This is a genomic window from Rathayibacter sp. AY1H3 (genome assembly GCF_002932015.1).
The window spans coordinates 1-40,611 of the sequence record NZ_PSUU01000036.1 but is presented as its reverse complement, the minus strand read 5'-3'; the positions used below and the strand labels follow the sequence as shown (position 1 = coordinate 40,611).

Below are 40,611 nucleotides of genomic sequence, written 5' to 3'. Positions count from 1 at the left end.
TCGCGTAGACCTGGTAGGGCAGGTACGACCAGCCGGAGCGTCCTGCCCCGTCCACAGCACCCGCAGCACGAAGAAGTGAAGGGAAACACCACCATGAAGATCGCCCGTTCCGCCCTCAGGCGGACCCTGACCGTCGCGGCCGTCGCGGCCCTGGCCGCCGGCTCCCTCGCGGCCTGCTCGTCCACCTCCGGTGGCGGCACGACCACGAGCGCCGGCTCCGCCGCCGACCTCGACTCCGCCCTCGAGGCCGGTGGCAAGATCACGTACTGGAGCTGGACCCCCAGCGCCGAGGCGCAGGTCGCCGCGTTCGAGAAGGCCTACCCCAAGGTCGACGTCGAGCTCGTCAACGCCGGCACCAACAAGGACGAGTACACCAAGCTCGAGAACGCGATCAAGGCCGGCTCGGGCGCCCCCGACGTCGTCCAGATCGAGTACTACGCCATGCCGCAGTTCGCGCTGTCGGACTCGCTCCTCGACCTGTCGCAGTACGGCATGGGCGACCTCGAGGACAAGTACTCCGCCTCCACCTGGGGCAGCGTCAACATCGACGGCAAGCTCGTCGGACTCCCGCAGGACTCGGGCCCCATGGCGCTGTTCTACAACAAGACCGTCTTCGACCAGTACGGCATCGCCGTCCCCGCCACCTGGGACGAGTACGTCGCCGCGGCCGAGAAGCTGCACACCGCCGACCCGTCGAAGTACATCACCGCCGACACCGGCGACGCCGGCTTCGCGACCAGCATGATCTGGCAGGCGGGCGGCGAGCCGTTCACCACCGACGGCACGGACGTGAAGATCGACCTCGCCGACGAGGGCACCGCCAAGTGGACCGGCGTCTGGAACCAGCTCGTCGAGAAGAAGCTGCTCTCGGAGACCCCCGCCTGGGGCGACGAGTGGTACAAGGGCCTCGCCGACGGCTCCATCGCCTCGCTGGTGACCGGCGCCTGGATGCCCGGCGTGCTGGAGTCCAGCGTCCCCGACGCCTCCGGCGACTGGGCCGTCGCGCCGATCCCGACCTACGACGGCACCGCCGTCAGCGCCGAGAACGGCGGTGGCGGCCAGTCCGTCACCAAGCAGAGCGAGAACCCGGCGCTGGCCGCCGCGTTCCTGCGCTGGCTGAACAGCGACCAGGCCTCGGTCGACGTCTTCCTGCAGAGCGGCGGATTCCCGTCGACCACGGCCGACCTCGACAGCTCGGACTTCACCGGTCAGGAGTCGGAGTACTTCGGCGGCCAGAAGATCAACGAGGTGCTGACCCAGGCCTCGAAGGACGTCCGCTCCGGCTGGTCGTACCTGCCCTACCAGGTCTACGCGAACAGCGTCTTCGGCGACACCGTCGGCCAGGCGTACGCCAACGGCACCAGCCTCGACCAGGGCCTCGCCGACTGGCAGAGCAAGCTCGTCCAGTACGGCAACGCGCAGGGCTTCACCGTCTCGGAGTAGCACCACTGCTCGACGCGGGGCCGGCCGGATCGCTCCGGTCGGCCCCGCGTCGTTCTCACGCTCGGACACACCGGGCACCGATCCTGAGGGGGATCCAGATGACCACCGCTCCCGAGAGCCGCTTCGCCATCGGCGCCGCCGACTTCGAGCTCGACGGCCGCCCGCACCGCATCCTGTCGGGGGCGCTGCACTACTTCCGCATCCACCCGGACCTCTGGGCCGACCGGATCCGCAAGGCCCGCCTGATGGGCCTGAACACCATCGAGACCTACGTCGCCTGGAACGCGCACGAGCCGCGCCGCGGCGAGTGGCGCGAGGACGCCGGGCTCGACCTGGGCCGCTTCCTCGACCTGATCGCCGCCGAGGGCATGCACGCGATCGTGCGCCCCGGCCCCTACATCTGCGCGGAGTGGGACAACGGCGCCCTCCCGGCCTGGCTCTTCCGCGACCCCGAGGTGGGCGTGCGCCGCTCGGAGCCGAACTACCTCGCCGCGGTCAGCGACTACCTGCGCCGCGTGTACTCGATCGTGGCCCCGCGCCAGATCGATGCCGGCGGGCCCGTGGTCCTCGTGCAGATCGAGAACGAGTACGGCGCGTACGGCTCCGACAAGGAGTACCTGGCCGAGCTCGTGCGGGTGACCCGCGACTCCGGCATCACAGTGCCGCTGACCACCATCGACCAGCCCACTCCGCAGATGCTCGCCGACGGCAGCCTGCCGGGCCTGCACCTCACCGGCTCGTTCGGCTCGCGGACCACGGAGCGCCTCGCGACGCTGCGCGAGTTCCAGCCCACCGGGCCGCTGATGTGCATGGAGTTCTGGTGCGGCTGGTTCGACGACTGGGGCACCCAGCACCACACGACGGACGCCGACGCCTCCGCGCAGGAGCTCGACACCCTGCTCGCGGCCGGCGGCTCGGTCAACATCTACATGTTCCACGGCGGCACCAACTTCGGCCTGACCAGCGGCGCGAACGACAAGGGCCGCTACGCCGCGATCACGACGAGCTACGACTACGACGCCCCGCTCGACGAGGGCGGCGACCCGACCGCGAAGTTCTGGGCGTTCCGCGACGTCATCGCGCGCTACGCGCCGGTGCCGGAGGAGGTGCCCGCGGTGCGCCCGCCGGCCCCCGCCCTGACCGCTCCGCTCGTCCCCGGCCCGGCGCTGCTCGGCCTCGGCCAGGCGTTCGGACCGGCCGCGCACCTCGACGCGATGGCCAGCTTCGACGACCTCGGCCACGACGACGGCTTCGTGCTCTTCACGACGACGCTCGACGGCTCCTCCGCTCCGGCCCGCCTCGTGGTGGGCGAGGAGGTGCGCGACCGCGCCTGGGTGCTGCTGGACGGCGTGCCGGTGGGCGTGCTGGCGCGCGACCACCACGAGCGGGCGCTGACTCTGCCGAGCGGACGCGGCGAGCTCGCGATCCTGGTCGAGAACCAGGGCCGGGTGAACTACGGCACGCGCATCGGCGAGCACAAGGGCCTGATCGGAGGCGTGACGCTCGACGGCGCCCCGCTGACCGGCTGGGCGGCGCGTGCCCTCGCGCTGGAGTGCCTCCCCGACCTGGCCGTCGCAGCGCCGGCGTTCTCGGCCGGGCCGCAGCTCGCCTCCGGCTCGTTCGACCTCGACGAGCAGGCCGACCTGTACGTGGACACGCTGCACTGGGGCAAGGGCCTGGTCTGGGTGAACGGCTTCCTCCTCGGGCGCTACTGGCGTCGCGGACCGCAGCGGACGCTGATCGTCCCCTCGCCGGTCACCCGCGCCGGCCGCAACCGCGTCGTTGTGCTGGAGCTGGAGGGCATCGCCGAGCCGGAGATCCGCCTGCTCGCGGGAGCCGAGCTCGGGCACACCGAGATCTGAGCTGCGGAGCGGAGGCGGCGGGAGCGGCCGTCGGAGGCGTGGGTTCGGGTTTCCGGGCTTCGTCGTGCGGGTGGGGCCGGGCCGACTCCGATCTGCACGCGCTGCCGGACCGCCTCCGGTCTGCGGGTGCCACCGGGCCGCCTCCGTCCTGCAGGCGGCGCCGGGCCGCCTCCGGGACGCGAGGCTCTGCTAGCCTCAGGCGCCCCGGTGCGGCGCCGGCGGGCGAAGGGGGAGACATGATGTCCAAGACACTGCTGCGCACGACTCTGATGGGAGGCGCGCTGCTGCTCGCCCTCTCGGGCTGCGCGGGGACCGCGACGAGCGGATCGACCCTCCGCCCGTTCACTCCGACGCTCCCCTCGTCGTCGGCCGCCCCGTCCGCCACCGCGACGGCCGCCGCCCCTGCCGCCGACACCGCTCAGAAGACCGGCGAGCAGGTGGCCGCCGTGCTGACCGGCGTGCAGTTCGTGCCCGGCGAGTACGCGAGCATCCAGGAGATGCTCGACTCGATCTACCCCGGCCTCACCGCGACCGACGCCAGCTGCCTCTCGCCGTTCGGCCTGGGCTGGGACACCGCGCAGCCCGCCGCCGGACTCTCGTACGGCACCAGCGCCGACCGCTCCATGACCGCCGTCGTGTCGAGCACCGGCACCGCCGACGCGGCCGCCTCGCTCCTCGCGAGCGCCACCGACGCGACCACGCGCTGCGCCTCCGGCTCGACGCTCTTCGCCATGCAGGGCGTGCCGGTCGAGACGACCGTCGAGCGCACCGAGCAGACGCTGACCGGCGCCGACGAGACGCTCGGCTGGAAGGTGTCCGGAGCCGTGGGCGGCAAGCCGTTCTCGCTCGTGGGCATCACCGCGCGCGTCGGCGGCGACGCGGTCGCGCTCGTGGGCTGGGACCCGACGACGAACACCTCGTACGTCCCGCGCGCGACGCAGCTCGTCGTCGACGGACTGTAGGGCGCTGGAGCGCTGGACGCTGGACGCTCTGAGCTCTGGCTCTGAGCTCTGAGTCCTGCGCTCGACCGTCCTCCCCTCCGCGAGAGTCCAGGAGTTGTCGCACTCGACGCCGAGTGCGACAACTCTTGAACAGTGGGCGCGGGTCGAGCGCCGGGACTCCGAGCTCTGAGCTCTGCACTTCGACGCCCTCTCCTTCGCGACTGTCCAGGAGTTGTCGCACTCGACGCTGAGTGCGACAACTCTTGAACAGTGGGCGGAGGATCAGACCGAGCGCCTGGGCTCAGAGCGCTGGTAGCTGCGCGTTGGGCTTCGGGCTTCGGGCTTCGGCCTTCGGGCTTCGGGCTTCGGCCTTCGGGCTTCGGGCTTCGGGCTTCGGGCTTCGACGCTCGCTCCTCCGCGAGAGTCCAGGAGTTGTCGCACTCGACGCTGAGTGCGACAACTCCTGAACAGTGGGCGGAGGATCGGGGCGGAGCGAGCACCGGGCGCCGGGCACCTCCCGAGCTTCGGGCAGCCCGCACACAGCGCTGGAGCGCGGCTCAGGCCAGCCAGGAGAGGGTGCCGCCATGGGCGGCCGCGCTAGCGAGCGGGACGCCGTCGGCGGCGAGCAGGAACGGGGTCGGCTCGGGAGCCGTGCGGTCCCCGCGCGCGGCGACGAGGTGCGGGAGCAGCGCCTCCGCCTCGAGCGTCACCAGGCTCGCGCCGCGATCGGCGACCGTCGCCAGGACGCTCTCGCGCGCGGCCCACGGAAGATAGACCAGGGTCCCGAGCGAGACGACCACCGTCCGCAGACCCGGCGGCACCGCGTCGAGCAGGGCGGGCAGCTCGGCGGCCGCATCGCCCGCGACGATCGTCGGCGGGTCGTCCTGCAGAGTCTCCACGGCCGAGCGGAGCCGCGCGGTCCGCTCCGGGCGGTCGGGCGGGAGCAGCGCCTCCAGCCAGGCGACGTCCTCGGGCGAGCGGACGTCGAGCGGCGCCAGGTCGAGACCCCGGCGCCACGGGACGACCGGCAGCCGCGCCGGCGCCGCGCCTCCGCTCACCGCGCACCGCAGCAGAGGCGCGCCCGACCCGAGCCTCGTCTCGCCGTCGCTCGCCGTGAAGGCGTAGGAGTACCGCTCCGGCGCCAGGCAGAGCCCCGCGGAGGCGCCGATCTCGACGAGCGCCACCGGCTCGCCGGGCTCCGTGATCCGCTCCAGCGCTGCGACCAGGGGCGCGCACCGCGGCGCCTCGTTGGTCTGCGTCCTCCGCTCGGCGGCGACCGGCGCCACCCGCGCCCACTCGCTCCGGAGCCACGCGGCGAATCCGGCGCCGTCGACGTCGGGCACGCCGAGCAGCCGCGCGACCGAGAAGAGCAGGGACGGCTGCCGGTGCTGCGCGGGCAGCTCGTCGATCAGGGCGAGGAGGCGCGCGTCGTCAGCGACGGCGAGCGCCCACTCGACCTGCCGCTCGGAGGTCTGCGCGAGCTCGACGGCGGCGCGGCGGAAGCGGTCGGCGGAGGAGGGCATGTCTCCATCCTGAGGGAGCGGCGCCACGGTTCCTGCAGGCGGGCGGAGGACCTGCGCGGCGGGCGACGGCCCCGCCTCCGCGGATGTCGGTGGTCGCCGGTAGAACGGACTCATGTCCGACACCGCTCCGAGCTCCGCGTCCGCGCAGGTCCGCGAGCGGCGCCTGCTCGACATCCGGCGGATCTACGCCGAGCCGGCCGCGCTCGAGCTGCCCCGTGGGCAGGAGGTCCTGGCGCGGTGGCCGGGCGCCGAGATCGTGCCCGTCGAGTCGCACTGGCTGATCCCGGAGGTGCACGGCGACGAGGCGAACGTCGCGCGCTGGGTGCGCATCAAGACGGAGGCGCTCGTGCTCGGGGTGAAGAAGTCGCTCGTCACGCGCCCGAACGGCCGCTCGGCCGACTTCATCGCCCCCTCCACCGCCAACGGCTGCGCCATGGCGTGCGTGTACTGCTACGTGCCACGGAGGAAGGGCTACAGCAACCCGATCACGCTCTTCACGAACATCGAGCAGATCCAGCGCCACCTGGCCCGGCACATCGCCAAGCAGGGCCCCAAGGCCGAGGCGAACCAGTGCGACCCGGAGGCCTGGGTCTACGACATCGGCGAGAACAGCGACTGCTCCGTCGACGCGCTGCTGAGCGGGAACGTCCGCGACCTCTGCGAGCTGTTCCGGATGTCGCCCACCGCCAAGGCGTCCTTCGCGACCAAGTACGTCAACCGCGAGCTCCTCGAGTGGGACCCGCTCGGGCGCACGCGCATCCGCTTCTCGCTGATGCCCGCCGAGACGGCGAAGGTCACCGATATCCGCACCTCGCCGATGGCCGAGCGGATCGCGGCGATCAACGACTTCGTCGACGCCGGCTACGAGGTGCACGTCAACTTCTCGCCCGTGATCCTCACCGAGACCTGGCGGCAGGACTGGACCGAGCTCTTCGACCAGCTCGACGCCGCCCTCCACCCGCGGGCGAAGGCGCAGCTCGCGGCCGAGGTGATCCTCCTCACCCACAACGAGGGCCTGCACGAGGTGAACCTCGGCTGGCATCCCAGGGCGGAGTCGCTGCTCTGGCAGCCGGGGCGCCAGGAGCAGAAGGTCTCCGAGAACGGCGCCGTCAACATCCGCTACCGACGCGACCTCAAGCGCGCGGCCCTCGACCGCTTCCGCGCCCTCCTCGCCGAGCGCCTCCCCTACTGCCGCGTCCGCTACGCCTTCTGAGCGCCTGCGCCCCCGCCGGAGCGGCTGCGTGACGACTCGCGGAGGAGCGCACCCTCCCGCGCACGCCTAGACACCGCCGGCCCGCCCGACGCACCACTGCGGCGTCTCGCGCACGAGCGCGGTGTCTCGACGCAGCCGCACCGCCCACCGGAGGCACCAGGCAACTGAGCCCCGGAGTCGCCCGGCTGGGAGTCCGCCCGGCGGCCGGGGCCACTGCTTCGCATTCCGGATAGCGGCACGTGCCCTCCGAACGAGGGGCGTACTTTCGGAGAACAGCCGGAGGGACGGCCCGACCGCCCGACTCCACGGGCCTGCAGAGCAGGCGTCAGCGGGGATCGACGGCTCGGCGCAACGGCATCCGGGCTCGACATCCCGGAGCCCGGCACCCCCGGATCGACACTCCGGACACTCGACTCGGCGGCACAGCACACCCCGGGTCCTGCTCCCCACGAACACCCCCACCATCTCGCACTCCCCCTCCCGGCGGCACTCGCCGGGGCACCCCACCGTCGCGGCCGGCACCCGCGACACAGCACAGAACGGCGGCACGCACCATGGGCGCTCTCCTCTACGGCACTCCCCCCACCTCGCACGAGATCGACGACCGCGCGCTCGCGCACCTCCAGATCGTCATGATCAACAAGTTCCGCCGCGACGAGGCGTTCGCCTTCCAGCTCGACGCCTCGAGCGCGCACGGCACCGGACGCCAGACACTGTGGCTGCACCCGACCATCCCCCTCCAGTTCTCGTTCCACGGAAGCCGCATGCCGGCGATCAACGCCACCTGGGTGCGCGCACTGATGGAGGAGGCCAACAGCGGCCGGGGCCTGCGGATCGTCACCGAGCCGGCGCAGCAGCCCGAGTCCTCCGGGCTCACGCACGCTGCCTGAGCGCGCCGTGTCCAGGCGCGACGACGACGAGCCGATGGAGGTCACCGACTTCGTCGAGCTCGCCGGTGCAGTGCACGACGACGCGGGCTTCGAGTGCTCCTCCACTGTCGACGGCGTGACGGGCGCGCTCTGCGTGCTGCCCGACTCCCTGGTGCTGCGGAGCGCCGGCACCGGAGACTCGACCCGCGTCGGCACCCGCGACATCCGCTCCTGGCGGGCCACTCCGGCCGGCGCCACCTTCTCGCTCGCCGTGGAAGCCGGAGCGCGGCACACCGTGGTGCTGCTCACGCAGTTCCAGGCGGCGACCGTCCAGGCCATGACCCGCGCCGCCGGACCCGCGACTGGTTTATCCGCTTAACGAATTCCCCGTTCGGGGCACGCGGTGAGGAGCGCTCCTCGTGCGACCCTGATCGGGATGAACGAGAAGGACGAGGTCATGCGCTCCGACATCGGCGGGCGTGACATCGAGCAGGCGCGGGCCCTCTTCGAGCAGTCGTACAACGGGCACCGCTTCGTCGTCGAGCCCGGCGAGGACTTCTCGTACCGCTACACCTCCGTCGGCGACGGCGATGTGACGCTCCGCGGCAGCCAGTTCGCCGGCTCCGTGCAGGGCTCGATCCAGACCGAGGGCGAGTACGTCGTCTCGTGGCTGACCGCCGGCGCGGGCGTCACCGATCTCGACGGCGACGCGGTGACCCTCGGATTCGGGCAGCCGGCGATCTTCGTCAACGACCGTCCCAGCCGGTTCGAGTTCCACGACTACCGCCAGAACCTCATCCACTTCGACGGCGCGTACCTCGAGGGCATCGCGGAGGAGGTCGAGGGCACCCGCGGCCCCCTCCTCTTCGACACCACCGCACGACCCGAGGGCGCGGCGCTGCGGCGCTGGTCGGCGACCGTCGCGACGGTCGCCCGGGTGATCTACGACGCCGACAGCTCGCCGCTGCTGCGCCGCGAGGCCGACCGCGCGGTCGCCGTCGCCCTGCTCGAGACCTTCCCGCACTCGACGCTGGACACTCCCGGCGACCTCGGGGTACCCCGCTCGGGGCGCCTCCGCCAGGCGATCGAGTACATGTACGAGCACGCCCACGAGCCGCTCCGGACCGAGCAGATCGCCGACGCGGCGGGCATCGGCCTGCGGACGCTGCAGACCGAGTTCCGGCGCGAGTTCGGCTTCACCGCGGTCGACTACCTGCGGCGGATCCGGCTGGACGGCGTGCAGAAGGAGCTGCGGGCGGGCGAGTCCGGAGTCGTCAGCGTCAGCGAGGTCGCACGGCGCTGGGGCTTCGCGCACCTCGGCCGGTTCTCGGCCTCGTACGCCCACCGCTTCGGCGAGCGCCCCAGCACCACGCTCGACACCTGAGGCGTCAGAGGTAGTCGGTCCCGCCGTCGTCCTCGCTGTCGTCGCCCTCGCCGCGCGGCTGCACGGTCGGCCGCGCGGGCTGGAGCCGTCGGGTCTTCTCGCGCATCGACTCCACCGCCTCCGGATCGTCGAGGTCGACGCCGCGGTCGAGCGCCGGGCTGGTGAAGAGCTGGCTGGCCGGTCCGACCAGGAGACGGGTCTCGCCTCGCAGCCCCTCGTCCGAGAGCGACGGCACCACGACCAGGTCCGACTTCCCCACGTTCGCCAGCGCCTGCGCGTACTCGACGACCGCCGAGCACACCTCGTCGCCCAGCAGCACGAATCCGCTCGCGTAGTACAGCTTCTGCATCTCGCCCTCCCCTGGATCCCGGACCGCCCCTCCGGTCGGCCCGTCCCCCGACGCTAGGACGGCGCCGACCGGGCGCCCCACCCCTTGACGGGGGTGGCGCGGAGGGGTCAGAGTCCGCGCGGAACGGGCAGTCGCAGCGCGGTCGCGAGCGCCTCGACGACGCGGGTCGCGCGCACGTCGCCGACCCCCTCCATCCGGTTCGTGAGGAACGCGAAGCCGACTCCCGCGTCCGGGTCGGCGAAGGCGACCTGTCCGCCCGCGCCGTCGTGCCCGAAGCCGCTCGGCGTGAGGCGGCCTACCAGGCGGTCGCGGAGGCGGGGCTCTCGATCCCCGGCGACGTCGCCGTGGTGTCGTTCGACGACGACGAGCTGGCCGCCTACCTCCGCCCCGGGCTGACGACCGTGGCGCTGCCGCACGAGGAGATGGGCCGCCGGGCGGTCGAGCTGCTGCTCAGCGGCGCTCCGGGAGAGCGGGTGCTGGTGCCGATGCCGCTGGTGGAGCGGGCGTCGACGCGGCGGGTCTGACGGGCGGGGCCTGGGGCGGGCTGCTCGGGGACGGCGGGCGGGCCCGGTGGAGTCGGGCGGAGCCGCCTCAGCCGGCCGAGCGGATCCCTCCGGTCGGACCCCAGGCGACTCCGGCGCCGCCCGCGTCGCCCTGGTAGTCGTCGGGCGAGAGGGTCATGCCGCTCGCGACGAAGTCGGCGGTCGCCGCGCAGTCCGTGACGACGACGTCGCCGTCGGAGCGCGCGAGCCCGTAGAGGCAGACGGACTCGTCGGCGAGCTCCGCGGCCGAGAAGGAGTCGAGGCTGAGGGTGGCGAAGTAGTCGACTCCGGCGATGCTGCCCAGGTAGCGCGTCGGCCCCCAGTGGAAGACGCGGAGGCTCGCGAGGGTCGACAGCGGGCGCGTGGCGACGTCGTCGGGGACGGCCCAGGGCTCGGTGAAGACCTCCAGCGACGGGCGAGGGGCCAGCGCGACGGAGGCGGCCGTGCCGAGGGCGGCGAGCCCGAGCACGGCGACGAGGGCGGCGATCACCCCGAGGCGGCGGCGCGGGCGGGGCGTGGTGGAGGTGCGGGAGTCGGCGTCGTCGCCTCCGGTGGTCTCGCCGGTCTCGTCCCCACCGGTCCGGCCGCTCGCCGTCCCGCGGCCGATCCGGCCCTGGGCCGCTGCGGGCCCGACGGACGCGGCCAGTCCCGCGACCGCGGCGTCGAGCGCCTCCTCCCGCTCGCGGAGCTGCGCGCGCAGCAGTGCCAGCTCCGCGAGCGCCGCGGGGTCCGCCTCCGCACTGAACGCCCGGCGCTCGAGCGCGGCCCGCTGCCTCCGCTCCTCCGGCGACGCCCCGTCGCGGCGCCGCTGCAGGGCGGCCCGGCCGCGACCGCGACCTCCGAGAGCCGCGTCGAGCGCCGCCTCCGTCGCGGGATCGAGCTCGTCGAGCAGCCGCGCCGCGCGTGCCGGCGTGACCGCGGTGCCGACGGACGCCGGCACGTCAGCCCCGGTCGCGCACGGCGCGCGCCAGCGACTCGAGGCGCTCCCGGTACTCCGGCCACCACTCCTCCGGCACCGGCGGGAGGTTGTCGCCGGGCGTCCGGAGTCCGACCCGCCCGTCGATCAGCTCGCGGACGATGTCGGCGTGGCCGGCGTGCCGGTGCGTCTCCGCGGTGATGTGGACGAGGATCCGGTGCAGCGTCACGTCGCGGTTCGTCCACCAGGGGACCTGCCCGGGAGCGTCGAGCGGGAGGGCCGCGACCGTCGCGTCGGAGTGGGCCCACACGCGGCGGTACAGCGCGACGACGTCGGCCAGGGACTCGTCGGCCGTCGCCCACATGTCCGAGTTCGGCTCCGACTCGTCCTCCATCCACGGCATCGACTCCGGGAACGGCCGCCCGAACACGGCGCCGAGGTAGCCCGCCTCGGTGCCCGCCACGTGCTTCACCAGGCCGAGCAGGTTCGTGCCCGTCGCGACCAGCGGCCGCCGCACGTCGTACTCGTCGAGCCCGTCGAGCTTCTGCAGCAGGGCGTCGCGCCCCTCCTGCAGGTAGCGGAGGAGGGTCTGCTTCGCGTCGTCGCTCATCCCCCCAGCCTGCCGCGCCCGCCCGAGCCGCGCCAGAGCGGTGCCGGAGCCGCGCCGTGCCCAGACCGCAGGAAGGATCGCCCCGCGGGCACCGGGATCCGCGGATCCACGGCCCGCCGGAGCGATCCTTCCAGCGTTGTCTACGGGGTCAGGCCGGGACGCCCGCTCCCGCCCGCTGGACCCGCGTGCCGACGAGGCGCTGCGAGGAGGCGTCGACAGCGGCGGCCGCGCCGACCAGCTCGAGCGCCGCCTCCGTCTCGCGGGTCGCGCAGTCCGGGCCCACCCACAGCTCGACGCGGCCGGGCTCGACGATCCGCACGCCCTCGCGTCCGGTGAAGGCCAGGCGCGCGGCCGGGACCTCGAACCGGACCTCCGCCTCCTCGCCGGGCTCGAGCGCGACCCGCGCGTAGCCGAGCAGCTGCGCCACCGGCCGGGTCACGCTCGCGAACACGTCGCGGGCGTACAGCTGCACCAGGTCGGTGCCCGCCCGCTCGCCCGTGTTGCGCACGCGCACGGTCGCCGTGAAGGAGCCGTCCGTCGGGGCGGACTCCTCGACCGCCAGCTCCGTCCGGGCGAAGGCCGTGTACGAGAGGCCGTGGCCGAACGGCCGCACCGGCGTGCTGTCGGCGGAGGTCACGTCCGACGGCCCGCCGAGGATCGGGTGCAGGTACGAGAACGGCTGCGCCCCGGCCGAGCGCGGCAGCGAGACCGGCAGGTGGCCGGAGGGGTCGACCCGTCCCGAGACGACGCCCGCGATCGCGCCGGCGCCCTCCTCCCCCGGGAAGAACGCCTGCAGCACGGCGGCGGGAGCCGACGGCCCGTCGAGCGCCCAGCCCACGGCGTAGGGGCGGCCGGTCAGCAGCACGAGCACGACCGGGGTCCCGGTCGCCACGACGGCCTCGACCAACTCGCGCTGGCGGCCCGGGAGCTCGAGGCTCTCGACGTCGTTGCCCTCGCCGACCGTGCCGCGGCCGAACAGGCCCGCCCGGTCGCCGACGACCACGATCACCACGTCGGAGTCGGCGGCCGCCCGGACCGCCTCGGCGATCCCGGAGGCGTCGTCGCCCTCGACCGAGCAGCCCTCGGCGAGCAGCAGCTCGGCCGAGCCGAACTCGTCCGCCAGCGCGTCCGCGACCGTCGGGATCTCGAAGCCCAGCGGCACGCCCGGGTGGTGCGCCAGCACGTGGTTGGCGAAGGAGTAGCAGCCCATGAGCGCGGGCGCGCTGTCGGCGTTGGGGCCGATCAGCGCGAGGCGGCGCGGCGCAGCGAGCGGCAGGACGCCGTCGTTCGCGAGCAGCACCACCGACTCCTCGGCCAGGCGGCGGGCGATGTCGCGGTGGGCCGGCGAGTCGAGGTCGATCGACTCGGGGGCGTCGTCGAAGCGCGCGTCGAGCAGTCCGAGCCGCTCCTTCTGCGCGAGCACCCGCAGCACGGCCCGGTCGACGAGCGCCTCGTCGGCCTCCCCGGCCCGGATGCGCGCGGCCAGCGGCGCGAGGAACGCGTCGCCCGTGGGAAGCTCCACGTCGATCCCCGCGGCGAGCGCCAGCTCGGCCGCCTCGCCCAGATCGGCGGCGACCGCGTGCATGAGGTGGAGGAACGCGACCGAGAAGTAGTCGGCGACGACCACGCCGTCGAAGCCCCAGCGCTCGCGCAGCACGCCCGTGAGGTAGGTGGGCGTCGCTCCGACCGGGTCCCCGTCGATCTCGGCGTAGGAGTTCATCACCGAGCGGGCGCCCCCGTCGCGGATCGCCATCTCGAACGGCGGCAGCAGCACGTCCGCGATCTCGCGCGGTCCGGCGTGCACCGGCGCGTGGTTGCGGCCGCCGCGGGAGGCGGAGTAGCCGATGAAGTGCTTCAGCGTCGCGTCGACGCCGGTGGACTGCAGTCCCTGCACGTACGCGGTGCCGATCGTGCCGACCACGTACGGGTCCTCGGCGATGCACTCGTCGACCCGGCCCCAGCGGGGGTCGCGGATCACGTCGAGCACGGGCGCCAGGCCCTGGTGGATCCCGAGCTCGCGCATCGAGCCGCCGATCACGGCGCCGAGCTCGGCCACGAGCTCCGGGTCGAACGAGGCTCCCCAGGCGAGCGGAGTCGGGAACGTCGCGGCCTGCCAGGCGGCGAGCCCGGTCAGGCACTCCTCGTGGACGATCGCCGGGATGCCCAGCCGCGTCTCCTCGACGAGTCGGCGCTGCTCCGCCCACAGCCAGCGGGCGCGCTCGAGCGGATCGACGGGGCGCGTGCCGTAGACGCGGGTCAGCTGGCCGATCCCCTCGCGGGTCGCCTCGGCGTACCCGGTCGAGGTGGCCATCTCTCCGGCGAGCGGGGCGACGACCTCGCCGCCCTGGTCGACCCAGTAGCCGACCAGCTGGGAGAGCTTCTCCTCCAGCGTCATCCGTCCCAGCAGCTCGGTGGTGCGGGCGGACGGGGCCTGGGGATCCTCTGGTGCGTGCGGTGCGGTCACGGTGCGACCCTCTCTGCGGGTGGGGCGACGGGTGCGGACGGGACGGGGGACGCGGCGGACGGGCGGAGCGATCCGCTCATCCCTTCACCGCCCCCGTCAGCCCGCCGACGATGCGGCGCTCGAAGACGCTGAAGAAGATCAGCGCCGGGATCATCGACAGCGACACGAAGGCGAGCACCTTCGCCGTGTCGACCGAGTACTGCGACGAGAACGCCTGCACTCCGAGCGGGAGCGTGAAGGTGGACTCGTTGTTGAGGATGAACAGGGGCAGCAGGTAGCTGTTCCAGCTCGCGATGAACGCGAGGATCCCCGTGGTGATCACGCCGGGCATCGCCAGGCGCACGACCATCCGGAAGAAGAAGCCGATCCGGCTGCAGCCGTCGATGAAGGCCGCCTCCTGGATCTCGTCCGGGATCGCGCGGAGGAACGGCACCAGGATGATGATCGTGGTCGGCAGGCCGAACGCGATCTGCGGCAGCACCACTCCGGCGAGCGAGTTCATCAGGCCGAGGCTCTTGATCACCAGGTAGAGAGGAGTGATCGCCACGGTCATCGGGAACATCAGGCCGGCGGCGAAGAGCGCGTAGAACACGCCGCGCCCGGTGAAGTCGTAGCGGGCCAGGACGTAGCTCGCCATCAGGCCGAGCACGACCACGCCGAGCGTCGTCGCGAGGCCGGCGATGGTGGAGTTGCCGACCTCCTGCCAGAAGACGCCGCCGGTGATCACGTCGAGGTAGTTCTGCACGTTCCACGGCGAGGGCAGGCCCGCCGGGTCGGTGGTGATCTGCGCGTTCGTGCGGAAGCCGCCGAGGATGATGTAGGCCACCGGGGCGAGCATCAGCGCGATCACGACGATCGCCACGACGTAGGCGATCGTGGTGCCGCGGCCCAGGGGCTGCCTGCGCCGCTTCACCGCGAGAGGCCGAGGGGTCTCCGGAGTGATCGGCGGGGCCGTCATCGTCGTGCCGGTCATCGCTTGTCTCCCGTCAGTGCGCCCGCGGTGTCGCGCCGGAGCACGAAGCGCTGATACAGCAGCGCCACCACGAGCGAGATCAGGAACAGGACCACCGCGACGGCGTTCCCGTACCCGTAGTTGCCGGCGTTGCGGCCGTTGGTGACCAGGTAGATCGCCATGGTCGAGGTGCCCGCGGTCGAGGACACGTACTGGCCCCAGATGATGTAGACGAGGTCGAACAGCTGCAGTGCGCCGATGATCGACAGGAACGCCCAGATCCGCAGGGTCGGCGCGAGCAGGGGCAGGGTGATCCGCCGCTGCACCTGCCAGTAGGAGGCGCCGTCGATGGCCGCGGCCTCGGACAGCTCCTCGGGGATGCCCTGCAGTCCCGCGAGGAAGAGGATCACGGCGAAGCCGATGTACTTCCACGTGATGATCAGCATCAGCGTCCAGATCGCGATCGCCGGATCCGAGAGCCAGTCCTGCTTCAGCGCGCCGAGGCCGACCTTCTCGAGCAGGCCGTTGACCGCGCCGCTGGTCTGGAGCATCAGGCTCCAGCCGGTGCCGACGACGACCTCCGAGATCACGTACGGCACGAAGATCAGGACGCGGATGATCGACTGCCCGCGCAGCTTGCGGTTCAGCAGCAGCGCCAGGAGGATCGCGACCGGCCCCTGGAGCACGAGCGAGAGCACCACGATGATGCCGTTGTGCGCGAGGGCGTCGTGGAAGGTGGGGTCCTGCAGGATCGTCAGGTAGTTGCGGAAGCCGACGAAGTCCGTCGGCACTCCGTAGCCCTGCCAGCTGAAGAAGCCGTAGTAGGCCGCCATCACGACCGGGAAGATCACGAAGGCGAGGAAGACGATCAGCGCCGGGCCGACCAGGAGCGCGATCTCGAAGCGCCCCGCCCAGCCCACGCTGCGGCGGCGCCGGCGCACCGGAGGCGTCGAGGTGACGCCTCCGGTGCGCGCGGTCCCGCGGGGCTCATCCACTCCGAGGAGCGGGCTCTCGCGGAGTGCCATGGTGGCTAGGCCTTCGCCGCGGCGGCGTTGACGGCCTCGACCAGCTGCTCGGGGTCGCTCTTGCCGGCCAGCAGGTCGACGACTCCGACGTTCAGCGCGTTGCCGACGTTGAGGCCGTAGACGGTGTCGAGCCACTGCGAGACGTACGGGGCCGAGTTGTAGGCCTCGAGGATCTGCTGCAGGTACGGCTCGGTGACCGCCTCCTGCGCCACGGTGTTCACCGGGGGCGCGTTGAAGGCCGCGTAGTACTCCTTCTGCACGTCGGAGGTGGCCAGGTAGTTGAGGAAGTCGACGCACTCGTCGGGAGCGCCCGCGGAGCAGGAGTAGCCGTCGACGCCGCCCATGATCGCGCCGGCCTCGCCGTCGCCGCCGTCGATCTCGGGGAACGGGAACCAGCCCAGGTCGGGCAGCGGCTTCTCGTCGGGGGTGAGGGAGGCGATCACGCCGGGGTTCCACGCGCCCATGAGCTCCATCGACGCCTGGTGGTTGGCGAGGAGTCCGGCCGAGCTGCCCGCGCCCTGCTGGGCGGCGGTGGTGAGGAAGCCCTCGTTGAACGGCTCGGTGGCCGAGAAGTCCTGCAGGTCCTCGCCCGCGCGGACCCAGCAGTCGTCCGAGAAGTCCTTGGTGTCGGCCGCCTCGGCCATGGTGTCGGCGCTGCACTCGCGGAGCGCGAAGAAGTAGTACCAGTGCGCGGCGGGCCAGGCGTCCTTCGCGCCGAGCGCGACGGCCTGGGCTCCGCTGCCCTTGATCTTCGTGATCGCCGAGTCGAGCTCGTCGATGGTCTTCGGCGTCTCGGTGACGCCCGCCGCCGTGAAGAGGTCCTGGCTGTAGAACAGGCCGCCCGGGAGGACGGCGACCGGCATCGCCCAGACCTTGTCGTCGAGCGTGTTCGCCGAGAACGAGCCCTCGGGGATCTCGCTGCGCGCCTGGTCCGAGATGCCGTCGGTGAGGTCCTTCAGCTGTCCGCCCGCGACCATGGCGGCGAGCTTGCCGCCTCCGCGCTGGAGGAAGACGTCGGGGGCGTCGCCCGAGTTGAGCGCCGTCTGGAGCTTGCCGTCGAGGTCCTCGTTCTGGATGGCCTGCGACTCGATGGTCACTCCGGGGTTCGCGGCCTCGAAGTCCGCGATCGTCTTGTCCCAGAACTCCTGGCCGGGGCCCGTGGTCGAGTTCTGCCAGAGGGTCATCGCGACGGTGCCGTCGCTCGATCCCGAGTCCTGAGCCGAGCAGCCGGTGAGGGCCGCGACCGTGCCGAGCAGGGCTGCTGTCGCCACTGCGATCTTCCTGAACTTCATCGTCCAACCGTTCTCTTCATCGAGGGCGCCGCCTGGTGCACCGGCGCCGTGGGGGTTCCCGCCTTCGCGGGTGGAGTCAGTGTCCGCAGTGCTTGCGAAAGTGGTCAAACGTTTTCGAAATGGTTTTCGAAGCACGGGTTACAGTCGGCCACATGACCACCCGACCGACCATCCACGACGTCGCCGCTGCCGCCGGCGTCTCGGTGGCAACGGTGTCCAAGGCCGTGAACGGCCGCTACGGCATCGCCCCCTCCACCGCCACCCGCGTGCTCGAGGTCGTGCGCGAGCTCGGCTACGAGTCGAGCCTCGTCGCGAGCAGCATGCGCTCCCGGCGCACGGGCGTGATCGGCGTGCTCGTCGCGGGTTTCGAGCCGTTCAGCGCCGAGATCCTGAAGGGCGTGGGGTCGGTGCTGGCGGAGTCGCGGTTCGACCTGCTCGCCTACTCCGGCTCCCACGAGGGCGAGCAGGAGGGCTGGGAGCGGCGCTCGCTCAGCCGGCTCAGCGGCACCCTCATCGACGGGGCGATCATGGTCACGCCGAGCGTGGTGAGCGCCCCCTCCGACATCCCGCTCGTCGCCGTGGACCCGCATACCGGCCGCGCCGACCTGCCGACCGTTGAGTCCGACAACTTCGGCGGCGCCCTGCTCGCCACCCGCCACCTCGTCGCCCTCGGGCACCGCCGCATCGGCTTCGTCGCGGGCCGCGGCGACCTGCGCTCGGCGAGGCTGCGCGAGGCCGGCTACCGGGCGGCGCTGGCGGAGGCCGGCATCGCCTTCGACGAGCGCCTGCTGCGGGTGGGCAACTACCACCGTGACACCGCCCGGCGGCCCGCCTCCTCGCTCCTGTCGCTGCCCGACCGGCCGACCGCGGTCTTCGCCGCCAACGACGTCTCGGCGCTCGCGATCATCGAGACCGCCGCGCACCTGGGCCTCGCCGTGCCCCACGACCTGTCGGTGATCGGCTTCGACGACGTGCCCGAGGCCGCTCGCTTCGATCCGCCGCTGACCACCGTCCGCCAGCCGATGCAGACGCTCGGAGCGACCGCCGCCGAGATGCTGATCGCCCTGATGGCCGGGCGCGAGCCGCGCTCGCTGCACGTGCAGCTGCCGACGCAGCTCGTCCGCCGCGCGACGACGGCACCGCCGGCATGAGCGGCGACGGGACCGCCGGCAGGGGCGACGAGCGGGAGGACGACGGCCCGACCGCGGTGCACGCCGCCCTCTTCGACGCACTGGAGCTGGTGGACCTGCCCGCGCTCGAGGCGCTGCTCGACGAGCGCTTCGTGATCGAGCACCCGACCGGCCTGGTGCAGTCGCGGGAGGAGTGGCTCGCCGACATCGACGAGGCGCGCAAGGAGTACCACGAGATCGACCACGTCGAGAGCGCCCTCTCGGGCGGCGCCGCGCACCCGGTGCTCACCTCCCGCACCATCACCGAGGCGACCATCGGCCGCCTGCACGCGACCTGGCGGCTCCAGCTGACGAGCCGCCTCGTCCGCCGCGACGAGGGGTGGGTGATCACGCGGACCGTGGTGACGAGCTGGTGAGGCGGACGGACCGGCGCGTCCGCGGCCGGCTGCAGGCGCGGCGGGCAGGATCGACACCGTGCTCCTCCAGGTCGTGACCCGCTCCGCCCGCCCGGCCGCCGAGATGTTCGACCGGGCGCGCGACATCGACCTGCACACGCGCTCGCAGGCCGGCGCTCGCGAGCGCGCGGTCTCCGGGACGACCACCGGGCTGATCGGGCTCGGCGAGCACGTGACCTGGAGCGCCCGGCACTTCGGCGTCCCGCTCCGGCTGACCAGCACCGTCACCGCGCTCGACGCCCCGCACTCCTTCGTCGACGAGCAGACCCGCGGGCCCTTCGCGACGTTCTGCCACGAGCACCGCTTCGAGCCCGACGGCTCCGGCTCCGGCTCCGGCTCCGGCTCCGGCTCCGGCTCCGGCTCCGGCTCCGGCTCCGTGATGATCGACCGGCTCGAGTACTCCGCCCCGCTCGGCGTCCTCGGGCGGATCGCGGAGCGGCTGGTGCTCGACCGGCACCTGCGGCGGCTGCTGGAGGAGCGCGGCGCGTTCCTCGCCGGGGGCGACCGGTGAGGCTCCTGATCCGGACCCTGCTGACGCTCGTCGCCGTCGCCGGGGTCCTCTCGCTCGCGACGACCTCGGTCCTGTTCGCCCTGTCCTCCCTCGACACCGGCCGGGACCCCGGCGAGCTGCTCCTCCCGCTGGCCCGAGCGCTTCTGGCGACCGCCGTGACGGCGGCCGTCGGCGGGCTCCCCTACTCCGCGGGACGGGGTCGCGCGCCCTGGCCGGTCCTCTGGTCGGCCTCCACGGTCTGCATCCTCGCGATCGCCTGGATCGTGGTCTCGATCGCGGCGTGGACCGACGCGGGCGATGGGACGGACGCCGTCGTCGCGCTGCTGACCGTGGTGCCCGCCGCCTGCTGCTCGATCGCCGCGGTGCCGGTGACCGAGCTCGTCCTCCGGGTGGGAACGCACAGGATCGGCGCCCGCTAGCGGATCCGTCCCCTCCGCTTGACGTTGACGCCGCGTCAACCCGTACCGTCGCTTCCATCGCCGCCGGAGTCACCGGCGACGCGGAGACGGAGGGCGCTGTGGAGCAGGAGTGGACCGTGCACGAGGTGGCGCGGCTGGCCGGCACGACCAGCCGGACGCTGCGGCACTACGGGGCCGAGGGGCTGCTGCCGCCGAGCCGGGTCGGCGCGAACGGCTACCGCTACTACGACGCCGCCGCGCTCGTGACGCTGCAGCGGATCCTGCTGCTGCGCGACCTCGGTCTCGGGCTGCCCGAGATCGGGCGGATCCTGCGGCGCGACCTCGGTCTCGGGCTGCCCGAGATCGGGCGGTCGCCGGGACGATCACCACGATGAGAGAAGGGAACGGGCCGATGGCCGAGGAGATGTTCGACGGGTTCGACCACGCGGAGCACCGCGAGGAGGTGGAGCGCCGCTGGGGTGCCCCGGCGTACGCCGACGGCGACCGCTGGTGGCGCTCGATGAGCGCGGAGGACCGCGAGCAGTGGCAGCGGCGGCAGGCGGACCTCGCCGACGCCTGGACCGCCGCGGCGGCGAGCGGGGCGGATCCGACCGGGCAGGAGGCGCTCGCTCTCGCCGATCGGCACCGCGCCTGGCTCGCCGAGGTGCCGGGCACGCCCCGCGACGCGTCCGGCGGCCCGAGCGACGAGTACCTGCTCGGGCTCGGCGAGATGTACGTCGACGACGAGCGGTTCTCGGCGCACTACGGCGGAGTCGCCGGCGCCCGGTTCGTCCGCGACTCGCTGCGGGCACTGGTCGAGCGGCGGGGATGACGGAGGTCTCGTCGGCCGCAACGCGACCCCGCTCCGGAACGGCATGATCGCCTCATGGGACGCATCCGATTCAGCAGTCCGGGCTGGGACGAGGACACCGATCGGGGGCCCGCGCCCGACCCCGACCGTGCCCGGTACTCCCGGGACGACGGGGCGAGGTTCACCGCGATCACGCTCACCGGCCTGTCGGTCCTCCCCGCGATCGTCCTCACGGCCGCGTTCTTCCTCGTGCGCCTCCCTCCCCTGGACCGCGACGACCAGCCCGACTGGACGGCACCGGCCGCGGACGTCCTTGCTCCGTGGCTGCTGCTGTTCCTGCTCCCGCCGCTGGTCACAGGGCTGCTCGCCCGTCTGGTCGGCGGGCGGGACTCCTCCCACGGGTTCGGTCGCTCCGCCGCGGTCTGCCTCGTGGTGATGGCGCCGTTCCTCGGGCTCTCGGCCCTGTCGCTCCTCGGCTAGGCGCTGCCACCGCTCACGCCTGCAGGACCACCGCGCCGTAGTGCGTGCCCGCGCCCGTGCCCACCAGCAGCACCGACTCCCCCGGCCGCACGCGCGAGCGGTGCAGGGCCAGCGGGATCGCGCTGCCGATCGTGTTGCCGACCTCGCCGAGCGTGATCGTCATCCGGTCGCGGCCCCAGAGGCGGGCCATGCCCTCGAGCCCGGCCGCGCTGGTCTGGTGCGGGACCACGCGGTCGATGCCGGGGAGCCCGGTCGAGAGGCCGGGCCGCACCTCCTCGAGGAATGCCGGGAAGTGCCGCAGCGCGTCGACGAGCAGCGCCTTGCCCTGCATGTCGAAGCGGAAGTCGGCGAGCCGGTCCTGCGCCTCCTCGATCCGGATCCGCGAGCCGAAGCCGCGCAGCTCCGCGTGGCGCACACCGCTCGGGCGGGTGCGGAAGTGCGTGGTGACCAGGCCCTGCCCCGGAGTCTCGGCGCGTCCGATCACGACGGCGGCGGCCGCGTCGCCGAAGAGCAGGGCGCTCTCGGGCTGGCCCGGGTCGATGCCGCGGCTGCCGCAGTCGGTCGAGACGATGAGCACGGTGTCGGCGCGACCCGTGGCGAGGAGGAATCCCGCCTCCTGCAGAGCGAAGAGGAACGACAGGCAGGTGGCGCCGACGCTGTACGCCGAGACGTCGTCGAGGCCGAGTCCCGCCGCGAGCAGCGCGCCTCCGTCCGGGATCGCCTGCAGCTGAGTGCCCGAGGCGTTGAGCACCACGTCGACCGTGTCGAGCCCGGCCGCCGCGAGCGCCCGACGGGCGGCGAGCAGGCCGAGCTCCAGCGGGTCCTCGTCGTCGGTGACCCAGTGGCGGGTGCGCACGCCGGAGCGGCGCTCGGCCTCGTCGGCGGGCAGGCCGCAGAGCGCGGCGACCTCGGCGGTCGTGACGATCCGCTCGGGCAGCGCTTCGCCCGTGCCGAGGACGCGGAGCGGGAGGAGGTCGGGCACGCGGGCCCCTTCCTGCCCCGGGACGTGCGGAGCGAATCCCTGTATAGCGCGCCTCTGCACCTCCGCGCGCACTGTTCGGCGCGGTTTGACGGCACGGGCCCCCGCCGACACCATGGTCCCGGAGCGGGGGACGGATGGACGCGCGCGGTTTCTGGGTGGTCGTGCCCTTCCTCGACGAGGAGAAGCTGCTCGGCGGCGCCCTCGACGCGCTCGCCCGCCAGACCGATCCGGACTTCACCCTCCTGCTCGTCGACAACGGCAGCACCGACGGCTCGCGCGCCGTGATCGAGGAGTTCCGCCGCCGGTGCCCGGAGCGGCAGGTCGCCGTGATCGACGAGGCGCAGAAGGGCACGGGAGCCGCCTCCGACACCGGCTTCCGCCACGCGATCGCCGAGGGCGCGACGGCCGTCGCCCGCACGGACGCCGACTGCCTGCCGAGCGCCGACTGGGTGGCGCGCCTCAAGGCCGACCTCCGCGGCGGCGCCCGCTTCGTCGGCGGCCGCCTGTCCCCGCGGCGGGACGAAGCCGTCTACCGCTGGTACGACGGCGTGCTCGGCACCGCGCTGATCCGCCTGATGGAGCACGCCCCGGGCGTCTTCTACCGCCGCCCCGGCCAGCGGTACCGGATGTTCATGGCCGCCGGCTGCAACCTCGCGATCGATGCCGCGCTGTACCTCCAGGTCGACGGCTTCCCGCGCTCGAGCATCGACGACACCGACGAGGACCTGGAGCTGCACCTCAAGGTCTGCCAGGTGATCGGGCGGAGCGAGGCGCTGCTCGACAAGGACGCGGTCGTGCTGATGTCGATCCGGAAGGGCAAGGCGCTCGGGTACCTGGGGATCCTGCTCTGGTACTGGGGCCGCAAGCGCGGGCTGGAGGTCGTCGATGTCCGCTGAGCGCCGGCGCCGCGTGCTGATCACCGGGGCGACGGGCTTCCTCGGCGGCTACGCGGTGCGCGAGTTCCTGGCCGCGGGCGACGACGTGCTCGCCACCGGTCGCGCCCCCGAGGCGCTGGCGCGGCTGGAGGAGGAGGGCGCCACGGTCCTCCGCGCCGACCTCGCCGAGCTGGGCGCGACGACCGTCGAGGCCGACGTGCTCGTGCACGCCGCCGCTCTGTCGAGCCCGTGGGGCACGTGGAGCGAGTTCGAGCGCGCGAACGTCGCGGGGACGGAGGCGATGATCGCGCTGGCCGAGCGCTGCGGGATCCGCCGCTTCGTCTTCGTCTCGTCGCCGAGCATCTACTCCGCCCGCCGCCACCAGTACCTGGTGCGGGAGGAGGAGGTCGACACCGGCAGCCGGATGAGCCTCTACATCCGCAGCAAGATCGAGGCCGAGAGGCTGCTGCAGGAGGCGCACCGCGCCGGCCGGATCCCCGAGCTCGTGATCCTGCGCCCCCGCGGCCTGATCGGCGTCGGCGACCCCAGCCTCCTCCCCCGCTTCGTCGCCGCGAGCCGCCGCCGCGGCATCCCCCTCTTCGACGGCGGTCGGAACCCCGTCGACATCACCTGCGTCGAGAACGCCGCGCACGCGCTGGTGCTCGCCGCCGACGCTCCCGTGGCCGACGGCGGCGTCTACAACATCACCAACGGCGAGCCCGCTCCGCTCGGCGACCTCCTCGAGCGCTTCTTCGCCGCGATGGGCGAGGAGCCGCGCTTCATCCGGGTGGACCTGCGCGTGCTGACCGCGCTCGCCGAGATCCTGGAGCGGGTGTACCGGCTGCTGCCCGGCCGCGAGCCGCCGTTCACCCGCTACACCGTGGCGACCCTCGCGTACGCGCAAACCCTCGACATCTCGCGGGCGCGGGCCGAGCTCGGCTACGAGCCGACCGTGCCGCTGGCGGACGGCATCCGCCGGGTCGGCGAGCACCTGAGGGGGACGCGTGGCTGAGTCGTCGCTGCAGGTGATGGCGTGCGGGAGCACCGTCTTCCCGCTGTCCCGGGTGTTCCGCGGGAGGGGGCTCCCCCGCCGCGTCTTCCCCTCCAACGTCTTCCTCTACACGCACGCGAGCGGCCGGCGGGTGCTCGTGGACACGGGCTACCCGCCGACGTTCCGCGGAACGGGCCTCGTCGGACGGCTGTACGAGCGGATCCTGCCCGCGACCGTGCCGGACGACCAGACCGTCGACCAGCGGCTGCTCGCCCTCGGCCTGACCCCGGCCGACGTGGAGTTCGTGGTGCTCACGCACCTGCACCCGGACCACGTGGGCGGCGTGCGCTGGTTCCCGGACGCGACGTTCGTGCTGTCGTCTGGCCAGGTCGCCTCCGTGCGGCGGAACCGCGTGCGCGAGGGGATCTTCCGCGCGCTGCTGCCGCCGTGGTTCGCGGCCGGGATCGTGGCGGACGAGCAGCCCGCGACGACGATCAAGGGGCTGACCGGATTCGACCTGTTCGGCGACGGGTCGCTGCTCGTGGTGCCGCTCCCGGGGCACGCACGCGGGCACCTGGGGGTGCTCGTCGAGGGGCGCGTGCTGGTGGCCGGCGACGCGGCGTGGGGGCGGGAGTTCCTCGGCTGGTCCGGGCGCCTGCGCCAGCTGCCGCGGTTCATCAGCGACGACGCGCGGGCGCACGAGCGGACGTCCGAGTTGCTCGAGCGTGTGGAGGCGGAGGGCGTGCGGCTGTGCTTCTCGCACGACGCGTATCCGGAGGGGGACGTGGCGCTGCGCGGAGCGGCGACTTGCCGGTAGGTGCCGATGCCGACGACGACCCGCGGGCGACTTGTGCGCCCTCTTCAAGTTCACCGCTTAAGAAGTGCCTAGCCCTGATGAAGCGAAGCTAGTCGAGCGTAGTTGTGCGCTCGGCCAGCGCTACTGTGGCGCGGGCACGCAGAAGCGCGCTTGAGAGCAAGAACCATAAGGCGGCTAGGACAACCAGGGCCGCGCAGGTGACACCGGCTACAACTGCGACTCTTGCCCAGGCCGCATCAGCGGTCGCACGAGAAATGTCAGCTTGGATGAGCGCGGCGTCACTAGAGGAACTCGCCTTCTCAAAACGTTCTGTCGCCTTCTCCAGTTCGTCTTTGAAAGGAACGAACTCCCTCGAAGACGCCGCAATACGATCGTCAAACTCTTTCTTCAGCGCCGGATCGAAGCCGACAGAGGCGGGCCAGATTGGAGCTGAAATGGTTCCGTCCTCCACGCCGCGCGCCACCTCTTCATCGTAGATCTGCGAGGCGACCGTCTGCTCGAGTTCAAGCTTCTCCCAAGCCAGGTCGTGGCGATACTCCGCTCCCTTGAAATCTTTACGCACTTCTTTTAGACGGCTTGCGCTAGATTCCGCTTGCGTTTCTAACGAATTGGCTTCGAAGGTAAGTTGCGTTGCGCTGAAGACGTTTATACCCACCGTCAACAGGCCGCCTGCAAGCGCGAGAAAAAAGATCCATCGACCGGCAGTATTTGCCGCTTCTGCACGCTTTAGAAAGTGACGGACAGGGTCAGTAGAGGTTCGAGCGGAAGGTCTTGGCACCCGATCAGTGTAGCCAGTTGCCTTCGCTGTTTGTGTACGCTTCCAATTCGAACCAACGACTTAGTTGCATGTCATCGATCTGGTTACGAACCAACCCGATTAATAGACATGAATGAAGGCCCCGCGTCCCTGATCCGCGTGACGTAGAGCCGAGGTCGAAAATGAAGGTCGACCGAGCTCGCAGTCGCCCTCACCCGCAACGCTCGTGGCCGTGCCGCCGGGAAGGACGGCATCATCGTCGGCTACCGCATCGGGAGCGGCAGTGAGCTCGGCTGGTCGAGCGGCTACAGCAACGACGTCGGGGTGCATCACAGGATCGGCCACGACGGGCAGCAGCTGACCGCGCCCTTCAGTCGAGTGTGGGAGGCCTGGCCGGAACGCTGACGCCGCGGCCGGCCGATCCTCGCGAGGTCATCGACCTTGTCCGAAAAGTGAGGCGCCTCCCGCCTCGGGCCGCGAGATCTCGAGTTCCGAGGCTCGACCAGCCGGCGGTCGTCAGCGGGGCAGGTGCTCGTAGGGGACGCGGCGGCTCAGCCAGGCGAGCAGCCCGGCGGCGAGCGCCGCGATCGCCGCCGGGATGAGAAGCAGCCAGAGGGCCGAGGTCACGGCGACGAGGACGAGCGCCGCCGCGGCGACGCCGGCGCCGATCGCGAAGTTCCAGCGCACGTCCGTCGCCACTCCGCCCTCGGGACGCGCCCACAGCACGACGAGGGCCGTCGCGATCGGCCCGAACAGCAGCCCCAGCACGAACCACCGCCAGCGCGAGCGGCCCTTCTGCTCGGCGAGACCGGCGGTGACGATCGCGAGTCCGAACCAGATCCAACCGGAGTCCTGGGTGAGTGTCATGCGTGGAGCCTAGGGCGCGGGCAGGATCACCCCGGCGAGGTCGCCGATCGGGGGCGTGGGCCTGTCGCCCGCGTCTCCCGCTCAGCGGTCCCCGGCACGGCGCCGAATTCCTCCGCTACCCGGGCACCACCACGAAGGCGACGCCGACGACGACGCCCAGCACGAGAGCCGCCGAGCCGAACCCGATCAGGAGGGCGAACGTCAGCGGACGGGTCTCGCGGAAGCTCATCGTTCCGGGGATCAGCTCGTTGATCTCGGCGGGGCTGAGCGTCTTCTCCGGGGCGGGCGGCGCCTCGATCTCCCGCCGACGAGCGGCTCCGGTCAGGCGCGCCCACACGCTCCGGCTACCGGTGTGCACGCCACGCGCCGCCGGCGAGAGCGGTGTCGTCACGGCGGCGACGACGGCCCGCAGATCCTCGAGCTCCCAGTCCGCCCCGCGGAGCCGCAGCGACCGGCTTCCGTCCGACAAGAACAGGATGAGCGACGGCGGCAGATCGATCCCCTCACTGTTGGGGCCGGCGGGCACCCATGCGAGCAGCGCCTTCACCGACGGGTCGGCCCGCTCGAAGGTCACGACCCTGCCTCGAGCGTCCGTGCACTCGATCGCCCGGTCCGAGATCCGGAGCGACGCGGTGGCGAGGAACCGCCGATTGCGGAGCGCCAGCACTCCGACGATCACCAGAGCCACCACGGTGGCGAAGCCGAACAGCCCGAGGTAAACGGCCAGCGCCGCACCGCGGTCGTCGGCGACCACGACTCCCCAGACGCTCCCCGCCAGCAGGACCAGCGCGGGGAGGACGGCGACGGGCCTCAGCCGTCGCGACTCGTTCCTCTGCCGGGCCCTCGAGGGCCGGAACTCGCGAACCGGCTCCGAGCGGTCCGTCCGTCGCCGCTCCATCAGGCGGACGCGACGGACGGAGAGCCGGTGCGGACGCGGTTCCGAAGAGGGTCGTCGAGACTGCGGCGCATGGCGTCAGGGTAGCGGTGGCGCTCCGTCGGGCCGCGCTCGCGACCGAGCCTTCGCGTGGTTCCGGCTTCGCGCGATCCACTTCGTGTCCTACCTCTTCTTCGACGCCCCTCGCCCAGTCACCGGAGGGTGAGCGGACGCGGCGCGCCTGTCAGTCCGCGCGGGACGTCACCGCACGACAGGTCGGCCCCTCCCGGGGTGCCGCCGCCGGGCACGATCATCCGAGCGAGGGCTCGTCCGGATCGACAGACTGGGCTGGTGTCCTCACCGATGACGATCCGCGCCGTGCCGACCTCGGCCCAGCGTGAGGAGATGCACCTCAGGCTCCGTCGCACGGAGATCAGCCCCGCGCGAGGCCTCGCGGCCGTCCCCGGCGATCGGCCTCCTCAGGACGTCGCGTGCAGGACCGCGCACTCGACGCACGCGCGACGCCGGGCGCGGCTGCAGCCCGCCGGGGGCCGAGCGCCCTGACGCGACTCCCGCGCCGCCGGCCACACGACGCCCCCACTCGACGCCCACGTACCCACTCCAGACAGGACCCGCCATGACCTCCTCCCTCTCCCACCCGGCGAGCCGCTGGGCTCTCGACCACATGCCCCTCACCGCGCAGGCGGTCCGGGAGCTCGCTCCGGTGCTCTCCGGGAAGAAGCTGGCGATCTGCCTCCACGTCGAGCCCAAGACCGCCGCCCTCGTCTCGCTCCTCGTCGAGGCCGGGATGGACATCGCTCTGACGGGCTCGCCCGGAACCACGAAGGACGACGTCGCCGACGACCTCCGCGCCCTCGGCGTGCACGTGCACACGCAGCAGAGCGACGGCGAGGCGGAGCACCTCCGCAACATCGAGAAGGTGCTCGAGCACAATCCCGACCTCACCCTCGACAACGGCGCCGACCTCACCCTCCGCCTGATCGATTCGGGCGTCCCGGACCACTACCTCGGCGGCACCGAGGAGACCACCACCGGCGGCATCCGCCTGCGGGAGAACAGCGCGACCCTCCCGCGACCGGTCGTCGTCATCAACGACTCGCCCCTCAAGCTGATCGTCGAGAACGAGTACGGGGTCGGCCAGAGCGTCGTCCAGGGCTTCATGAACGCCACGAACCTCATGATCCCGGGCACCCGCGCCGCGGTCATCGGCTACGGCCCGTGCGGGCGCGGGGTCGCCGACACCCTCTCGCAGCTCGGAGCGCGGGTCTCCGTCGCCGACGTCGACCCGATCCGCTCGCTGCAGGCGATCCTCCGCGGCCACCGCGTCGGACCCGTCGCCGACGTCCTCTCGGACGCGCAGTTCGTCTTCACCGCCACCGGAGCACCCGGCGTCATCGGCGCGGCGGAGATCGATGCCTTCGCCGACGGCGCCGTGATCGCGGGCGTCGGCCACTTCCCGTGGGAGATCGACGAGGACGCCCTCGCGGCCGCCACGGAGTCGACCACCGAGTTCGCCGACGGCCAGCGCCGGCAGGGCATCCGCCTGAAGAACGGCAAGCGGATCGTCCGCCTCGAGAACGGCCGGATGATCAACCTCACGGCGGCCGGCGGCAACCCGATCCAGGCGATGGACCTCGGCCTGACCCTGCAGGCCCGGAGCCTCGCCGCTGTCGTCACCGCGGACCTCGACGCCGCCGTGCAGCCCGTCCCGGCCGACGTCGAGCACCGCATCGCGACCGACCTCGTCGCCCTCCTCAGCCGCTGAGGGACGCCGGGCAGGAGGGTCTCGCCGGGCGCAGCGGGTCGGGATCGCGACCCGGCTGCGCCGACGTCGGCGCGGTTGCCGGCAGCAGGAGCAGGCGTCCGTGGCCGCTCCCGCGAGGCCGAATCAGCGGGCCCGCCCGGCTCACGGGCCCGTCACTCGCGGCCGAGCCAGTCCGTGATCGCGCTGACGACGCGGTCGAGGTGGGACTCGAGCAGGAAGTGCCCGCCGTCGACGAGCTCGATGCGCACGTGAGGCGCGTCGCGGAGGAACGCCTGGGCGCCGGCGGGGGCGAAGATCTCGTCGTTCCGGCCCCAGACGGCGAGGACGGGGACTCCGGACTCGCGGACCACGCGTAAACGAATTATGAAGTGACACAACTCAATTTCAGTGGCAATCTCGACATGCAGAAGATCACAAGCGTTGCATATGCGTTGACTACAAGTTTTCTGCCGCATCAATCGATGCCGCAGCTTGCGCCTTATCACGCTGCTCGTTTGAAACCGACTCCAACAGCTCCGAAGCGAAAATGTCGTCAGTCTCTAGTCTGATATTGAAGAGAATTTGCGCATAGGTGTGCTGAAGTGGTTCATCATACCGCCAGCGTCCGTCTGGGGTATTGCGTAATAGACCACCTCGCTCATCGCTAGCGAGCTGAGGCAGAAAGGCGCTCAAGTTTCCAGCCGGGTACCCTGGCGTCGATTCCTTGATCTGTGCCAAGATCTCGGCATGCGTGCCGCCACGCTCAGGAAGGCCAGCAATCGCTCGAAGGATTACGGCGCAATTATCGAATTTTCGTACGCGCTTAAGAAACACTCCCTTTTCAAAGTCCTCCTTCATATTGCCGCTCATCGAGCGGGCGTACGATCGCGCTGCGAGCACGAGAACATCGTGCGTTATAAGCCGAGCCTCTCCCGGAACGGGCGTCTCGATGCCTAGTTGTTGGAGGCATCTCAAGGCCAAAGCGTGTGTTGCGCTTGCCACACCAGAAGATAACCGAATTATTTCGTCTTTTACTTCGGAAAAATCGACATTCAAGAGAAGCGCGCCCTTCTCTAGGATTTGGCTCAATTCTTCGGGTGTCAGCGGCTTTACCGAAAGCTGCGCAACCCGAGTTTTGACATCAGCCGGAGCTCGAACAATTGCTCCTGCCGTTTCGGCCGCGCCAAGTACAACTACGCCCGTGCGCTTGCTTGCCCTGTTTACAAAAACCTTCAACAAGTCCGCGACCTGCTCTTTTACTTCCGGTTTAACCTTGTGAAGGTCTTCGATAATCCAAGTTATTTGCCGCTGAGCCAGTTCTGCCTCGACTCGTTGAGGTGTCAACTGGGTTTTAACGACGGGCTGAGATACGCTTCCTTGCGTGTCTTCGCTTTTCAAATGACTTTCAATTTTGGCTGCAACTACATCCGAACCAATGGATCCGCCGATTTCGGAGCCTATGCTGTTCTCGGCGGATAGGTCACTGATCGCAAATACACCGAGTTCGTCGAATACCGATGCTAGAATCTCCGTGTAGGTCGTCGCTCCGGTGCAGTGTGTCGAAAGATGCTTGCGACCAAGGTCAAGTAGACTGTGGTCTACAAGACTTGATTTTCCTGCACCCGATTCGCCATATACAATGATTTGTGTGCCAGGCGTGCGCAGTGCTGCTTGTAGATCGCTTTGAACTTCACCTCGTCCGATAAACCCGCGTTTTGCGGAGGAGGTCGGAGTGAAGACGTCCTCAGCGAGGATCGGCCTGAGTGGTTGCGGAGGAGCGGCCTGAACCTTCTCAGCCCTTGGCTTCCGCCTGAACCAGTCAAAAACTCCCATTGCTACCTCCGTCGACGCGTCACAGCTTAGCGGCTGTCGCGAGCACGCTGGGCGACACCCATCAGGCTGAGCTTCAGATGCCGGGTCCTGATGCTGGCTCGATCCTGCGGAGGTCGATCCGCGCAGGTTCGCCGTTACGTCGATGCGCCTAAAGTTCACGTTTACGAGCGTCGCTGTGGCGAGAAACGCAATGTCGAAGCCCGTTATGCAGAGGTCTCGGAACCATAGGGATGCGGAGCGTCTCGTTGGACGGCTCATACCAGCGTCCGTCGTTGTGTGAGGACGCGCGGGCGTTGATCTCGCAACTGTGGCGTGATACCCCGCGGGGCGCCGGTCGCGTAGCAGGCCGCTGCGAGTCGTTTGCTGTCTACCGATCGCCTTGCAAAACAGTAGCTTTTTGAGACGCATCGTTCAGCGCTCGTTCAGCGCTCACGGATCCGGATTTTTGGGATGTCGGTTATCTTGCGAAAATATACTGCCGTGTTTCGTCTCAGGTGGGGACTGGAGGGTATTTTCGAGTCAGAATGACGTCGTGAGGGTCCTGGGCGATACGCGTGTGAGTACGTCGAGTTAGGACGCGCAGCTGCAGCTCGACGCGCTCGTCGCCGCCGACGTGCAGAGGCGCGGCGTCTTCGCGAACGTCACCTCGGGGAGCAAGACCGCGATCGAGCGGACCGGGATGAAGAAGCTCATCAGCGACACCGTCGTCGTGTGATGAGTCGACCGACTTGGCCGTCCGCTGCTCGACATGCTGAACACGGTGAACCTGCTGCGAGAGCGCGGTGTGCAGGCCCGGTCGATCTCTGACGACATCGCCCGTCGACGTCGACGGGCCGGCTGATACTGAAATGCTCGCCACCTTCGCGGAATACGAGCGGGAGCTCATCGCGGAACGGGTCAACGCCGGCATCACCGTAATGCGTGCGAACGGAACTCGCTTCGGCCAGCCTCCGTCGGATCCAGTCGTGATCGCGGACAAGCTCGCGATCGCCGCGGACGCTCGCGGTCGCGGCCGCACCGCCGGAGGACGCTGCTCGTCTAGTCCGGCGGAGTCGCGCGACGCTCTACCGCCACCAGCAGGCTCAGACGACCCGCGAGAGCGCAACGATGTAGCTGATTTTCGGCGACATGATGCGATCACAAAAGGTTGCCTCCGGACAAGCAACTTCGTAAAACGCGTGTGACCACCGGCCGTGTATGCCATAGCGGACTCCTACACACGCAGCGCCCCCAGCAGCAGTGCGCCAACGCTACACGAACTAAACCTGGCAGCCTTCTTACGGACGTAGCGCGGTGCTGACCCGAGGAACCTCACGATTCACCAAAGTTGCGGAACGCTCGCCTCTCGAACATGAGAACCGGCTACGTTCGGTTCATGCTCTCCCACAACATCGCCAGCTTCGCCGGAGGACTGAGCGCCAAGCTTGCCACCCGGTCACGGCATGTCTGCACGTTCTTCGGAGCCGGAACGTCCAAAGCATGCGGGCTTCCCGACGTCGCTTTATTGACCCAGAAGATCCTTGCTGGACTGACAGCCGACCAGTCCTCATCTTTTTCGCGCCTTACATCGTCCCGCAATCTCGAACAGGCCCTCAGTCGGCTCAGGAGAATTCAAGCAGTGGTTGATGGAGCCGACATCGTAGATGGGTTGACACGAAAAGAGGCTAGAGATCTCGACTTGGAGATTTGCAGACTTATAATTGCAGAACTCTCAACAGTCAGTAACCTAACGGGTCCCGCTGACAATTTAGCAGCGTGGGTCGCCCGCGCGGATTACTTGCGGCCTGTCGAACTCTTCACGGTCAACTACGACTGCGTAATCGAGACTGCTCTTGAAGCCATAGGAGTACCGTATTTCGACGGTTTTGTCGGAACTTGGAAAGCTAGGTTCAGGACTGACATGGTCGAGGCAAATCAGTCAGATCTTGAATCATTACTACCACCCTTCTTCGCGCGATTATGGAAGTTGCACGGGTCGGTCAACTGGTCATGGGATGCGGATAGTCCCACAGGTGAGGTCGTAAGATTGGGCACTACCGTTCCAAAGGATCAGATCGCAGCAATTTTCCCCTCGGACGCCAAGTACGAGGAATCCCGACGTATGCCATTCGTTGTCCTTCAAGACCGACTCAGACGCGCCCTTAATGAGCCAGAAACTCTCTTCCTCGTATCTGGCTATTCCTGGGCTGACGATCACCTCAATGAATTATTCTTTGAAGCGGCCGCTCGTCGGCCACGCTCTGAGATTGTCGCCTTTTGCTACTCCGAAATTCCCAGCAACCTTGCAAGAAAAGCAGAGCAAACACCGAATCTCCAAGTAGTTACGCAAAAAGAAGCCATTATCGGCGGCCTTCGCGCTCCGTGGGAGGGACCCGGCGACGGCGTGACACTTCCCGGTGACATTTGGGACGGAACGAACTGCCGTCTCGGAGATTTTGGCGCACTGACTAGCTTCCTCTCTCGTAGCTCTTCGGCCTTGACCTTTACCCCCAGAGTCGAATGAGTGGAGACCCAGATGCCACCGAAGGATGAAACGTATGTAGGGCGCGTGCGACATGTGCTTGGGTCGCAAATTACAGTCGAACTGGACCCCGGCCTAGCCGGTATTGCTCCAATTTATCGCGGGCAACTTCAACAGATAGGTCAAATCGGTTCCCTCGTTCGGCTACCACAGGGGATGGTAGACCTGATCGCTACGGTCACCCTCGTGGGCATATCCGAACTCACCGCAGGACCGGGCCCTCACGAAAGCTCACCCGCGGGCGAGAGGTGGCTTCAGGTGCAACTCCTCGGTGAGGTCGACAAGGGGACCAGGCAGTTTCGACGGGGAGTGGGTTCTTATCCAGGTCTCGACGATCCCGTGCACTTCGCCAGAAGTGAAGAACTCACATCTGTTTACCCCCCATCATCGACAACACATATCCGAATCGGACGTTTGTCCGCTGCTGAAACAGTTCCTATCGCCCTTGATGTCGACAAGCTCGTCGTTCGCCACTCTGCCGTCGTTGGCTCCACCGGATCAGGAAAGACCAGTGCGGTCGCCTCACTTCTCCAGGGCTTCGCCAACGGGTACTGGCCGGCCGCCAACATCGTAGTCATCGATAGCCACGGGGAATACTCCCATGCCCTGGAAGAGCACGCTTCGGTGAGAACAGTTCTCGGTAAATCAAACGATCGGCTCCACGTCCCCTTCTGGGCACTTCCAGCCGAGGACATCTTACGCGCTTTTATCGGGACAAATGCAGGTCCGACCACGCAGAAGACGTGGGCAACATTGGTAGCCGACTCGCGTCGAAAATTTGCTGACGCGGCGACCTGGCTCAATCTTGATCCGCAAGCAATTACCGCGGACACCCCTGTACCATTTAATATTCAAGCAGTTTGGCTTCAATTAGACTCTGAGAATAGGGAGACCCGTCGAACAAAAAGCGATCCAAATTCAGTTTGCCTTGAGTCTGCTGGAAACGCCTCAACGCTCACGTCGGCTTCCTATACGCCGCATGGTCCCGCGGGAGCCTCACCGATGCAGGGACCTTTTTTCGGAGTTCACGGGAGCACGCCTGAGCTTCTTCGCCTCGGCTTGCTCGACCCTCGTCTCGCATTCATGCTGAAGCCCGCTGGGACCACCGAGGGACCGGACCCGCTTGTGAGCGCCATTGATTCTTGGATTGGAGGAACACAACCCGTCTCGGTCCTCGATTTCTCTGGCGTGCCCGACGCGGCCGCCGAACTAGCAATCGGGGTAATCATGAAGCTTCTCTTTGACGTGGCGATACGCACGCCAGATGGAATCGACGGAGTAGGTCGCCCCAGTCCGATTCTTATCGTGCTCGAAGAAGCTCATCGCTACCTCGGAGATTCGGCGGCACCGATCGCCCGAAATGCCGCTAATCGGATAGCTCGGGAGGGTCGCAAATACGGAGTTGGACTCATGCTCGTAACGCAACGGCCATCCGACCTTCCCGACACGGCGTTGGCGCAATGTGGAACGATAATTGCCCTCCGCCTCAGCAACAGTGCGGATCAAGGCAGAATTCGAACCGCTTTACCCGACAGTGTCGCTGGTTTAGCGGAAACGCTTCCATCGCTCAGAACAGGTGAGGCCATCATCAGCGGTGAAGCACTTGTCCTACCGACCCGGGTCATGCTAGACAGACCAAACCCCTTGCCTCTAGCCGAAGATCCATCTCTCGATTCATGGCACGCAAATTCTGGAACGCGCGACGTGAGTGGTGCCTTGGCTGACTGGCGCGGAATTTATGAACAGGAGACAGAATGACCTTGAACTGGCAACCGGTTGCGTCCCATCGAATCGTCGCAGAGGCATACGACTCCGAGACGGAAACCATTTACGTGGAGTTTCCGAAAGGTGGCGTCCAATGGTGGTACTCGGCTTGTCCGCCCGACATTTGGGAACAGTTCACAGCGGACGGACAGTCACGAGGACAATTCATCCATCAGGTATTGGATCATAGGCCGAACGGCCGGTTCGCCTGACACTACATTTGGTTGCGCAGCTGTCACCAATCGGCTCGTCGGAGTACTTCCTGTTCCCTGTCAGGACCGAGGCGCTGTCTACGTCTCCGAGATGGCCGCGGCGCCGACCATGTGCGCGACGGCCCGAAACGCGGCCCAGGAATGCGAGGCCGCCACGCAGACGTGGTGCCCGTCGCCCAGACAGCACTAGCGCTAGGCGTCGGACGTCATCGTCGGCAGCGACCACACCTGGAGCATGACGGCAGCTTCTCGTTCCGCGGCCGTCGCGGAGCTCGCGGACCTGGTCGCGCACGCCGTGCGCACCCCGCGCATCACCGGTGAGGGCGTCGTGTGGGAGCTGAGCGCTCCCGAGCCGGATCGCCTCGCGGTGCAGTCGGTCCTCGCCTGGTCCGCTGTGAACGCCCGGTTCCCTGGGCGGCTCCGCGCCTGCGCGAACGACGAGTGCAACCTCTTCCTCCTCGACCGCAGCCGCCCCGGCACCGCCAAGTGGTGCTCGATGGCGACCTGCGGCAACCGGATGAAGGCCCGCGCGCACGCGAGCCGGTCGCGGGACTGAGCGCGGCCGGGAGGCGGACGCCGTCGATCTAGCGGGGTCGCACGTCGTAGGTGACCCGGAGGAGCCCGTCCCCCTCGCTGCTGTGATGGCCTCGGAGAGTGAGGAGCACGTCGCCGGTGAGGTCGCCGAAGAGGCGGTGACCCTGTCCGATCAGCACGGGAGCGATCGAGACGGTCAGCTCGTCGACGAGGCCCACCCTCAGGAACGCCTGGATGGTGCGGCCTCCGTCGATGTAGACGCGGTCTGCCGCTCCGGCGTCGAGCAGCAGCGCCGCCTCCTCGACGGAGTGAGCCACCTCCACTCTGCCGTCCGCCTCGATCGTGGTGCTCAGCACGACGACCCGCTTCCCCTCGAACGGCCAGGCGTCGAAGCCGAGGACCGTCTCGTAGGTGGAGCGCCCCATGACGAGGGTGTCGATCGTCGGGAAGAACGTCTCCCAGATGAGCGCGGGGTGGGCCGTCGTCTCCGCGGTGTGGGGTCGCGGGGCGGGATCGGTGAGCCAGTCGAGGTCCCCGCCCGGTCGCGCGATGAAGCCGTCGAGACTCGTGCCGATGAACACGCATCCCGTCCACGATCGGTTCTCTGCCATGTCCAGCCTTTCCGAAGAGCGTCGAGTGCGAGGGCAATGATGGCAGGGGAGGCGTCGCGACCGGACGGCCATCGGGGTCCCGGCGCGGCATCGGCGGTCGGCCGCCCGAGACGCTCGGCCGCGCGCGGATCCGCTGAGTACGCTCGGGCCATGCAGCGCACGGTGGGCGGAGTCGTCATCGAGGTCGTCCACTCGAGGACCGGTGACGCGACCCGGACTCCCGACGGTCCGATCCAGCTGTGAACGATCACCCTCTCCGGAGCACGCATCGATCACACCGCGACGGTCGGCGTCGCCGGCACGTCGACGGAGCCGGACGAGGACGTGTTCGCCACCGTCCTCGAGGTGGCCGTGGTGGAGTACGTCCCCGTAGCCGAGGATTCGAGCACGACTCCGGCGTTCCGCGAGTGGAAGCGGGACCACGCGTCCGAACTGCATCAGCTCGTGGCGGCGCTTCGAGCGGGCAGCTGACTCCTGCCGGGCGCGCGACGGATGCTAGGCGCCGCGCAGCCGGGCCGTCGATGCGGACGCCTGCGCTCGAGCCCGTTGCAGGGCGTCCTCGCGTCCGGCCGCGTTCAGGCGGGCGGGACCGTAGGTGACCACCGGGGGCAGGACGTCGTACCCGACGAACTCGAGCATCCCGCGATGGATGTGGAAGAGGAACGACTGCAGGTCGCCGTAGCCGTCGGCGGCGCCGGGCGCGAAGGCCGCTTCGCCGCCGCCCGTCGTCAGCAGGAGCATCGCGCTCCTGCCACGCAGGCCGCCCTCGGCGAAGACGCCGTGCTCGCCTCCGAACGTCGCGCCCATCACGAAGACGCGGTCGATCCAGCCCTTCATGATCGCCGGCATCGAGAACCACCACAGGGGGAACGAGAGCACCAGGAGATCCGCCTGCAGCAGCTCGTCGAGATCGCTCGCGACGGGCTCCCCGAGCGTCTTCTCGAGGACCGCGGTCATCTGCTGCGCCTGCGGCTTGAAGTAGCCGGAGCCGGACGCGAACTGGTCGCGGTGCAGCACCGGGTCCCGGCCCTCGGCGTACAGGTCGAGCCGGCGCACCTCCATGCCGTCGGCCCTCAGCTGCTCGAGGACCGCGTCCGCCTGCGCCGAGGAGAAGGACCGCTCCTCGGGATGGGCGTGGACGAGCAGAGCACGGCGAGCGGGAGCGGCCTCGGAAGCATCGGTCATGCGGCCGATCATATCGACGATTCGCGATACGTCGCTAGATCGAGGCTCCGAGCCGCTTCAGGAGCCCGTCGACGTCGGCGTCGCTCCTCCGGTAGTGGGTGTACTTCCCGACGCGCGTCGAGCGGACGAGGCCCGCGCGCTCCAGGGATCCCATGTACGACGAGATGGTCGACTGCGCGAGACCGCTCTTCGCGGCGAGATGCGTGACGCAGACCCCGAACTCGGCGCGGTCGGCGATCGGCTCGAACTCGCTGAACGACGCCTCAGGAGAGCGGAGCCACTCCATGATCTGCAGTCGCGTGGGATTGCCCAGTGCCTTCAGCACCTCGACCAGTCCCGTGTCCACCGCGCCATTCTCCCCTGCTCGCCGCCCGGGCGCCTCCGCGCCGGAATCACCCTCCGCCCGGACGCACCCCGCTCACGGCAGCAGGATCACCTTGCCGTCGAGCGTCCGGGACTCGGCGAGCTCCATCGCCTCGACGATCCCCGTGAGCGGGAAGCGGGCGGCGATGTTGGCCGTCAGCGAGCCGTCGGCGAGGAGTCCGAGCACGCGGCCGAGGTCCTCCTCGAGCCGCGCACGGAAGCGCGCGGGGCGCATCGAGTGGCCCGCCCAGAGGTCGTAGAAGACCGCGCGCCGGCCGTTGGGGGCCAGCTGGTACGCCTGGATCCGCGCGAGCTGGCGGAGGAACGGGGGCCAGATGCTCCCGGTGCTCGCGCTGACGATCGCGTACGCGACGAGGGTGCCGCCGGGCGCGAGCAGCGACCACGCCAGCCGGGTCGTCGCTCCGCCGACGTTGTCGAAGACGGCCTGCACTCCGCCGGGAGCGAGCTCGCGCACGCGAGCGGCGAGGTCGGGATCGGCGTAGTCGACGGGCTCCACTCCGGCCGCTCGGAGGGCCTCGTGGTGGCGGGGCGAGGCGGCGCCGATCACGCGGATCCCCTCGAGGCGGGCGAGGCGGTGCATGAGGCCGCCGACTCCGCCGTTCGCGCCGAACAGGAGGATCGTGTCGCCGCGGGAGACCCGGGCCGAGCGGTGCAGCATCTGCCACGCCGTCACTCCGTTGACCACGACGGCCTCGGCGTCCTCCGACGCGACCGCGTCGGGGACGAGAACGCAGTCGCGGGCGGCGACACGGGCGTGCCCGGTCCAGCCGCCGGTCTTGGTGAGCGCGGCGACCCGGCGGCCCTCGAGCGACGCGTCGCCGCCGGGGCCGACCGCGAGGACCCGGCCGACGAGGTCGTAGCCGGGCGTGAAGGGGAACGGCGGCTGGGCGAAGTAGCGGCCGCGGCGCATCGACTGCTCGGCGAACGAGATGCCGGTGGCCTCGACGGCGACGAGCAGCTCGCCGGCCGCGGGAGGCTCGACCGGTGCCTGCTCGAGGAGCAGCCCGGACGGCTCGACGATCCCGGGGAGGACGACGCGGGTGGTGGTGCGGGGAAGCGTGGTGGACATGAGGGGCTCCTGGAGGTTGTGGTGAGTGACTGGACAGTCACAATCGCGGACATGAAAGGGGAGGGTGGTGAAGAGGAGGAGAAGGAGGAGGGGAAGGAGAAGAGGGCAGACGAGAGGACCGCGGACTCAGTCGCGGTGCCGGATGCCGTCGGAGACGATGCGCGCCCACTCGGAGTCGACGCCGCCGAGGTCGGTCTGCACGATCAGGTGGCAGAGCTGCCCGTAGGCGACGAAGCGCTGCACGGCCGGGCCGTCGGCTCCGGAGACGACGGTGACCGTCCGGACGACCGCGGAGATCCCGCGGCGCACCGCCTCGCGGATCTCGGGGACGTCGCACGCGCTCTGCGCCTGCGACTGCAGCATGATCAGGTCGCGGTCGGCGATCAGGTCGATGTAGGCGACGGTCATCGCCTCGAGCCGGTCGGCCGGGTCCGAGGAGGGCGAGGCCTCCCCCGCCGCCGCGAGCGTGGTCGCCACCTGCTCGTAGCAGCGGTCGACCGCGGCGACGAAGACGCCGAGCTTGCCCGGGAACAGGCGGAAGACGTAGGCGGGCGAGACGCCGGCCTCGGCGGCGACCTCGGTGATCGGAGTCGCGGCGTAGCCGGTGCGCGCGAACACGTGGAGCGCCGCCGCGGTGATCCGCTCGCGCTGCGCCTCGGCGGTGGAGCGGGAGGAGGGGGAAGGCATGTGACTGATCGAACACTTACTTTGCTCGCCTGTCAAGAGCGCTGCCGGACGAGTCGACACGCGGGCCGGATCAGGAGCCCCGACGACTCCGTCAGCAGTACCGACGCAGGCCTGCCGGCCAGGAGGGGCGCGCGCCGCTCCGGAGCTCGAGCGCGCCTCCTCCGCCCTGCCGAAAATGGTTCGGCTACCGTCCGTGGCGGGCCGAGTTCCTCGGTCCGCCACCCGAGGAGGGATTGCCCATGCACGATTCGACCGAGGCTGCCGTCGTTAAGAGGGTCCTGGAGGACGAGATCCTCGAGAACTACGCCTCCGTGGTGGACGTGGTCCGGACCTGGATCGAGAGCCCGAACAGCGTCTGCATCGTCTACCGGCGCCGTCTCGACGGCGACCATCTGATCGGTCAGCGCTTCCGCTTCCCACCGCACGCCGCGAACGACGATCCCGTCTCGACGGGAGTCGATGCGGCGCTGAACACGGCCGAGCCCCTCGGCGCGCCCTTGGAACGCGCGCGGCTCGCGGACGGGGTCTTCTGGTTCGCGATACCGCCGACCGACGCACTGCCCGCCATCCCCGACGGGCCGTCAGCACCGAGCCGGGACTGAGCGACGGCGGCGAGCTCGACGCTCTTCGGAAAGGCTGGACATGGCAGAGAACCGATCGTGGACGGGATGCGTGTTCATCGGCACGAGTCTCGACGGCTTCATCGCGCGACC

General features: G+C 70.0%; 42 protein-coding genes and 3 pseudogenes. 25 read left to right on the top strand and 20 right to left on the bottom strand.

Annotated features, from left to right (window positions below; genetic code table 11):
• Nucleotides 1-93 precede the first annotated feature (93 nt).
• The 3 genes from C5C33_RS13800 to C5C33_RS13790 all read left to right on the top strand — a co-directional run bounded on the left by C5C33_RS13800 (nt 94) and on the right by C5C33_RS13790 (nt 4,267).
• Nucleotides 94-1,443 (top strand): sugar ABC transporter substrate-binding protein, encoded by a 1,350-nt coding sequence (locus C5C33_RS13800; RefSeq protein ID WP_104261386.1) that lies wholly within the window; start codon nt 94-96, stop codon nt 1,441-1,443.
• A gap of 98 nt (nt 1,444-1,541) precedes the next feature.
• Nucleotides 1,542-3,305, top strand: a complete 1,764-nt coding sequence (locus C5C33_RS13795; RefSeq protein ID WP_104261385.1) for a beta-galactosidase family protein — start codon at nt 1,542-1,544, stop codon at nt 3,303-3,305.
• 236 nt (nt 3,306-3,541) lie between these two features.
• Nucleotides 3,542-4,267 (top strand): hypothetical protein, encoded by a 726-nt coding sequence (locus tag C5C33_RS13790; RefSeq protein ID WP_146084476.1) that lies wholly within the window; start codon nt 3,542-3,544, stop codon nt 4,265-4,267.
• 536 nt (nt 4,268-4,803) lie between these two features.
• Here the strand turns inward: C5C33_RS13790 and C5C33_RS13785 are convergent.
• Nucleotides 4,804-5,769 carry a DUF2332 family protein gene (locus tag C5C33_RS13785; protein WP_181136254.1) on the bottom strand — a complete coding sequence of 322 codons (966 nt, stop codon included), beginning with the start codon at nt 5,767-5,769 and terminating at the stop codon, nt 4,804-4,806.
• Between the two features lie 112 nt (nt 5,770-5,881).
• On the opposite strand from C5C33_RS13785, the gene C5C33_RS13780 reads away from it, so the two are divergent.
• The 4 genes from C5C33_RS13780 to C5C33_RS13765 all read left to right on the top strand — a co-directional run bounded on the left by C5C33_RS13780 (nt 5,882) and on the right by C5C33_RS13765 (nt 9,235).
• Nucleotides 5,882-6,982 (top strand): spore photoproduct lyase family protein, encoded by a 1,101-nt coding sequence (locus C5C33_RS13780; protein WP_104261383.1) that lies wholly within the window; start codon nt 5,882-5,884, stop codon nt 6,980-6,982.
• A 554-nt stretch (nt 6,983-7,536) separates the two neighbouring features.
• Complete coding sequence (locus tag C5C33_RS13775) at nt 7,537-7,872, top strand: ATP-dependent DNA ligase (RefSeq protein WP_104223411.1); 336 nt, start codon at nt 7,537-7,539, stop codon at nt 7,870-7,872.
• Between the two features lie 7 nt (nt 7,873-7,879).
• Nucleotides 7,880-8,230 (top strand): hypothetical protein, encoded by a 351-nt coding sequence (locus C5C33_RS13770; protein ID WP_104223412.1) that lies wholly within the window; start codon nt 7,880-7,882, stop codon nt 8,228-8,230.
• A gap of 57 nt (nt 8,231-8,287) precedes the next feature.
• Nucleotides 8,288-9,235 carry an AraC family transcriptional regulator gene (locus C5C33_RS13765; protein WP_104223413.1) on the top strand — a complete coding sequence of 316 codons (948 nt, stop codon included), beginning with the start codon at nt 8,288-8,290 and terminating at the stop codon, nt 9,233-9,235.
• A gap of 4 nt (nt 9,236-9,239) precedes the next feature.
• On the opposite strand, the gene C5C33_RS13760 is transcribed toward C5C33_RS13765, so the two are convergent.
• Entirely contained in the window at nt 9,240-9,584 is a 345-nt protein-coding gene (locus C5C33_RS13760) for a hypothetical protein (RefSeq protein ID WP_104223414.1), read from the bottom strand.
• Between the two features lie 107 nt (nt 9,585-9,691).
• On the bottom strand, nt 9,692-10,000 hold the full coding sequence (locus C5C33_RS19240; protein ID WP_146078844.1) for a serine hydrolase: 309 nt from the start codon (nt 9,998-10,000) through the stop codon (nt 9,692-9,694).
• Between C5C33_RS19240 and C5C33_RS19235 the strand changes: the two are divergent.
• Nucleotides 9,902-10,108 (top strand): annotated as a pseudogene (locus tag C5C33_RS19235) (substrate-binding domain-containing protein); the annotation flags it as partial. The gene C5C33_RS19240 and the pseudogene C5C33_RS19235 overlap by 99 nt on opposite strands.
• 67 nt (nt 10,109-10,175) lie before the next feature.
• Here the strand turns inward: C5C33_RS19235 and C5C33_RS13750 are convergent.
• The 6 genes from C5C33_RS13750 to C5C33_RS13725 all read right to left on the bottom strand — a co-directional run bounded on the left by C5C33_RS13750 (nt 10,176) and on the right by C5C33_RS13725 (nt 17,385).
• Entirely contained in the window at nt 10,176-11,066 is an 891-nt protein-coding gene (locus C5C33_RS13750) for a hypothetical protein (protein ID WP_104261381.1), read from the bottom strand.
• Between the two features lies 1 nt (nt 11,067).
• Nucleotides 11,068-11,652, bottom strand: coding sequence for a DinB family protein (locus tag C5C33_RS13745; protein WP_104261380.1), 585 nt, complete (start codon nt 11,650-11,652; stop codon nt 11,068-11,070).
• A 148-nt stretch (nt 11,653-11,800) separates the two neighbouring features.
• Nucleotides 11,801-14,047, bottom strand: a complete 2,247-nt coding sequence (locus tag C5C33_RS13740; RefSeq protein WP_104261379.1) for a glycoside hydrolase family 3 N-terminal domain-containing protein — start codon at nt 14,045-14,047, stop codon at nt 11,801-11,803.
• A 145-nt stretch (nt 14,048-14,192) separates the two neighbouring features.
• A complete protein-coding gene (locus C5C33_RS13735) occupies nt 14,193-15,089 on the bottom strand; it encodes a carbohydrate ABC transporter permease (protein ID WP_104224899.1) in 897 nt (298 codons plus the stop codon).
• Complete coding sequence (locus C5C33_RS13730; protein WP_104226347.1) at nt 15,086-16,093, bottom strand: carbohydrate ABC transporter permease; 1,008 nt, start codon at nt 16,091-16,093, stop codon at nt 15,086-15,088. Before C5C33_RS13730 ends, C5C33_RS13735 begins: the two co-directional genes overlap by 4 nt.
• 5 nt (nt 16,094-16,098) lie before the next feature.
• Nucleotides 16,099-17,385, bottom strand: coding sequence for an ABC transporter substrate-binding protein (locus tag C5C33_RS13725; protein ID WP_104224901.1), 1,287 nt, complete (start codon nt 17,383-17,385; stop codon nt 16,099-16,101).
• 152 nt (nt 17,386-17,537) lie between these two features.
• Between C5C33_RS13725 and C5C33_RS13720 the strand changes: the two genes are divergently transcribed.
• The 6 genes and pseudogenes from C5C33_RS13720 to C5C33_RS13695 all read left to right on the top strand — a co-directional run bounded on the left by C5C33_RS13720 (nt 17,538) and on the right by C5C33_RS13695 (nt 21,170).
• Nucleotides 17,538-18,536 (top strand): LacI family DNA-binding transcriptional regulator, encoded by a 999-nt coding sequence (locus C5C33_RS13720; protein ID WP_104261378.1) that lies wholly within the window; start codon nt 17,538-17,540, stop codon nt 18,534-18,536.
• Entirely contained in the window at nt 18,533-18,931 is a 399-nt protein-coding gene (locus C5C33_RS13715; protein WP_104261377.1) for a nuclear transport factor 2 family protein, read from the top strand. The genes C5C33_RS13720 and C5C33_RS13715 overlap by 4 nt, the downstream gene beginning before the upstream one ends.
• 58 nt (nt 18,932-18,989) lie before the next feature.
• A complete protein-coding gene (locus tag C5C33_RS13710) occupies nt 18,990-19,481 on the top strand; it encodes an SRPBCC family protein (protein ID WP_308471178.1) in 492 nt (163 codons plus the stop codon).
• Nucleotides 19,478-19,900: a hypothetical protein gene (locus tag C5C33_RS13705; RefSeq protein ID WP_104261376.1), complete on the top strand. Its 423-nt coding sequence runs from the start codon at nt 19,478-19,480 to the stop codon at nt 19,898-19,900. The genes C5C33_RS13710 and C5C33_RS13705 overlap by 4 nt, the downstream gene beginning before the upstream one ends.
• Nucleotides 19,901-19,998: 98 nt before the next feature.
• Nucleotides 19,999-20,711, top strand: a pseudogene (locus tag C5C33_RS13700) (TipAS antibiotic-recognition domain-containing protein).
• A gap of 54 nt (nt 20,712-20,765) precedes the next feature.
• On the top strand, nt 20,766-21,170 hold the full coding sequence (locus tag C5C33_RS13695; RefSeq protein WP_104261375.1) for a hypothetical protein: 405 nt from the start codon (nt 20,766-20,768) through the stop codon (nt 21,168-21,170).
• A 13-nt stretch (nt 21,171-21,183) separates the two neighbouring features.
• On the opposite strand, the gene C5C33_RS13690 is transcribed toward C5C33_RS13695, so the two are convergent.
• Nucleotides 21,184-22,152, bottom strand: a complete 969-nt coding sequence (locus C5C33_RS13690) for a 3-oxoacyl-ACP synthase III family protein (protein WP_219812206.1) — start codon at nt 22,150-22,152, stop codon at nt 21,184-21,186.
• A gap of 134 nt (nt 22,153-22,286) precedes the next feature.
• Here C5C33_RS13690 and C5C33_RS13685 point away from each other — a divergent pair, with 134 nt between their 5' ends.
• Genes C5C33_RS13685 through C5C33_RS13675 form a run of 3 tightly spaced genes read left to right on the top strand, consistent with a single transcriptional unit; the run spans nt 22,287 to nt 24,835 of the window.
• Entirely contained in the window at nt 22,287-23,048 is a 762-nt protein-coding gene (locus C5C33_RS13685) for a glycosyltransferase (protein WP_104261373.1), read from the top strand.
• Complete coding sequence (locus C5C33_RS13680) at nt 23,038-24,039, top strand: NAD(P)-dependent oxidoreductase (RefSeq protein WP_104261372.1); 1,002 nt, start codon at nt 23,038-23,040, stop codon at nt 24,037-24,039. The genes C5C33_RS13685 and C5C33_RS13680 overlap by 11 nt, the downstream gene beginning before the upstream one ends.
• Nucleotides 24,032-24,835 carry an MBL fold metallo-hydrolase gene (locus tag C5C33_RS13675; RefSeq protein ID WP_104261371.1) on the top strand — a complete coding sequence of 268 codons (804 nt, stop codon included), beginning with the start codon at nt 24,032-24,034 and terminating at the stop codon, nt 24,833-24,835. The genes C5C33_RS13680 and C5C33_RS13675 overlap by 8 nt, the downstream gene beginning before the upstream one ends.
• Before the next feature lie 88 nt (nt 24,836-24,923).
• On the opposite strand, the gene C5C33_RS13670 is transcribed toward C5C33_RS13675, so the two are convergent.
• From C5C33_RS13670 to C5C33_RS13660, 3 genes are all read right to left on the bottom strand, one after another.
• Nucleotides 24,924-25,613 (bottom strand): hypothetical protein, encoded by a 690-nt coding sequence (locus C5C33_RS13670; RefSeq protein ID WP_146085788.1) that lies wholly within the window; start codon nt 25,611-25,613, stop codon nt 24,924-24,926.
• Between the two features lie 495 nt (nt 25,614-26,108).
• The gene (locus tag C5C33_RS13665) at nt 26,109-26,459 is read right to left on the bottom strand and encodes a hypothetical protein (protein ID WP_104261369.1); all 351 of its coding nucleotides are present in this window, start codon (nt 26,457-26,459) and stop codon (nt 26,109-26,111) included.
• Nucleotides 26,460-26,574: 115 nt separating this feature from the next.
• Complete coding sequence (locus tag C5C33_RS13660; RefSeq protein WP_104261368.1) at nt 26,575-27,357, bottom strand: hypothetical protein; 783 nt, start codon at nt 27,355-27,357, stop codon at nt 26,575-26,577.
• 613 nt (nt 27,358-27,970) lie between these two features.
• Here C5C33_RS13660 and C5C33_RS13650 point away from each other — a divergent pair.
• Nucleotides 27,971-29,119 (top strand): adenosylhomocysteinase, encoded by a 1,149-nt coding sequence (locus tag C5C33_RS13650; protein ID WP_104261366.1) that lies wholly within the window; start codon nt 27,971-27,973, stop codon nt 29,117-29,119.
• A gap of 152 nt (nt 29,120-29,271) precedes the next feature.
• Here the strand turns inward: C5C33_RS13650 and C5C33_RS13645 are convergent, their stop codons facing one another.
• Together C5C33_RS13645 and C5C33_RS18275 are read right to left on the bottom strand one after the other, a co-directional pair.
• Complete coding sequence (locus C5C33_RS13645) at nt 29,272-29,469, bottom strand: alpha/beta fold hydrolase (protein ID WP_258069247.1); 198 nt, start codon at nt 29,467-29,469, stop codon at nt 29,272-29,274.
• 85 nt (nt 29,470-29,554) lie between these two features.
• Entirely contained in the window at nt 29,555-30,931 is a 1,377-nt protein-coding gene (locus C5C33_RS18275) for an ATP-binding protein (protein ID WP_181136253.1), read from the bottom strand.
• A 583-nt stretch (nt 30,932-31,514) separates the two neighbouring features.
• Between C5C33_RS18275 and C5C33_RS13640 the strand changes: the two are divergent.
• From C5C33_RS13640 to C5C33_RS13620, 5 genes and pseudogenes are all read left to right on the top strand, one after another.
• Nucleotides 31,515-32,044 (top strand): annotated as a pseudogene (locus C5C33_RS13640) (recombinase family protein).
• Nucleotides 32,045-32,282: 238 nt separating this feature from the next.
• Entirely contained in the window at nt 32,283-33,434 is a 1,152-nt protein-coding gene (locus C5C33_RS13635; protein WP_219813862.1) for an SIR2 family protein, read from the top strand.
• Between the two features lie 357 nt (nt 33,435-33,791).
• Nucleotides 33,792-35,210, top strand: coding sequence for an ATP-binding protein (locus C5C33_RS13630; RefSeq protein ID WP_219814952.1), 1,419 nt, complete (start codon nt 33,792-33,794; stop codon nt 35,208-35,210).
• Entirely contained in the window at nt 35,207-35,428 is a 222-nt protein-coding gene (locus tag C5C33_RS19230) for a KTSC domain-containing protein (RefSeq protein ID WP_104261365.1), read from the top strand. The genes C5C33_RS13630 and C5C33_RS19230 overlap by 4 nt, the downstream gene beginning before the upstream one ends.
• 235 nt (nt 35,429-35,663) lie before the next feature.
• A complete protein-coding gene (locus C5C33_RS13620; protein WP_104261364.1) occupies nt 35,664-35,984 on the top strand; it encodes a CGNR zinc finger domain-containing protein in 321 nt (106 codons plus the stop codon).
• Nucleotides 35,985-36,012: 28 nt separating this feature from the next.
• Here C5C33_RS13620 and C5C33_RS13615 read toward each other — a convergent pair whose 3' ends face one another.
• Nucleotides 36,013-36,573 (bottom strand): dihydrofolate reductase family protein, encoded by a 561-nt coding sequence (locus C5C33_RS13615; protein WP_104261363.1) that lies wholly within the window; start codon nt 36,571-36,573, stop codon nt 36,013-36,015.
• A gap of 324 nt (nt 36,574-36,897) precedes the next feature.
• On the opposite strand from C5C33_RS13615, the gene C5C33_RS18600 reads away from it, so the two are divergent.
• The gene (locus C5C33_RS18600) at nt 36,898-37,044 is read left to right on the top strand and encodes a hypothetical protein (protein WP_181136252.1); all 147 of its coding nucleotides are present in this window, start codon (nt 36,898-36,900) and stop codon (nt 37,042-37,044) included.
• Nucleotides 37,045-37,068: 24 nt separating this feature from the next.
• Here the strand turns inward: C5C33_RS18600 and C5C33_RS13610 are convergent, their stop codons facing one another.
• The 4 genes from C5C33_RS13610 to C5C33_RS13595 all read right to left on the bottom strand — a co-directional run bounded on the left by C5C33_RS13610 (nt 37,069) and on the right by C5C33_RS13595 (nt 39,898).
• A complete protein-coding gene (locus C5C33_RS13610; RefSeq protein WP_104261387.1) occupies nt 37,069-37,758 on the bottom strand; it encodes an NAD(P)H-dependent oxidoreductase in 690 nt (229 codons plus the stop codon).
• A 34-nt stretch (nt 37,759-37,792) separates the two neighbouring features.
• Nucleotides 37,793-38,104: a helix-turn-helix transcriptional regulator gene (locus C5C33_RS13605; protein WP_244230566.1), complete on the bottom strand. Its 312-nt coding sequence runs from the start codon at nt 38,102-38,104 to the stop codon at nt 37,793-37,795.
• Between the two features lie 72 nt (nt 38,105-38,176).
• Nucleotides 38,177-39,211, bottom strand: coding sequence for a medium chain dehydrogenase/reductase family protein (locus tag C5C33_RS13600; protein ID WP_104261362.1), 1,035 nt, complete (start codon nt 39,209-39,211; stop codon nt 38,177-38,179).
• Between the two features lie 126 nt (nt 39,212-39,337).
• Entirely contained in the window at nt 39,338-39,898 is a 561-nt protein-coding gene (locus C5C33_RS13595) for a TetR/AcrR family transcriptional regulator (protein ID WP_104261361.1), read from the bottom strand.
• Nucleotides 39,899-40,137: 239 nt separating this feature from the next.
• Here C5C33_RS13595 and C5C33_RS13590 point away from each other — a divergent pair, with 239 nt between their 5' ends.
• Nucleotides 40,138-40,500 carry a hypothetical protein gene (locus tag C5C33_RS13590; RefSeq protein WP_104224922.1) on the top strand — a complete coding sequence of 121 codons (363 nt, stop codon included), beginning with the start codon at nt 40,138-40,140 and terminating at the stop codon, nt 40,498-40,500.
• Nucleotides 40,501-40,611 lie beyond the last annotated feature (111 nt).

What these genes read in the sequence shown, in the direction of transcription:
- C5C33_RS13735 (WP_104224899.1), bottom strand. Translation starts at nt 15,089, where the DNA reads ATGACCGGCACGACGATGACGGCCCCGCCGATCACTCCGGAGACCCCT.
- C5C33_RS13680 (WP_104261372.1), top strand. Translation starts at nt 23,038, where the DNA reads ATGTCCGCTGAGCGCCGGCGCCGCGTGCTGATCACCGGGGCGACGGGC.
- C5C33_RS13715 (WP_104261377.1), top strand. Translation starts at nt 18,533, where the DNA reads ATGAGCGGCGACGGGACCGCCGGCAGGGGCGACGAGCGGGAGGACGAC.
- C5C33_RS13595 (WP_104261361.1), bottom strand. Translation starts at nt 39,898, where the DNA reads ATGCCTTCCCCCTCCTCCCGCTCCACCGCCGAGGCGCAGCGCGAGCGG.
- C5C33_RS13620 (WP_104261364.1), top strand. Translation starts at nt 35,664, where the DNA reads ATGACGGCAGCTTCTCGTTCCGCGGCCGTCGCGGAGCTCGCGGACCTG.
- C5C33_RS13725 (WP_104224901.1), bottom strand. Translation starts at nt 17,385, where the DNA reads ATGAAGTTCAGGAAGATCGCAGTGGCGACAGCAGCCCTGCTCGGCACG.
- C5C33_RS13740 (WP_104261379.1), bottom strand. Translation starts at nt 14,047, where the DNA reads ATGACGCTGGAGGAGAAGCTCTCCCAGCTGGTCGGCTACTGGGTCGAC.
- C5C33_RS13795 (WP_104261385.1), top strand. Translation starts at nt 1,542, where the DNA reads ATGACCACCGCTCCCGAGAGCCGCTTCGCCATCGGCGCCGCCGACTTC.
- C5C33_RS13665 (WP_104261369.1), bottom strand. Translation starts at nt 26,459, where the DNA reads ATGACACTCACCCAGGACTCCGGTTGGATCTGGTTCGGACTCGCGATC.
- C5C33_RS13780 (WP_104261383.1), top strand. Translation starts at nt 5,882, where the DNA reads ATGTCCGACACCGCTCCGAGCTCCGCGTCCGCGCAGGTCCGCGAGCGG.
- C5C33_RS13685 (WP_104261373.1), top strand. Translation starts at nt 22,287, where the DNA reads ATGGACGCGCGCGGTTTCTGGGTGGTCGTGCCCTTCCTCGACGAGGAG.
- C5C33_RS13730 (WP_104226347.1), bottom strand. Translation starts at nt 16,093, where the DNA reads ATGGCACTCCGCGAGAGCCCGCTCCTCGGAGTGGATGAGCCCCGCGGG.
- C5C33_RS13615 (WP_104261363.1), bottom strand. Translation starts at nt 36,573, where the DNA reads ATGGCAGAGAACCGATCGTGGACGGGATGCGTGTTCATCGGCACGAGT.
- C5C33_RS13695 (WP_104261375.1), top strand. Translation starts at nt 20,766, where the DNA reads ATGGGACGCATCCGATTCAGCAGTCCGGGCTGGGACGAGGACACCGAT.
- C5C33_RS13775 (WP_104223411.1), top strand. Translation starts at nt 7,537, where the DNA reads ATGGGCGCTCTCCTCTACGGCACTCCCCCCACCTCGCACGAGATCGAC.
- C5C33_RS13610 (WP_104261387.1), bottom strand. Translation starts at nt 37,758, where the DNA reads ATGACCGATGCTTCCGAGGCCGCTCCCGCTCGCCGTGCTCTGCTCGTC.
- C5C33_RS13745 (WP_104261380.1), bottom strand. Translation starts at nt 11,652, where the DNA reads ATGAGCGACGACGCGAAGCAGACCCTCCTCCGCTACCTGCAGGAGGGG.
- C5C33_RS13800 (WP_104261386.1), top strand. Translation starts at nt 94, where the DNA reads ATGAAGATCGCCCGTTCCGCCCTCAGGCGGACCCTGACCGTCGCGGCC.
- C5C33_RS13660 (WP_104261368.1), bottom strand. Translation starts at nt 27,357, where the DNA reads ATGGAGCGGCGACGGACGGACCGCTCGGAGCCGGTTCGCGAGTTCCGG.
- C5C33_RS18275 (WP_181136253.1), bottom strand. Translation starts at nt 30,931, where the DNA reads ATGGGAGTTTTTGACTGGTTCAGGCGGAAGCCAAGGGCTGAGAAGGTT.
- C5C33_RS13600 (WP_104261362.1), bottom strand. Translation starts at nt 39,211, where the DNA reads ATGTCCACCACGCTTCCCCGCACCACCACCCGCGTCGTCCTCCCCGGG.
- C5C33_RS13650 (WP_104261366.1), top strand. Translation starts at nt 27,971, where the DNA reads ATGACCTCCTCCCTCTCCCACCCGGCGAGCCGCTGGGCTCTCGACCAC.
- C5C33_RS13765 (WP_104223413.1), top strand. Translation starts at nt 8,288, where the DNA reads ATGAACGAGAAGGACGAGGTCATGCGCTCCGACATCGGCGGGCGTGAC.
- C5C33_RS13590 (WP_104224922.1), top strand. Translation starts at nt 40,138, where the DNA reads ATGCACGATTCGACCGAGGCTGCCGTCGTTAAGAGGGTCCTGGAGGAC.
- C5C33_RS19230 (WP_104261365.1), top strand. Translation starts at nt 35,207, where the DNA reads ATGACCTTGAACTGGCAACCGGTTGCGTCCCATCGAATCGTCGCAGAG.
- C5C33_RS13760 (WP_104223414.1), bottom strand. Translation starts at nt 9,584, where the DNA reads ATGCAGAAGCTGTACTACGCGAGCGGATTCGTGCTGCTGGGCGACGAG.
- C5C33_RS13790 (WP_146084476.1), top strand. Translation starts at nt 3,542, where the DNA reads ATGATGTCCAAGACACTGCTGCGCACGACTCTGATGGGAGGCGCGCTG.
- C5C33_RS13635 (WP_219813862.1), top strand. Translation starts at nt 32,283, where the DNA reads ATGAGAACCGGCTACGTTCGGTTCATGCTCTCCCACAACATCGCCAGC.
- C5C33_RS13785 (WP_181136254.1), bottom strand. Translation starts at nt 5,769, where the DNA reads ATGCCCTCCTCCGCCGACCGCTTCCGCCGCGCCGCCGTCGAGCTCGCG.
- C5C33_RS13720 (WP_104261378.1), top strand. Translation starts at nt 17,538, where the DNA reads ATGACCACCCGACCGACCATCCACGACGTCGCCGCTGCCGCCGGCGTC.